The organism is Amycolatopsis alkalitolerans, assembly GCF_006152065.1.
Classification (GTDB): Bacteria; Actinomycetota; Actinomycetes; order Mycobacteriales; family Pseudonocardiaceae; genus Amycolatopsis_E; species Amycolatopsis_E alkalitolerans.
In genome coordinates this window covers 114,227-164,912 of sequence record NZ_VDFW01000012.1, presented here as the reverse complement: position 1 = coordinate 164,912, position 50,686 = coordinate 114,227, and the positions used below count along the sequence as shown (strand labels likewise).

Sequence of the window (50,686 nt, the reverse complement as noted above, 5' to 3'; positions counted from 1 at the left end):
GGTGTGTTTGTTTGCCAGGGTGCTGAGTTGGCTCTTGGCGTCGCTGAGTTGGCTCGGGGCGTTATCGAGTTGGCCGGCTGCTGTCGCCGGGGGCAAAGTCAGCGACCGGACCTGCCAACTCGACATCGCAGCGGACAAACCCAACGACCCTACGGGCAAACACGGCAACGTAAACCGGACAGGATCACACGACACTAGGTACCCGGGGGCGTGACCGCCTGCTCGACCACGTCCTCGGTTTCGCCGTGCGGCCTCGGGATGACGTGCGAGGCATACAGTTCACCGACGCCGGCCGCGGCCGCGGTGCCGGCGTCCACGGCGGCCTTGACCGCCCCGACGTCGCCGCGTACGAGAACCGACACCTGCCCGTTGCGCAATGTCCGGTACCCCTCGAGTTCGACATTCGCCGCCTTCACCATCGCGTCGGCCGCCTCGATCGCGCCGACCAGTCCCCTGGTCTCGACGAATCCCAGCGCACCCGACCTTGCCGTGCCTGCCATATCCACTCCTCAGGACAGCCGGACGAACCCTGCCGGCACCGACCCTAGGCACGGCTCGCGCGGCCTGCGTTGTCGTTGGGGGACAACGCAGGCGGTGATGTCTATCCGAGCCGTTGCCTTTCACCGCCACGGCCACAGCTGCTGATGATCGCGGCGTTGGGGTGTCACGCGACGGACCACTCGATGATCGCCACCTTCACCGGGCCGAGTTCTGCTGTCCCCGCAGCGGTTCCGAGGGGTCCGGGCGTTGACACGGGGAACGATCCGCGTGCCGCTTCGACCACCGCGCGTGTTGCCAGGATCTGCCCGTAGCTCGCCGCCGTCGCGATGGCGGCGGCGACGCGGGCGGCGTCGGCATCCTGTTCATCCGGCCCGGAATGCACGCCGATGCGCATGCGTGGCGCGAAACCGTGCTCACGGCGATGCTCGGCCATCCGCTGCTGGATTCCGGCCGCGCAGCGCAGCGCGGCCGGGGAACCGCGGAAGGTCGCGACGTAGGTTCGCCCGTCCTGCCACACCCGGTCGGCCCCGTGCTCCGCGCAGCAGGCGCGCAACGTGCGGTCGAGCCATTGAGTGAGGGCGGCCCACGCCTGGTCGTCCAATACTGGTGACAGGCGTTCCGTGTCGGCATCGGCGTAGACGACGGTCACCGGCTGCTCTGGGTGTCCGGCGTCGACCTCGAGGGCCCATTCGAGGAGGTCGTCCGGCGAAGCCTCGGCGCCCCGACGGCTGGCGCGGTCGAATTCCTCGGCACCGAGCTCGGACCGAAGCCGGGTCAGGGCCGTGTCCAGGGCGCGCCGCGCCGTGGCCGGTACGGGGACGCTGATGCGTGCACGCTGGGCGGCCGCCGCGCCCAGGAACGCGGCCGCGCGCCTGCCGTCACCGCACGCGAGCATGGCGCGGCCAAGGCGTTCCAGACTCGTGGCCATCCCCGCGCGGTGTCCCGACGCGGTGCACAGTTCGAACGCCTTGCGAAAGGAGCCGCGCGCATTCTCCGGATGGTCTCGCAACGTCAGCTCGCCGGTGATCTGCAGGGCGGACGCCTCACCTTCGCGGTAGCCGATCACGCGGTAGTGCTCGAGCGCCCGCGTGACGAGTTCGCCGGCGCGCGCGAACCGGCCTTGTTGGCCGGCGATCGTGCTGCACACGTCCAGGCAGACGCCGAGTATCGTGTCTTCGCCGACGCGCTCTGCCACATCCAGTGCGGTCCGCGCGGTTGCCTCCGCCGCAGGCAGCTGATCGTCGTCCCGCTGCGTTCGTGCCAGGTGCACCAGCGCGATGGCTTCACGCCAGCTGTCCCCGGATGCGCGCAGCGCCTGCACCGCCTGCTCGAGCGGAGCATGCGCCGCCGCCGGGTCGCCGCGAGCCCAGCAGACCATGCCGATCCTGGTCAGCGCGTCGCCTTCCCACCGCCGGTCACGCACCGAGCGGGCCAGCGCGAGCTGTTCGCGGGCCAGGTCGTGGGCGGCGTCGAGCTCGCCCAGACCGAGGCGAAGGAGCGTCGCCGCGGCGAGCAGTCGCATCCGCAGGCCGGCCCGGGATCGGTCCACGACCGCCAGCCCGGCGTCGAGCCAGTGCAGTCCCTCGACCCGGGCGCCGGCGAGGTCCCACATGTGCCAGAGCCCCGACGCCAGCCTGGCGCCGAGTTCCGGGTCTCCGCCGTCGAACGCCCATCCCAGCGCTGCGCGCAGGTTCTCGCCGTCCGCACGAAGCCGGTCCAGCCAGCGCACCGAGCCCGCCCGGTAGAGACAAGGCTGCGCGTCCTCGACGACCGCCAGGTAGTGGCGTGCGTGGCGGTCGGCCATCGCCGCGCCCTCGTCGCGTTCGGCAAGCCGGCCCTGGGCGTACCGGCGCAGCGGTTCGAGCATCCGGTAACGGCCACGGTCCGGCGAGACCTGCTCCAGCTGGACGAGTGACCGCGCGACGAGTCCGGACAGCAGGCTCACCACGTCCGGTCCCGGGAGGTGGTCATCCGCGGTCACCGACTCGGCGGCGTCCAGTGTGAACCCGCCCGCGAACACCGACAGCCGCGCGAACAGGATCCGTGCCGGCTCACCGAGCAGGTTGTAGCTGCCGTCGCAGGCGGTGTCCAGGCCGCGGTGCCTGCCACCGGCAGTGCCCTCGCGGGCGTCCAGGAGCCGGGACCGGTGATCGAGGTGGTCGAGGATGCGGCGCAGCGGCAGCGTGGCGACCTGGGACGCGGCCAGCTCCAGGGCGAGCGGCAACCCGTCCAGGCGGTGGCAGATGTCGCGGACGAGGCCGGCGTTGGCCTCGGTGACCCGGAACCCCGGCCGGGCCGTGGCCGCTCGCGCCCCGAACAACGACACGGCCTCGCTGGCCGCCATCCGTTCCCACGAGGCATCGCGGTCCGCCACCGGAAGCGGGGCGACGGTGCAGACGACCTCACCGGCGATGCCGAGTGCTTCGCGGCTGGTGGCCAGGACGCGCACCTCGGTACCCGCCGCCGCGACGGCTTCGACCAGCGACCGGCAGCCGTCCACGACGTGCTCGCAGTTGTCGAGAATCAGCAGGCCCTTGCGGTCGCCCAGCGCCGCCGACACGGTGTCGAGCAGCTCCGGCCCGGTCTCGGCGCGAAGGCCGAGCACATCGGCGACGGTGTGGGTCACCAGCGCGGACGTCGTCAGCGGGGCCAGGTCGACGAACCAGATGCCGGCGGGAAACCGCGCTGCCGCGCCGCGCCCGACCTCGATCGCCAGCCGGGTCTTCCCGATCCCGGCCGCACCGGCCAGCGTCACCAGCCGGTGCCGGTCGAGCATCGCGGTGACCTGCGCACCTTCGCGGTCGCGACCCACGAACGCGCCAAGCGGTCGCGGCAACCGGGCACGGTGGCGGGTCGTGTCCGGCGGGTCGAGGGACGGGTGCTGTTGTAGCACGGCGCGGTGCAGGTCCCGCAGCGCGGGCCCTGGCTCGACGCCGAGCTCGTCCCGCAGTGCCCGGCGGGCCGCCTGGTAGGCCGCCAGCGCCTCGGCCTGACGGCCACAGCGGTAGAGCGCGACCATGAGGTGCGCGCGCAGCCGTTCGCGCAGCGGATGCTGCGCCACCAGGACCTCGAGTTCACCGACGAGGTGCGCGTGCCTGCCGAGCGCGAGGTCGGCCTCAGCCTTCGCTTCGACGGCGTCGCAACGCAGTTCGTCGAGCCGGTTGGCGGTCTCGGCCACGAACGGGGCGTCGACTCCGGCCAGCGCCGGACCTCGCCACAGGGACAAGGCGTCGGCCAGCACAGCCGACGCGGTCTTCGGATCCGCAGGCAGGGCGTTGCGCCCCTGGCCGAGCAGACGCTCGAAACGCAGCATGTCCACCTGGTCCGGCCGCGCCCGGATGGTGTAGCCGCCGGGCTCGGTCACCAGCAACCCGGCTGCCAGGGCCCGCCGTAACCCGGCGATGGAGCCGTGCACGATCGTGGCCGCCGAGGCGGGCGCCGCGTCTCCCCAGAGCAGGTCGACCAGGTGGCCGACGGACAGCGGAGTGCCGAGATGCAGCAGCAGAACCGCCAGCAGCGCATGCTGCCGCGGTGGCCCGAGCGGGATCCCGTCGCCGTCGTCGCCGATCACCGCGACGGGCCCGAGGATGCGGAACTGCATGGTCGGCCTCCTCGCCGTGTCCTCAATGGTGCCTTATGACCCGTATCCGAGGCGTGTAGCCGGCGTTTAGCCTCGCGGCCGAAGCTGTGGGCGGTGGTAGTGACGACAGAACAGGAGCACGCCCATGGATGCCATCGCAGACACCGCGCAGGCGGCCCTGGACGCGGCCAGAGAGCTGCGCCCGACCTTTCGCGGGGACCTCGTCCTCCCGCAGGACCCCGGCTACGACAATGCCCGGCGCGTGTGGAACGGGTGTATCGACCGGCGCCCCGCGCTCATCGCCCGCTGCCGCTGCACTGAGGACGTCGTCGCCGCGCTGGGCGCCGCGCGAGCACGCGGACTCGAGATCGCCGTGCGCGGCGGTGGCCACAGCATCGCCGGGCTCGCCGTCGCGGACAAGGCGGTGACGATCGACCTGTCCGGGATGGCCGCGATCCGGGTGGATCCGAGCACTCGCCAGGCGTCGGTACACGCAGGCAGTCTGCTGGCCTCGGTGGACCGGGAGACGCAGCGGCACGGCCTGGCGGTCACCAGCGGCTTCGTCTCCCACACCGGGGTCGGCGGCCTCACCCTCGGCGGTGGATTCGGCTGGATGGCCCGCAAACACGGGCTGGCCTGCGACAATGTGCGGTCCGCCGAGGTCGTGCTCGCCGACGGCACGGTCGCCACCGCCGGCGACACCGATCTGCTGTGGGCGCTACGCGGCGCGGGCAGCAATTTCGGCGTGACCACGTCGTTCGAATTCGAGCTGCACCCCGTCGGGCCCATGGTCGCCACGGGAACCGCGTGCTACGCGCTCGAGGACGGAGCCCAGGTGTTGCGGGCGTTGCGTGAGCTCGCTGACGAGGCCGCCGACGAAACCACGTGGGCGGCCTCGATCTGGGATGCCGATCAGGACACCCCAGTGCCTGCCGAACACCACGGCAAACCCGTGGTGACACTGACCTTCGTGCACATCGGAGATGTGGACGAAGGACTGCGACTCGGCCGGCGGCTGCACGCGGTGGCCTCCCCGCTGGCGGAGACCGTCGGCCCGGTTACCTACCTCGACCTGCAGTGCGCGAGCGACGGCGCGTGGCCGCACGGGGTGCGCCGGTACTGGAAATCGCACTACCTGTGGGACCTGCCGGACGCCGCGATCGAGGTGTTCCTCGCCCGCGGAAACGCCACGGGCAAGGAACATCCGCCGATCATCGGGTCCCTGCAGGCCCGGGGCGGCGCCATCAGCCGGGTCGGTGAGCAGGCCACCGCGGTCGGCCACCGCGGCGCGAAGTTCGAGTTCCTCACCGCGAGCAACTGGACCGACGCAGGCGAGGACGACGCCAGGCGCGGTCTCATCCGGACGTTCGCCGACGCGATGGCGCGGTACTCCCACGGCGTTTACGTCAACAACCTCGGCACGGAAGGCGAAGACAGGGTCCGCGCCGCCTACGGTGACGAGAAGTTCACGCGACTGGTCAGCCTGAAACGGCGGTACGACCCGGACAACGTGTTCCACCTCAACCAGAACATCCGACCCTGACGGGACGGCGCGGCACTCCGGCAACTGCCGCACCGGGGCGAGTTGAAGAAGACGCGCTCGATGCCCTTGCCCTCGGGCACGTCGGGGTCTCCGGCGATCTGCTCCGGCGAACCCCGAGGTACGGGCGGTCGCCCTCGATAGGTTTTCCGGTGCTCAGCACGTTCGCGGCCTGGAACTTCGCCGTGTGCCGGGCCGGCGCGCTGACTTTCCTGCACGGCGATCCGCTCTACACCCTGGAGCGGCTGACGGCCCTGCCGTCCTGGGTGGCGCTGCCGTTCACCTACCCGCCCGCCGCCGCGCTGCTGTTCGTGCCACTCGCCGCGCTGCCCGCAGGGCTGGCCTGGGGCATCGTGTCGAAGCAACGGCTGAGCCACGCCTTGCGGTGGTGCCCGGCCTATCCGGCAGACGAAGAACACACCGCGCTCTGGACGGAGCCGGTCCGGAATTGTCGAACCGACCGTCCCGAATGTGGATTTGAGCGTCGAGTTCACCATCGCGAGGTCGAAGTCATGCGGCCGGAACGCGGCACCCGGATCACTCGGAACAGGTCTGCGGCGGCAGGGCTGAGCCGCTCGTTCGCGCGGCCGACTACATGCAGCGGGCGGCGCAGGTCGAGTTCCGCGGTCGCGACCTCACAAAGCGAGCCCTCCGCGAGTTCGGTGAGTACGGTCAGCCGGGAGAGCACGCCCACGGAGCGCCCGTCCTGGAGCGCGACCTTCGCGGCGGCGGTCGAGGCGAACTGCGAAGCCGGCCGCGGGGCCACTACGTCGTGCCCGGCCAGCGCCTGCTCGAGGATCTCGTAGGTGCCCGATCCCGGTTCCCGCACCACGATGTCCATCCCGGCCAGCTCCGCGGCGGTCACGGGCGTGGTACGCCCGGCCCACTGATGCCGGGGGCCGACCACCACGATCAGCCGGTCGTGGGCGATGGGCTCGAAGCGGAGCCCGCGCGCGGCCGGCTGCGGGCATTCGACGAAACCGAGTTCGGCCTTTCCACCGAGCACCTCGTCCACGACCTTGCCGGAGTTCTGCACATGCAGCTCCATGCGCGGCGTCGCGTCGTCGCCGGCTCCGGTCCGGATCTCGCGCCAGCACGCGAGCCACTGCGGCACCAGGTACTCGGCGATGGTGAGCGAGGCGGCGATCACGAGCCGGTCGTGCCCGGGGTCGCACATCCGGTTCAGCCGTTTCTCGAACAAGTCGGACGCGGCGATCAGGTCACGTGCCCACGCCGCGATCTCCGTGCCGTCGTCGGTGAGCGCGGACCCGGTTGGTGACCGCCGGATCAATGTCCGGTTGATAGAGCGCTCCAGCCGCGCGATCCCGGTCGACAGCGTGGGCTGGGAGATCCCGAGCTCGCGCGCGGCACCACTGATACTGCCTGCCCGGTCGACCGCCACGAGCAGCTCTACCGAGTACAGGCTCGTCCTCACCATCGGCAGCTCCTCGTCGAGCAGGCAGGCGACATCGCCGACCACTCCATCACCGATACTTGACCGGCGGCGTCCGGATTGTCAAGCAGACAGCCGGGCGCCGACAATTCGACATGACCCCATAGTGGCCGTCAATGGGCTTTCTCGCGGCTAACGCCCGCAATTATGCGGTTTTCCTGCGTAATTGTCACCGGCCGGACCCGCGTGGGGCACGCGACATGATCGACATCTACGGATTTGATCCGGTTGACCGGCGGTTTGGTGCGACGTAGGTTGATCCCAACGCCGCCACGAAACTCGCGCACAGTTTTCCCGGATTTCTGCGATAGGTAGAGTTGGCGGGCCCGTCATGAATTGTCACCGGGGGTCACAAGGAGGTGCTCCACGTGATTTCGAACATTCGGCGCAGTCCGGCGTCCGGCAGAACGCGGGTGAAGGTCGGCGCATTGGTCGTGGCCGTCGCACTCGGCGCGGCGGCCTGTGGCTCACCGAGCGGCAGCACGGAAAGCAACGGCGCGCTGTCACTCACGGTGGGCCTGCCTACGCCGGGCTACTACAACGCGGCGCTCTACTGGGCCAAGGGACAGGGCATCTTCGACAAGCTCGGCCTCAACCTCACGATCGAAAAGTCGGGCTCGGTGACCACCACGCACGCCGCGACCGGCAAGTACGTCGTGGCCAACTACGGCACGACCGGTATGTTCCCCGCCCAGGCGCAGGGTCGCGACCAGTCGATCGTGATCTGCGAGGGCGCGGGCAACGCGGTCAGCAACGTGAGCGTTATGGGCAACTCCAAGTACCTGCACCTCGAAGATCTCGCCGGGCAGCCCGTCGGCGTGGTCGGCACGTCCGGCCAGTCCTACGGTGCCGCTTCAGCCTACTCGACGTGGCTCACCGGCAAAGGGCTGGCGCCGCTGAAGATCGTGACGTTCGCCGACTCCGGTTCGCTGATCGCGGCGCTGCAGCGCAACAACGTCTCGGCCACCGTCTACAGCTCCAACTACGACGATCTCGTCGCCAAGGGCACGATCCGCGAGATCATCAGCAGCACCTCCGATTTCGCGCTGTCGGTCACGGGGGGCAAGGACGGGGTCTGCTCGGCGACCTACTTCGGGCTCGCCTCCGGGCTGAAGAACAACAAGACCGCCGTGACCCGGTTCGTCGCGGGCATGCGCATCGCTGACGCCCAGGTGCTGCAGCACACCCCCGACGACATCGCCGACGTGCTCGGCAAGGATCCCGCGTTCGCCCCGAGCGTCGTGTCCCGCGAGGCACTGATCGGCCAGCTCAAGCGGCAGCAGGCGTTCATGGTGCGCAACGAAGGGTTCGTCTCCGAACAGGCCTGGGCCGCGTCGCTGAAGCAGTTCGGCCTGTGGGGGCTCAATGTCAACGGGACCAAGCTGGATCTGAACGACAGTGTCTTCTCCTATCAGAAGGCCGTCGATATGTCCTATTGGAACGACGCGACCAAGCTCGTCGAGGAGTACCGGAATGCCGGACAGTCCAACCGCTGAGGTGATCCTGACCGCCAGCGATCTCACCTACACCTACCCCAGCGGGGTGCAGGCGCTCGGCGGGGTGGATCTCACCGTGCGCAAAGGGGAGATCGTCTCGGTGGTCGGGCCGTCCGGATGCGGTAAGTCCACCTTGCTCAGCCTGGTGACCCGGTTCGCCCAGCCCACGAGCGGCACCCTGGAATGGTCGCCGGAAATCACCGAACGGGTGCGCCGGCGCGGCGGGCACCTGCTGTCGATGGTGTTCCAGCGCGACACGATCTTCCCTTGGCGCACCGTACGGAAGAACGTCCAGTTCGGGATGGAAAGTCTCAAGCTGGACCCCGCGGAGAAGACGCGGCGGACGGAAAGCCTGCTCGCGCTGGGAGGTCTGGCAGCCACCGCGGACTCCTACCCCCGCGCGCTGTCCGGTGGTATGCGGCGGCGGCTCGCGTTGCTGATGGCGCTCAGCGTGCACCCCGAGGTGCTGCTGCTCGACGAGCCCTTCGCCGCGCTGGACGAGCCGACCAGGGTCGAGCTCACCGGCGAGGTCCTCGAACTGGCGCGCCGCGCGGAGATCTCAGTGCTGCTCGTCACGCACGATCTCGCCGAGGCGATCTCGCTGTCCGACCGGGTCGTCGTGATGTCGAACCGGCCGGCGCGGATCCGCCGGGTCGTGGATGTCCCGCTTGGCCGCGACCGCGACATCATCGCGCTGCGCGAGACGCCCGAATACGGCGAGCTGTACCGCGAGCTGTGGCACGAGCTGTGGGCGGCGATCGAGGACAAAGCCACGGAAGGGACGGTGAGTTGATCATGTCAGCGATGCTGCAGGACGAAACCGCGGTCGACCGTCCAAAGAAGGCCGCCCGAACGCCGGGCCGCCAACCGGTCCCGGACGCCGGGGCACGCAATTGGGTGATCTGGTTCTGGCGGGCGGTCATCGTCGCCGCTTTCCTCACCGCCTGGGAATACCTGCCCGAAATTCCGGGGGTCAACGGTCCGCTGCCGTTCCTCGACCCGTTCTTCATCAGCTCGCCGAGCCGGATCGTGCAGCAGCTGTATTACCTGGCCACCGGCTCGCAAGGGTCGATTTCAATCTGGCGGCCGCTCGCGCAGACCGTGCTGACCGCGCTGGCCGGGTCGGTCGCCGCGATGGTGCTCGGCGCGGTATGCGGCCTGCTGGTGAGCAGTTCGGTGACGATGTCCCGGATCACCCAGCCGTTCCTGACGTTCGTCAACGCGATCCCGCGGGTGGCGATGGTGCCGATCATCGTCATGCTCGTCTCGACCCCGGTACTCGCGAACGCGATCACGGCGCTGACGGTGGTCTTCTTCGTGGCGTTCTACAACGCGCTCGAAGGCTCCCTTTCGGTGGCCAGGGAAGTGGTGCAGAACGCGTACCTGCTCGGCGCGTCGCGGTCGGCGATCATCTGGAAGGTGCGGTGGCCCAGCGCGCTGGCCTGGACGCTCATGCAGCTGCCCAACGCGATCGCGTTCGGCCTCACCGGTGTGGTCACGACGGAGGTGTTCACCGGCGGCACCGGCCTCGGTTACCTGCTGCTGGTCGGGATCAACAACAACAACGCGACGATGTTGTTCTCCATCGTGGTGGTCACCGCGATCGTCGGTGTGTGCCTGGTACTCGGCTCCGCCGCGCTGCGGCGAAAGTTGCTGCCCTGGTGGGAAAGCAGCGAGGGAGCGTGATCTGGTGGAACCGACTATGAGCCTTGGCGTGTTCCTGTTGCCCGGCGGGCACCATCCGTCCGCCTGGCGCGTGCCGGACGGGCCGGTGCCGGATCCGTGCGACATCGACTACGTGGCCTCGTTGGCCTCGCTTGCCGAGCACGGTGGCTTCCATTTCCTCTTCCTCGCCGACAGCGACGCGCTGTGGCGGTCGGACGGAGCCGCATTGCGACGTGATCCCAACGCATTCGGCCTGGAGCCGCTGACATTGCTTTCCGCGCTGTCGCGAAGCACTGAGACACTCGGCCTGGTGGCGACGGTGTCGACCAGCTACCACGACCCGTACAGCGTGGCACGGCGGTTGTCCTCATTGGACCACCTCAGCCGCGGGCGGGCGGGGTGGAACATCGTCACTTCGTTCATGCCTCAGGTGGCGGCGAACTTCGGCGGCAGCGCACTGCCGGCCCACGATCGGCGGTACGAGCGGGCCGAGGAGTTCATGAACGTCGTCGACGGCCTGTGGCGGCTGTGGGGCCACGGCATCGTGACCCGCGACCGGGCCTCCGGCAACTACCTCGCGCACGGGGAGATCCCCACGCTCGACCATAGTGGCCCGCATTTCGCCGTGCGCGGCCCGCTCAACCAGCCGCCGTCACCGCAGAGCCGGCCGCTCCTGGTGCAGGCGGGCAGCTCACCCGCCGGGATGAGCTTCGCGGCGCGGTGGTCGGAGGTTGTGTTCACGGTCGAGTCCGATCTGGACTCCTCGGCTCGGACCCGCGCCCGGTTCCATGAGCTGCTGGCCGGCGCCGGCCGCGTGCCCGGTGAGGTCCGGCTCATGCCAGGCCTGCTCGTGCTGGTCGAGGACACCGACGAGCAGGCGTGGCGGGTACTGGACCGGCTGCAGTCGATGGTCGATCCGCATCTCGGGTTGGTTCAGCTCAAGGACTACGGCTTCCCGATCGACATGACCGAGCACTCGTGGAGCGATCCGGTGCCCGCGGTGCGCGGCGACGCAGATGGGCAGCAGGGGCGGCAGGAAGTGCTGCGCCGGATCGCCGCGGCGCGCGAGATGTCGATCGAGCAGCTCGCCCGCTACGTGGCGTTCACCCGCGGGCACAACCTCCTCGTCGGATCGGCCGAGCGGGTCGCCGACGAGATGGAGCGATGGTGGCGGGCGGGCGCGTGCGACGGGTTCAACGTGATGCCGGCCCGCCTGCCGCTGGATCTCGAACGGTTCTCGGCGAGCGTCGTGCCGTTGCTGAGGGACCGTGGCGTGCTCACCGCGCCCCGGCCCGGCTGGACGCTGCGGGAGCAGCTCGGGCTCACCCTGTCCCCGGTGGACAGGTGACCGCGATGGAGACGAGGCAGCTGGGACATTCCGGGCTCCAGGTGAGCCGAGTCGGTCTCGGCACGATGATGTTCGGCGAGATGGTCTCGAAGGAGCGGGCCTACGCGCAGCTCGATGAGGCGTTCGCGGCCGGCGTCACCCTCGTGGACACCGCGGAGATGTATCCGGTACCGCTGCGGCCGGAGACCTTCGGCCGCACTGAGGAGATCGTTGGGCGCTGGCTCAGCCGCACCGGACGGCGCGCCGATATCGTGCTGTCAACCAAGATCGTGGGTCCGCCACCGGACCAGGTCGTTGGCCCGACCAGTTCGCTGCGGTACATCCGGGACGGCGAGACCCGGTTGACCGCGGGCAACATCATCCGCGCCGTCGAGGGCTCGCTCAAACGGCTCGGCACCGACTACCTCGACCTGATCCACCCGCACTGGCCGGACCGGCGCACGAACTCGTTGAAACTGCGCGACTTCCCCGGCGACGGCGAGCCGAGCGTGCCCATCGAAGAGACCCTGACCGCCCTCGATCAGCTGGTCCGCGACGGGAAGGTGCGGGCGATCGCGGTGAGCAACGAGACCGCCTGGGGGCTCCACCGGTACCAATGCGCCGAGGATGAACTGGGCACCGCGGCCGTATGCGCGGTTCAGAACGCCTACAACCTGCTCTGCCGGACCTATGAGGTCGGCCTCGCCGAGTTCGCGCACCGGTCGGGTGTCCCGCTCGTCGCCTACTCGCCGCTGGCGATGGGGGTACTCACCGGCAAGTACCTCCATGGCGCCCGCCCCGCTGGGGCGCGCCTGAGCGAGCACCCGCATCCGCGCTACACCAGCCCCGCCGCGTACGAGGCGACGGAGGCCTACTGCCGGATCGCGGCGAATGCCGGCATGTCTCCCGCAGCGCTTGCCCTGCGGTTCGTCCTCTCCCAGCCGTTCGTGGCGTCCGTGCTCATCGCCGCGAGCTCGCTCCGTCAGCTGGCGGACAACCTCACCGCGTGCGCCATCGGACCGCTGGATCCGGCCGTGCTGGCGGCGATCGAGGCTGTCCACGAACGCATTCCGAACCCGGGTCCCTAGGCAGGTGTGATGACCGACGTCATGCGGTTCACCGCGCAGGAGCTGCGGCACGCGGCCGCCCAATGCCCGGCGGGTGCCGTGATCGTCGCCGCCCACGACCGGGACGGCGAGCTGCTGGCGGTGACGGTCGGCGCGTTCGGGCTGGTCTCGATGGAACCGCCGATGGTGAGCTTCGTGCCCGGCCGGGCACCGCGCCGGCTGCGGGAGGCGGGCGGGACGCTGTTCGTGAGCATCCTCTCCGCGGGGCAGGAACACCTCTGCCGCGCGGTCGAATCCGGGGACACCAGCTTGCTCGGGTGGTGTGGGGTACCCGTGGCCGCCGGGGCATTGGCGCACCTCGAATGCCGGGTCGCCCAGCTTGTCCGGGCCGGCGAAGGCCAACTCGCGGTGTGCGACGTGCTGTCGGTCGAGGTGCACGCGGCCGACGCACCGCTGGCGTTCTTCCGCGGCGGCTACGGCTCGGTGGCGCCGCGGTGGCTCGTGGCCGCCGGGCCGGAGGCCCCCGAAGGCCGGCGCGTCGCCGCGATCGGGCGCACCGAAATGGAAACGCTCGCCGACGACCTCGGCGCCTACGTCACCGCCATGGCCAGGACCGGCGACAGCCTGACGCTCGTGGCGACGGCCGGGGACCCGCACGGCGAGGCGCAGATCACCCAGCTCGGCAGCCGGATCCCGTTCGTGCCGCCGCTCGGGGCCACCGAGGCGGCCTGGGGCTCGCGCGCGCTGCGGGACGAGTGGCTGGGCGAGCTCGCGGGCGCCCGCCGCGCGCACGCGGAAGCCGTGCTCGACCGGATCAGGACGCGCGGCTGGGCGATCACCCTGGGTACCGGACAGGTGGAGGTCGAGTACATCATCCGGCGCGCCACCGGCCGGGACGGGACGGCGGCACGGCGAGAGCTCGCGGACGCGCTGTACCGCTCCGCGGCCGGTTTCAACTCGCTCGTCATCGACGAATCGGTGCCGCAGCAGCTGCGCGCGGTCGCGGTCCCGGTCTTCGACCGCCACGGCACACCGACCCTGACGCTGTCGGCATGGGCGCCCTTCCCGATGCTCGACTGGCCGGAGATCGAGAAATACATCGACGCGGTGAAGATCACGGCCGAACGGATCTCCGCGCTCGCTGCGGGGTTTTCGACTGGAACGGAGAAGTCATGACCACTCGCGAAGGACTACGACTGGGGCTGTTCCTCGTACCCACCGGGCATCATCTCGCGGCCTGGGCGGTGGCCGGGTCGCGCAGCGGGAGCGGGCTGGACATCGGTCACCTCGAATCGATGGCGCGCACCGCCGAGCGCGGCCGGTTCGACCTGCTGTTCCTCGCCGACGTGGTGGGACTGTTCAATGTGGACCCCGAAGGCCTCCAGCGGGACGCGAACGCTCTGCTCTTCGAACCGTTCACGCTGCTGTCGCGGCTGTCCGCGGTGACCGGACACATCGGACTGGTCGCATCCGCGTCCACGTCGTACAACTCGCCGTTCGCGCTGGCCAGGATGCTGTCCTCGCTCGACCACCTCAGCGGTGGCCGAGCGGGCTGGAACATCGTGACCTCCTACCAGCCGGCGCTGGCCAAGGCCTTCGGCTACGCCGACCAGCTCAGCCACGACCAGCGATACGGCAAGGCCGCCGAGTTCGTCGACGTCGCCCGGCAACTGTGGCGGTCATGGGGCGAGAAGGCCGTGGTGGCGGACAAATCGACCCGCACCTACCTCGACCTCGCCGAGCTGCACCCCACCCAGCACGAGGGCGCGTACTACAGTGTTACCGGCGCGCTGAGCATCGGCCCATCGCCACAGGGTGAGCCGCTACTCGTGCAGGCCGGCTCCTCAGCACAGGGCCGGGACTTCGCCGCCCGATTCGCCGAAGTGATGTTCGGTGTGGCGCCGACACTCCAGCAGGCACAGGAGTTCAAAGTGGACATCGCGCGGCGCGCCGCCGGGCACGGCCGCGCGCCGTCGTCGTACGTCTACCTGCCCGGTGCCTTCGTCCTGGTCGGTGAGTCGACCGATGCCGCGTTCGCGAAGCTGGACGAGCTCAACGCGCACGTCGATCCGGTCGACGGGGTGTCCATGCTGCACAACTTCGGCATCGCGTTCGACCCCGAGGTGCACAGCCTCGACGACCCGTTCTGGATGCTGCCGGCGACCAGCGGGCAGGAGGGCCGCCGTGCGGCGCTCGCGAACCTCGCCCGCGAACAGGATCTCAGCGTGCGCGACGTGTGCCGCCGGATCGCGGTTTCGCGCGGGCACGCAATGTTCGTCGGCAGCCCCGAGGACATCGCGGACGGCTTCGAGCGGTGGTACCGCGAGCAGGCGGTGGACGGGTTCAACGTGATGTGTGCCCGGCTTCCCGAGGATCTCGACCTGTTCGTCGAGCACGTGCTGCCCTTACTGCGCGCGCGGGGGCTGTTCCCCGCCGGGTACGGCGACGATACGCTGCGCGGCTCGATGGGACTGTCGTGACGCCGAGGACCGTTCTGCCCGGAACTGGGATCGAGGTGAGCCGGGTGTGCCTGGGCACGATGATGATGGGCACCACCACCAGTGTGACCGAAGCCGAAGTTCTGCTGGACCACGCGATCGAGCTGGGCATCAACTTCGTCGACACCGCGGAGATCTACCCGATCCCGGTGCGGCCGGGACTCGCCGGGCGCACCGACCGGCTCCTCGGCGACTGGATGCACCGGCGGCGCAACCGCGATTCGATCGTGCTGTCGGCGAAGGTCGCCGGCGCGCCGAACAATCAGGCGATCATGGGCCGGTACGCCTCGCTGTCCTACGTTCGCGACGGCGACGTCGGGCTGTCGCGGGCGACGATCCGCGCGGCGGTCGAGGATATGCTGACCCGTCTGCGCACCGACCACCTGGACCTGCTGCAGCCACACTGGCCCGACCGCCAGACCAACGCGATGAAGGAGCTGGGCTTCCGTGAGCCCTCCCGATCGGACGGCAGTCCCATCGAGGAAACCCTTACCACGATGGGAGAACTTGTCGAAGAGGGCAAGGTCCGCGCGATCGGCGTCAGCAACGAGACCGCGTGGGGCGTGAGTGAGTACCTGCGTGGCGCGCGGCGGGGCGCCGGGCCGCGGATCTCGACGATCCAGAACTCCTACAACCTGCTCAGCCGGTCCTACGAGACGGCGCTGTCGGAGTTCAGCGCGCGTGAGGGCGTCGGGCTGCTCGCATACTGCCCGCTGGGTATGGGCACGTTGACCGGCAAGTACCTCGACAACCGCGCACCGGTGCGCGGACGGCTCACCCGGCACCCGCACCCCCGTTACACCGGCGGCCAGGCTGTCCGGGCCACGGCCCGCTACCTCGACATCGCGGCACGGCACGGGATCGGCCCGGCGGTGCTGGCGCACGCGTTCGTCGCGCACCGCCCGTTCGTCACGGCGACCATCGTCGGCGCGAGCGAGCCGGGACATATCGACCAGGCGCTCGCTGCCGCGGAAGCGCCGCTGGGCCAGGAGCTGCTGGCCGAGATCGAGCGCGTGCACGCCGAGATCCCGAACCCCGCACCGTGAATCGGTGCGCTGCCCGAGGAGAGCTGTGATGCAGAACGGAAACTCCGTCGGCCCGGCCACGCTGCGCGAGGTGTGCGCCCGGTGGGCGACCGGTGTGGCGGTCGTGACCGGGACCGGCGCGGACGGCGAGCCGCTCGGCCTAGTCGTCAACTCGTTCACCTCGCTGTCGCTGGATCCGCCGCTGGTGCTGTTCTGCCCCGGCCACGGTTCGGTCAGCTGGCGCGGTATGCGGGGTTGCGGGCGGTTCGCGATCAACGTGCTCTCGGGCGATCAGGCCGCGCTTGTGCCGGTATTCGCCCGCTCCGGCGGGGACAAGTTCGCCGGGGTCCCGGTCCAGGACAGCGCGGATCGCCTGCCGGCGCTGGACGGCGTAATCGCCCGCCTGGTCTGCGAGGTCGAGGCCGTCTACCCCGGCGGTGACCACGAAATCGTGGTCGGCCGGGTGGTGGCCGCCGAGACACCGGACGCCGCGGCCCCGCTGCTGCACTACCGCGGCCGTGCTTTCGGGCTGTCGGCATGAACACGACCGTGCTGGCGACCGGGGAGGCGCTAGCTCCGGCCATCCGGCTCGCCGAGCGGCTGACCGGTGCCACACCGGGCGAGGTGGTGCTGCCAGGGCATGCGCTCCTGTCCGTGCCGCAGGTGCTGATGATCGGCTCGCCGGTGCTGGGCGGCCAGGCCGACGCGGACCTGGAGCGGTTCCTCAAGTCTGTCTGCAGTCGGCTTTCGGGTGTGGTCGCGTTCGTGCTGACCGTGGGCAGCTGGCCCGCGGACGCCCGCGTGGCCGACCTCCTCCGCAAGTCCTGCCTCGTGCCGGCCGGAGCGGTGTGCCCCGCACCCGGCCTGCACCTGCAACGCCGGGGCGGCACCGCGAGCATCGCCCGGTTCGCCGCGTTCTGGGGTCCTGCCCTGCCCGCCCTGCTAGACATCGGGCGCCGGGCCCGGTCGGCTCGAGAGTACGAAGGGAAGCAGTCATGACCACAGTGGAGCGTCCTACGGTCGCACCCGGCCGGCTGTTCATCGGCGGCCAGTGGCGGGACGCCGTCAGCGAGCGCCGGACCGAGATCATCGACCCGGCCACCGGCCGCACCATCACCACCGTTGCCGCCGCCGGATCGTCCGATGTGGACACCGCCGTGGCCGCCGCCCGCGCGGCGTTCGACAGCGGCCCGTGGCCGGGGTTGGCGCCCCGCGAGCGGGCGCGCGTGCTGCTGCGCGTCGCGGAGCTGATCCGCGAGCGAGCGGACGAGCTCGTCGCGCTGGAAAGCCTCGACGTCGGCAAGCCGGTGGCCCTGTGCCGCCCGGTGGACGTGCTCACCGCTGCCGACCAGTACGAGTACTACGCGGCACTGGCCCAGAGCATGGACGGCGCGACCCGGCAGCCGGGGTTCCCGGCGCATGCCTACACACGCCGGGAACCGGTCGGCGTGGTCGCCGCGATCACTCCGTTCAACTTCCCGCTGATCCTGTCCAGCAGCAAGATCGCGCCCGCGCTCGCAGCCGGGAACACCGTCGTGCACAAGCCGAGTGACGAGACTCCGCTCTCGGCGCTCGCGATGGCCGCCATATTCGCCGAGGCCGGGCTGCCCGCCGGGGCCGTCAACGTGATCACCGGGACCGGCTCCGACACCGGGGAACCGCTGTTGCGGCATCCGGGCGTGGACAAGATCGCGTTCACCGGCTCGACGGCCACCGGGCGCCGGATCGCCGCAACTGCGGGCGAGCGGCTCACCCCGGTGACGCTGGAGCTCGGCGGCAACGCGGCACACATCGTCTTCGACGACGCGGCCATAGAAACCGCGATCGCCGGCGTCATCAAGGGTTTCGTGTTCAACACCGGACAGTTCTGTATGGCCGGCCCGCGCCTGCTGGTGGCGGCACCGGTGTACGAAACCGTGCTGGAGGCGCTGGCCGGAGCCGTCCCAGGCGTCCCGGTGGGCGATCCGTTCGACCCGGGCACCGTCGTCGGTCCACTCGCCGGTCCCCGGCAGCTGGCCAAAGTCGAGCAGTACGTCGCCAAGGCGGCGGGGGCGCGCGTCGTCGCCGGCGGGCGGCGGATCGACCGTGACGGATACTTCCACGAACCCACAGTCCTGGCCGACCTGCCCGCGTCGTCGCTGGTCATCGCCGAGGAGATCTTCGGCCCGGTGCTGACCGTGCAACGGTTCGACACCGAGAACGAGGCCGTCGCCCTCGCCAACAGCACGCCGTACGGGCTTGCGGCCGGGCTGCAGACCCGCGACGTGGCCAGGGCCCACCGGATCGCCGCCCGGCTGCACGCCGGGATCGTCTGGGTCAACGACTGGGCGATGCTCGACCCGGCCATCCCGTTCGGGGGCGTCAAGGACTCGGGCTTCGGCCGCGAGTACGGGCCCGAAGCACTCGATGCCTACACGAGGACCAAGTCCGTCGTAATCTCGCTGCAATGAACCGGAGGCCGCGATGTCCATCCGCACCACAGCCGCCGTCGTCGAAGCACCCGGCGCCGGTTTCACTCTGTCCGAAGTGGACCTTTCCGAGCCGCGCCCCGATGAGGTGCTGGTACGGCTCGTGGCCGCCGGCCTGTGCCACACCGACCTTGGCGTGGCCGCCGGTGCCCTGCCGTTCCCGCTGCCCGGTGTGCTCGGCCACGAGGGCGCCGGGGTCGTCGAGGCGGTCGGCTCGGCGGTAACCCGGGTCGCACCCGGCGACCAGGTCCTGCTGAGCTTCACCTCGTGCGGCGACTGTGCGGGCTGCCGCGACGGGCATCCAGCCTATTGCGACACCTGGCTGCAGCTGAACCTGATCGGCGGGCAGCGGCCCGACGGCACTTCACCGGTCTCCCGCGACGGCACCCCGCTTGGTGGGCACTTCTTCGGCCAGTCGGCATTCGCTCGGCACGCCGTCGCCGACGAGCGCAGCGTGGTCAAGGTTTTGCCGGACGCGCCGCTGGAGGTCCTCGCGCCGCTCGGCTGCGGCGTGATGACGGGGGTGGGCGCGGTGTGGCACGTCGCGGCGCCGTGCCCCGGCTCAACGCTGCTGATCACCGGGGCCGGGGCCGTCGGCCTGTCCGCGCTGATGGCGGCGACCCATTCGCCGGCGGGGCGGGTGATCGTCGTCGACCGGATCATCGACCGGCTCGCGCTCGCCACCCGGCTCGGCGCCACAGACGTGATCGACACGTCCGGGACCGAACTCGACAAGGTGGTCGAGGAAATCACCTGCGGCCGCGGGGTGGACGCCGTCATCGAGACGACGGGCAACGCGGATGTGCTCCGCTCGGCGATCCTCACCCTCGGCCCGCGCGGCACGGCCGTCATCGTCGGCGCGCCGCCGTTCGGCACCTGCGTACCCGTCGACGTCAACTTCATGATCCCCGGCCGCACGGTGACCGGCCTGACTCTCGGGGACGCCGAAACGCGGACGATGATCCCCGTGCTGGCCGATCTCGTCCTCGCTGGGCGGCTGCCCATCGGCGAGCTGATCACGCACTACCCGTTGTCCGAGATCAACACCGCGGTCGCCGACGTGGTGGCGGGTCGCACCATCAAACCGGTGCTTACGTTCTGAGCCCAAGTCCTTCACCTCGACCCTGCCCGGTCAGGGTGCGCTGCCCCGAGTCCTTGAACAGTCCCTTGCGGATGACGCCCACGTCGGTGGCGTAGTAGATGGTCAGCGTGACCTGTGGGTGGCTCCTGCCCGCTCGATGCCGGCACCTGGATAACTTGCCCTGTTGCTCGACGCGCTGGAGATCCTGCGTGACACCGGGCGGCTCGCCGGTAACGAACGTGAGGCGGCGTAAATCCGTGCGCTGCTCGCCGGTCGGACGCCCTGGTAACCGCAGCGGTCACTGCATCGCGAGGTCCGAGGGGTGCCGGGCCAATGGGGTGACGGTGACCGTCAGGTACGGGAACAGCGGGAGGCTCCACAGGATCTCGTGCAGCTCGTCGGCGGAGTCCACGTCGAAAACGCTGATATTGCTGTACTTTCCCGCGACCCGCCACAGGTGCACCCATTTCCCGTCCCGCTGGAGGTCGAGGGCGCGTGCCTTCTCGGTGGTGATGAGCTCGTCGCGGCGGTCCCGGGCGAGGTCGTGGGGGATGGCGACATCCATCCGGACATGGAACAGCATCGTCACGAGGCGGGATCGAGCACGAAGTCGTAGGTGACCTCGTTGCCGCCCGCGGCGGGTGCCGGGTCCAGGATCAGCTCGGGTTTGACCGCCGAGGCGATGTCGGAGTCCACGTGCTCACAGCCGCGGAAGTACAGCTGCGTGGTGATCAGCTCGTAGCCCTCTGCCGACACCTTCAGGTGCAGGTGCGCCGGGCGCCACGCGTGCCAGCCGGCCGCGGCGATCAGCTTGCCGGTCGCCCCGTCGGTCGGGATCTGGTACGGCGCGGGCTGGATCGTGCGGATGCGGAACCGCCCTTCGTCGTCGGCGATCACCGTGCCGCGCAGGTTCCACTCCGGGATCGCCGGCGCGAACTGCGAGTAGAACCCGCCGTCGTCGGCGTGCCAGATCTCGATCCTGGCGCCGCCGATCGGTGCACCGGAGCCATCGCGCACCTGCCCGGCGAACAGCAGCGGGGTGCCCGGCTCGCCGTCGCGCATCGGCAGGGTCGCGTCGCTGCCCAGCACGGGCGCGCCCGGCACGTAGTAGGGGCCCTCGATGGTGCCCTTGCTGCCCTGCCTGTTCTCGTTCGCGACCCGCTCGACCTCATGCTCCACGAACACGTCCAGGAACAGCGGCCATTCACCGTCCGCGCCGACCTGGATGAGCCACGACTTCAGCGCGTCGTACTCGGCGTAGGTCAGCTTGTGCTCGCGCACGATCCCGTGCACGGCCGCGAGGAGTTCCGAGACGAGCGCCGAGACGCGGTCGGTGCTGGTGTCCCCGCCAGCCTTCGCCTTCTTCCGGAAGACTTCCGTGGCCGACCTGCCCGAGGATGCGGCGGTCGCCTGCTGTGTGCTGAGCTGAGTCGTCATCGACCCTGTCCTTTCGTCAATCTTGCCGGTAATGTGCGAGTTTTTCCTCGTCGATCTCGATGCCGAGCCCCGGCGCCTCCCGGACCGGCAGCTGTCCGTCCGTTATGGACAGTGGCTCGGCCAGCAGGTCGTCGGTCAGGTCGAGGAAGTTGGACAGCTCGGCGGCCCGCCGGGAGGTCGGCTCGAAGGCGGCCGCGAACGCGGCACCGCACAGCGAACCGAGCTGACCGTCCACCTGGTTGCCCACGACGACCTCGACGCCGAGGCCCTCGCACAGGTGCAGGACCCGTTGCGAGTAGGTGAACCCGGTCCGGGCGGTCTTGATGCTGATGCCGTTCGCCGAACCGGCCAGCAGCTCCCGGGTCACCTCCGCGGGCCGGGTGGTGCTTTCGTCGCCGAAGATCGGGACGGGGCTGCGGCCTGCCAGCCACCGGCGGCCCAGCACGTCGTCGGCCGGGCACGGTTCTTCGGCGAACGCGAGGCCGAGATCCGCCATCGCGTTCAGTGCCCGTGCGGATTCGGACGCCGTCCAGCCACGGTTGCCGTCGACGTACAGTTCGGCGCCAGGGCCGAGCGCGGAGCGCAACGCCCGGCAGGCCGCCACATCCTGCTCGACCGGGCGCCTGCCGACCTTCACCTTGAACGTCGTGATGCCGTAGGTGCCGCGGATCCGTTCCGCCTCGGCGACCATCTCGGCGGCCGGGGCGAAACCGATCATATGCGCGACCCGGACCCGGTCGGTGTAACCGCCGAGCAGTTCGGTCACCGGCAGCCCGCACGACTGGCCGATGATGTCCCACACGGCCAGGTCGAGCGCCGCCTTCGCCACCGGGTTCCCGACCGTCCTGTTGAGACGGTGGTGCAGCCGTTCCCGTGCCAGCGGGGACAACCCGATCAGCTGGGGCGCGAAGATCCCGTCGATCACGGACCGCACGGAGCCCTGCGTCTCGCCGTAGGTGAACGGGCGGGGCGGTGCCTCCGCCGTGCCGACGATGCCGGTGTCGGTCCGCACGCGCACGAGCACGTGCTCGGCCACCGGCACCTCGCCGCTGGCGAACCGCAGCGGTTTGCGGTACGGGATGGCGAACGGGATCGCCTCGATGCTGTCGATCTTCACGTGGAGTCCCTAGTGTTCGGGCTCGTGAGCGGTGATCCGGGGGCTGACCACGACCGTGCACAGGAACAGGCATTCCGGGCACCAGCACAGGAAGTTGCGGTCCGCGCCTGCCCAGTACTCCTGCACGAACCCGCGCGCGCCCGCGAGTGAGTGCCCGCAGGACGGGCAGTGCTGCACGGGTGGTCCGAGCACGCGGGCGAGTTCGTCGGCCGCCACCGGTTTCACGACGGCACCTGGTCGCTGTAGCGTTCGAACAGCTTCTCGACGTCGTCCTTGATCGGGCTGTAGCGGGTTTGCCCGCCGGTGAGGAACTCGTGCCGGAACTCCTTGCCGCCGCCGAACTTCTCCTTCTCCTGCGGTAGCTCGATGAGCTGGTTGCGGGCCGGGTCCCGGTAGGTGCAGATGGGGTCGTCACCGGCCTCGACGCGGTCGATCTGCTCCTGGTAGAGCCGCCGGAGCACGATCACGCCGAGATCGGACCGGCCGAGGTGTTCCTCGCTGCGGTCGGCGATCGCGCCCTGGGTGACCCACGCGGTGATGTCCTGGCCGTCCACGTAGTCCCGGATGAACTCGCCGTGCTCGTCGTACAGCGGCACCTCGTACACCGGGATCTCCTGCTGCGGCGGGATTTCGCCGTCCTCGGCCGGGCGGTAGGTCTGGTACCACACATGCCAGGTGTGGGTGTCGTCGATGGGTACCCGGATCTGGAAGAAGTGCAGCCCGCCGCCGCCGATGCGCAGCATGCCGGGGAACACCAGGGGATGCCCGATCTTCCAGTCCTCGTCCTCCTCGGTCTGCCCCTCCAGCACGCGGCGTTTGAGGATGCCGTGCTCGAACACGTCGAAGGCGACCTTGACGTGTTTCTTGGTGAGCACCTGCAAGGGCGGCTCTCCGGCCAGTTCCTTCAGGAACGAGCCGTACCGGCCGTGCAGCCATTCGACGTGGTAGGGGTCGACCGAGTTCTCCATGATCTGCAGGAAGTTGCATGGCAGGTCGGCGTGCCCGATGTCGCGCCACACGTTGTCCCACACGAACAGGTCGTAGCGCGGTAGCAGCGGCGCGGGCTGCGGGCCGAGGTAGGCGAACACCAGCCCGCCCAGCTCCTGCACCGGGTAGGCGGTGGTCCGGACGCGGTCGGCGAACCCGCTGTCGCCGGGCTCGCCGGGCTGCTCTACGCACCGGCCGTCCACATCGAACAGCCAGCCGTGGTAGCCGCACCGCAGGCCGGCGCTCTCGGTGCAGCCCAGCGCGAGCGATGCGCGGCGATGCGGGCACTGCTCGGCGAGCAGGCCGACGCGTCCGCTCGCGTCGCGGAACAGGACCAGGTCCTCACCGAGCAGCCTGCGCCGCACGGGCTGCCTGCCCACCATGTCGTGGGTCGCGATCGGCCACCAGTAGCGCCGCAGCAGCTCACCCATCGGCGTGCCGCGGCCGACCCTGGTCAGCCGTTCGTTCTTCTCAGCGGTGAGCATGCTGCGGTTCTCCTTCATGCCAGGGTGCGGTGACGGTGGTGGGCACGACCAGTTCGACGGTGCGCCCGCGGTAGGTCAGCTCGGCCCGCCCGGCGCGGATCCGGATCAGGACGTCCTCGGTGTTCTCGGGCTCGCCGGGGTCGTGGCCGAAAGCCGCCGCCGCCACGGCGCGGATGCAGCCGGAATGCGTCGCGACGAACACCCGCAGTCCCGGCTCGGCGTGCGCGACGATCCCGTGCCAGAAGCGGCGGACGGCGACGGCCGCGGGCTCGAAATGCTGCACGGGCTGGGTGAGCCAGTAGGTGATCGGATCGTCGCCGGCGGCCTGGATGGTGAAGAACCGGTCGATCTCCGCGAACCAGCCGGGCCGCTCGCCGCCGCCGTCCCGGATGGACGCGTACGCGGCGTAGGCCTGTGTCGGGTCGAGGGCCTCCTCGTCGCACCACAGGCGGAAGTTGTCGAAGCGGGCGTCCACCGACGGCCCGGTGATCGCGAGCGTGCCGTTCGTGCTCAGCAGACCTTCGGCCAGCGCGGCCGCCGTCTCGGTGGCGCGGGCGGTCGGGGCATGCAGCAGGCGGACGGGTCCCGGCCCGGCGGCGAGCTGGGCGCCCTTGGCCAGCGACTGGGCACGGCCGCGCCCGGTCAACCCGAGATCCGCGTGGTAGCCGCGGGTCTCGCCGTGGCGGATGAGCCGCACTTCGCTGTGTCGGTCTTCGGACATGCGGGCCACGCTAGGAACGCCACCCCGGTCGCGGGAAGGCGATCGTTCGGCTCTCGCGAACGTTCCCCTCTACCGAACGCCGGACTTGAGTCAGGATGAGCGTGCTGCGACGGTCGCCGCAACCGCCCTCGCAACGACGCGAAGACCAAGGAGGCCGAAGATGTCCACGATCGTTCCCGTCGACGAGTTCGTCACCGACGAGTGGTACCCGGGTTTCAAGCCCGCGCTCGACCACGCACCATGGGTGGTGGAGCCGTTCCGGACGTTCTCGAAAGCGGACGAGGAACGGTTCTGGTTCCTTGACTTCCACTGGCCCAGGGGCCTTACCCCGATGGGGCTGATCTGGAACGAGGACGGCTACTCGTGGGGTACACAGCTGGCGGCGGAGGCCTTGCCGTTGCCACCCGGGCGGGGGATCACGCAGCGGATCGCGGGCACGCACACCTACGCGGCGGCCATCGACGTCACCGACGAATGGGAGATCGGCGAGCGCGCCCGCCGGATGCAGGCGAACCTGCCGCGGTTCCTGGAGAACTTCGAGTCGATCTGGGCGGACCGGCGGGCCGAAGTGGACAACTGGTGGGAGCACCTGCGTTCGGTGGACCTGAAGTCGCTGCCGCTGGCCGGGCTGGGCGGCTACCTGCGCAAGGCGCGCAAGTTCCACCAGCGCTCGTTCGAGATCCACTTCGAGGTGATGTACCCGTTGCTGGCCAACTACGTCGGGTTCTACGGCGCGTGCACCGAGATGGGCATCGACCCCGGCGAGATCGCGAAGTTCCTGCAGGGCTACGACACCAAGATCATGGAGACGGACCGGGCCCTGAACGAGCTGACCCGCCAAGCCCGTACCGCCGGGCTGTCCGAGGTCTTCGCCGCCACCGACGCGAGCAAGCTGCGCTCGAGCCTCGCCGCGCACGGCGGGGCCGCGTCGGAGTGGCTGACGAAGTTCGACGACTTCCTGCGGGTCTACGGCTATCGCACGGAAGGCTCGTGCGATATCGCGCTGCCGTCCTGGATCGAGGACCCGACGCCCGCGCTCGGCATGGTCAAGACGTTCCTGCAGAAGGACGGAGACCACGACTTCGCGGCCGCCCGCCGCGCGGCGATCGAGGAGCGCGAGGCGGCGATCGACGCGGCGCGGTCCCGGCTCACCCGCGAGGAGCAGGAGGTCTTCGAGGCCGGGCTCGCCTCGTGCCAGGCCGCGAACTTCCCGTGGTGGCAGGACGATCACAACTACTACATCGATCTGCGCGTGTCGCTGCCGATGCGCTGGGCCTGCCAGCAGATCGCCGAAGCGGTCGGCGCGGACGCGAGTGACGACACGATCTTCCTGTTCTGGCCCGAGCTGATGCAGGTGGCCGACGGGGAGCGCAAGTACGACGAGTTCCGGAGCCTGGTCACCGCGCGGCGGCAGTACTTCGACCACTGGTACCAGCGCCGGGCGAGCATGCCCAAGGTGCTCGGCACCGTGCCGGAGGCGGTCACCGATCCGATCCTGATCGAGATCTTCGGCCTCAACCAGCATTTCCTGAAGGCGGTGCAGGCGGCGGGCACCGACACCGAGGTCAAGACGCTCACCGGCGTTCCGGCGGCGAAGGGCAGCGCGCGGGGGACGGCGCGGGTGCTGACCGACGCGGACGAGCTGCACCGTGTCCAGCCGGGTGAGATCCTGGTCTGCGAGTCCACGTCGCCGAACTGGACCCCGGCGTTCGCCAAGATCGCCGCGTGTATCTGCGACGGTGGCGGCACCCTTTCGCACGCCGCGATCGTCGGCCGCGAGTACGGGGTGCCGACCGTGACGGCCGTCGGCCTCGCCACCGTCGTGATCAAGGACGGGGACGAGGTCGAAGTCGACGGCACGAACGGGACGGTGACGGTGTTCCGGCACGCGGAGGCGACGGCATGAGGGCGGTCATCGATCTCGACGACCTGACGCCCGGGAACGCGACCGTGGCAGGCGGGGCGAAGATCGGCAGGCTGGTCGAGATGGCCGCGGCCGGGGCGGAGGTGCCGAAGGGTTTCGTCGTCGGCGTGGACGCCTACCTGCGGCACTGCGCCGAGTCCGGTCTGGACGTCGTCGTCGACGGGGTGCTGGGCGAGCTGCCGCCGGAGCCGTCCGGCGCGGAGGTCGACGCCGCGTCGGCCGAGATCCGCGCCGCCTTCGCGGGCGCCGCGCTGCCCGTCGATCTCGCCAAGGCGATCGCCGACAGCTATGAACGGCTGTGCGTGCGGTGCACCGACATCAACCTCCCGGTCGCCGTGCGCAGCTCCGCGACGGGGGAGGACGGGAACCACTCGAGCTTCGCCGGCATCTTCGACACCTACCTCGGCGTCGCCGGGCCGCAGGCCGTGCTCGAATCGGTGCGCGACTGCTGGGGCAGCCTGTTCACCGCGCGGGCGCTGGCCTACCGGCACTCGGGTGGGATCTCGCACCGCGACATGCCGATGGCCGTCGGGGTGCTGGAACTCATCCACGCCAGGTCCTCCGGCGTGGCCTTCTCGGTGCACCCGGTCTCGGGCAAGCGCGACCGCATCGTCGTCGAGGGCTCGTGGGGCTGGGGCGAGGCGATCGTGCAGGGCCTGGTCACCCCCGACCACGCCGAGATCGGCAAGGCCGACCTGCGGGTGCTGCGCTACGACACCGCCCGCAAGGACGTCGTGTCCGCGTTCGACTTCCAGGCCGGCCGGGTGGTCGAGCGCGAAATGCCGCCGGGGCTGCGGGAAGCGCGCGTGCTCGACGACGAGGAGCTGGGCGCGATCGCCGAAGCGGTGCGCCGTATCGAGGAGCAGTACGGCCACCCGGTGGACGTCGAATGGGTGGTGTCCAAGCACCGCGCGCCCGGCGGTCCGGTGCACATCGTGCAGTCCCGGCCGGTGACGGTCGGCGCCGAGGACGAGCAGCCGCAGGGCTGGAACCCGGCCGCGTTCGCCGCCAAGTACGCCTTCCAGGGGAACCGATGAAGCTCCTCGTGCGGGCCATGACCTGGGAGGCCGACGGGGTCCTCTCCGTGGTGCTGACGGAGCCGGACGGTGTCCCGCTGCCCGCCTGGGAGCCCGGCGCCCATCTGGACCTCGACCTCGGCGACGGACTGGTCCGCCAGTACTCGCTGTGCGGGGATCCCGGTGACTGGACGCGTTACGAGGTGGCCGTGCTGCGCGAGGAGCGCAGCCGGGGCGGCTCGCGGTACGTGCACGAGACGCTGCGGCCCGGCCAGTTGGTCGAGGTCCGCGGCCCGCGCAACCATTTCCGGCTCGAGGACGCCGAGCGGTACGTGTTCATCGCGGGCGGCATCGGCATCACGCCGATCCTGCCGATGCTCGCCGCCGTCGCGGATTCGGGGCAGCCGTACCGGCTGCACTACGGCGGGCGGCGGCGCGCCGGTATGGCCTTCACCGGCGCACTCGCCGAGTACGGGGACGCGGTCCACCTCGCCCCGCAGGACGAGGTCGGCCTGCTCGATCTGGACACCGCGCTCGGCGACGCCGGGCCCGGCACGCTCGTCTACTGCTGCGGTCCCGCGCCGCTGATCGACGCCGTCGTCGAGCGGTGCCCGCCGGAGCTGTTGCGGGTCGAGCGGTTCGCCGCCCCGGAACGCGAGCCTCTGCCCGCGGGCGCGGTCGAGGTGGAGCTGGCGCGGTCCGGCCGCACCGTGCTGGTCCCGCCGGACCGCTCGATCCTCCAGGTGCTGCTCGACGAGGGGGTCGAGGTCGCGAACGACTGCCGGGACGGGATCTGCGGCAGCTGCGAGACCAAGGTCATCGCCGGGGAGGTCGACCACCGGGACCACGTGCTGACCGACCGGGAACGCCGCGAGGGCGCCACCATGATGGTCTGCGTTTCGCGAGCGTGTGGCGGGAGGCTGGTACTGGACCGATGAGCGGAGGCTGGACGCACGGCGGCGGGCGAGGTGTACTCGACGCCGTGGCAGACAACGGCCTGCGGTCGGTGACGATCGCGATGGACGTGCTGGAGTGCTTCACCAGCACCGAGGAGAACGGTGCCTCGGACATCGCCCGCCGCCTGGGCATCGCCAAGAGCACGGCGAGCCGGATGCTGTCCACACTGGCCTCCGGCGGCCTGCTCGAACGCCGCGCCGGCGGCCGGTACCGGCTCGGGCTGCGCCTGTTCGAGTACGGCCAGCTCGCCACCGACCGGTTGCTGCTCAAGGAGATCGCGCTCCCGGCGCTCGCGGACCTGCGGGACCGGCTCAGCGAGACGGTGCAGCTGGGCATTCCGCTGGGCGCCGAGGTGCTCTACGTCGACCGGCTCGAGGGCACCCACGGGCTGCGGTTCCACACCGAGGCGTTCCGGCGCGTGCCCGGCCATTCGTCCAGTTCGGGCAAGGCCATCGCCGCGTTCAACCCGTTCGTCGCGCAGGCAGTGCTGAACGCGGGCTTCTGCCGCCACACTCCGTACACAGTGGTCGATCCGGAGCGTTACCGCACGGGACTGATCGAGATCCGCGAGCGCGGCTGGGCCTGTTCCGAGGAACAGTTCGAGGTGGGCCTGTCCTCGGTCGCGGCGCCGATCCTGGTCACGCGCAACGGGATCACGCGGGCGGTCGGCGCCATCTCCGTCGCGGGTCCCACTTCCCGCGTGCTCGGCGCGCGCAAGGACACCGTGGTGACGAGTGTGCTCAGGGTGACCAGGAAGCTCTCCGCGACGCTGTCCCGCGTGGACGTCGAGAGCTGAGCTCGCAGGGAGGCGCCATGCCGGCCGTCAGCATCCGGACCTCGGACCCCGATGAGGCGTGCGGCCGGTGCGGAGAGGTGTATTTCCCGCACCGGCTCACGGTGCTGCACGACCCCGCGACGTTCCGGATGTCGTTGTCCGCCACGAGAATCGGTCCCGTCTCCGCCGGGCTGCTGTCGTATGCCGGGGAAGTGCGCCTGACCACGGGCGAGCTGGAGACCGGCTACGAGATCAACGTTCCGCTGGACGGCGTGCTGTACACCAGGACCTCCCGCGGCGAGGTCTGCGCCGACCCCGGGCTGGCCGCCGTGTACAGCCCGGACACCGCCGCGATGCTGCACGGCTGGGCGGGCGGCGGCAGCCTGTTCGGGCTGAAGATCGACCGGGCGGCGCTGGAAACGCAGCTGGCCGACCTGATCGACGCGCCCGTCCGCTCGGGAGTGCGGCTCGACGGGTCCATCACGCTGCGGCAGGGTCCCGGACGTCAGTGGTGGGCACTCGCCCGGTCGCTGGTCGAGCTGGCCCGCGAGCCGGACGGGCCGCTGTCGCGGCCGATGGTGGCGCGCCCCTTGGTGCAGAGCGTCATCACCGGGTTGCTGCACGCGGTCGAGCACCCCTATCGCGACAGGCTCGTCACCTGCCCGCGGCGGCCCCCTCCCGAGTCGGTCCGCCGGGCCGTGGAACTGCTGGAAACCGAGCCCGAACTGCCGTGGACGGTGGTGGACCTGGCTCGGCGGAGCGGCCTGAGCACCCGTGCCCTTCAGGAGGGATTCCTCCGGCACGTGGGGCGGTCGCCGATGGCCTACCTCCGTACGGTGCGGCTGCGCCACGCCCACGCCGACCTCGTGGCGGCCGATCCGGCGCGGCACACCGTCGCCGGGATCGCGGGCCGCTGGGGTTTCGTCCACTTAGGACGATTCGCCGCCGCCTATCGCGAGCGCTACGGCAGCGCGCCCTCGGAGACGCTGCACCGGCTCGGCTGACGCCGCGCGAATCGGCCAGCCGGGCCGCGCGTAGCGGATCGACCCGGGTCGGCGGCGCTCCTAGCGTTGACGGGCATACCAGACGCAAAGGAGGGTCTGATGACCGTTGCCGCTTTCGACTTCAATCCCATGGTCAGCCCGCACCGGGAGGATCCGCACCTGTTCTACCGGGCGGCACGCGAGCGGGCGATCACGCTGAGCCCGTCGATCGGCGCCTACCTGGTCAGCCGCTACGCCGACATCAAGACCGTGCTCGAGGATCCGGGCACCTTCTCCTCGGCCGCGGCCCTGCCGATGATCTACGACAACCCGCCCGAGGTCGTGGCCGAGTTGACGGCGGGCAACGTGCCGGAGACGACCATGGTCGTCAACGAGGACGAGCCGCGGCACAAGCAGATGCGGGGGCTGTTCGACGCCGGGGTCAGCGGGGCGCGGGTCCGCACGCTGCTACCGCTGATGAAGCAGCGCGCGAACGAGTTGATCGACGGGTTCACCGGCGGGAGCGCCGATCTCGTGGCCGAGTACGCCATCCCGTACGTGCAGACGATCATCAGCGCCGTGATCGGCTTCCCGCCCGAGGACACCGCGCGGATCCAGGCGTGGACCGACGACGTGACGACGCTGTGGAACCCGCTCGCGCCAGTCGGGGACCGGGTCGCCTCGGCGCGCCGGCTCGGCGACTACACCCGGTACCTGCAGGCGCAGATCGACGACCGCAAGGCGGCCCCGCGCGACGACATGATCTCCGCGCTCGTCCACGGCGCGAACGGTTTCCCCGGCTTGACCGATGACTACGTGCACAACATCATTCGCGGCGCCGCGCGGGTCGCCGGTTTCGACACGACCCGCGACGCGATCACCGCGACCGTGCTCGTCGCCTTGCAGAACCCCGATGTCGTCACCAGGATCGCCGAGGACCCCACCCGGACGATCATGAAGGTGACCGAGGAGGCGCTGCGCCGCGACGCCCCGCATCGCGGGCTGTTCCGGGTCACCACCCGCGAGGTCGAACTCGGTGGCACGGTCCTGCCCCAGGGCTCGGTCCTGCTGCTGTTGTTCGGCTCGGCGAACCGCGACGAGACGGTGTTCGGCGACCCGGACGCGGTCGATCTGGACCGGCCGAACGCCCATGACCATGTCGCCTTCGGCAAGGGCCTGCACACCTGCCCTGGCGCACCACTGGCCCGCGCCGAGATCAGGGTCGCGTTGCAGACCCTGTTCGAGCGCCTGCCCGGCCTGCGCCTTGCCGAGGACTATGAGCCGACCTACATCGCCAGCTACTTCTTCCGCGGGCTGGAGTCGTTGAAGGTGTGCTGGTGAGGGTCGCCGTCGTCGGTGCCGGGCCCGCCGGGCTGTACACCGCACAGTCGCTTGTGGACGCCGGCGCCCTGGTCGACGTGATCGACCGGCTCGCCGCGCCGTACGGGCTGGTGCGCTACGGCGTCGCACCCGACCACATGCGGATGAAATCGGTGGTGAAGGTGCTGCGGAAACCGTTCACCGCAAGCGATGCCGGGTTCATCGGCAACGTCACGGTCGGCCAGGACCTGTCGCTTGCCGACCTGCGCGAGCACTACCACGCGGTGGTCTACGCGACCGGCTGCCCGCTCGACCGGTCGCTGGGCATCCCGGGGGAGGACCTCACCGGCAGTATCGGCTCGGGCCGGTTCGTCGGCTGGTACTGCGGGCATCCCGACGTCGCCGGGTTCACCCCGCCGCTGGAGGATCCCGGCGCCGTCGTGATCGGGGCCGGGAACGTCGCACTGGACGTGACGCGCGTGCTGGCCGTCAGCCCGGATCGGTTGCGTGCCACGGATGTTCCTGACCCGGTACTGGCCGCGCTTGCCGCCAGCCGGGTCCGCGATATCCACGTGGTGATTCGCCGCGGGCCGTGGCACGCCAGGTTCACCCCAGCCGAACTCCGGGGTCTCGGCGAACTGGACAACACGCGGGTGCTGGTGCACGACGACGGGACGCTGACGCGGGCCGACCCCGCGGGGCTCGACCTGCGTCAGCGGCAGAACCTGCAGATCCTGCGCGAATGGTCCGCCCGCGAACACGGTTCCGGCGACCGCCGGATCCATCTGTGGTTCCTGCGTACCCCGGTGGCATTGCGCGGCGACGACCGGGTCCATCGGGTCGTGGTCGAACGCACGAGAGTCGAGCACGACCGGGTCGTTGCCACCGGCGAGCAGGACACGCTCGCGGCCGGACTGGTCGTCCGCGCCATCGGCTACCGAAGCGGGCCGGTGGACGGGCTCCCGTTCGACACCGTCACCGGCACCGTGCCCAACGAGCGCGGGCGGGTCGCGCCCGGCCTGTATGTCGCGGGCTGGCTCAAGCGCGGGCCCAGCGGCGTGATCGGCACGAACAAGGCCGACGGCGCCGAAACCGCCGCGGCCGTGCTGGAGGACCTGCCACACCTGTCCGATCCCGCCCATTCCGCAACCGAGCACCTGCGCCGGGTGCTGGACCAGCGCGGCGTCCGGCACACCGACTGGCCGGGGTGGTTGCGGATCGACGCCGAAGAAAGGCACCTGGGCTCCAGTCGGGGGGCCGAGCGGATCAAGGTGTGCCGTCGCGGCGCCATGGTCCGCCTTGCCCGTGCCGCACACTTCGCGTCAACCTGAGGAGGAACACCGCCGTGCACATCCTGACTGTCGCTTATGGACACCCGAGTGATCCCGGCGCTTTCGACGACTATTACGAGCGCACGCACCGTCCACTCGCCGAGAAGGTACCGGGCCTGGTGGCCTTCGCCGCGCGGCACTGCGCACCGGCGGGCGACGCCGAACCGCCGTACTACCTGATCGCGGAGCTGTCCTTCCCCTCAGCCGAAAGCTTCACAGAGGCACTCGGTTCACCGCAGGGACAGGCCGCGGCCGCCGACATCGAGAACTTCGCAGACGGCGGCGTAACCCTCTTCGTCCAATACGACTAGCGGAGTCGAGATGCCCTACGTGATCTCCGAGCCCTGCCTCGACGTCCTCGACAAGAGCTGCGTCGAGCAATGCCCGGTCGACTGCATCTACGAAGGCGAGCGGATGCTCTACATCCACCCCGAAGAATGCATCGACTGCGGCGCCTGCGAAGGGGCTTGCCCGATGGAAGCCATCCGGCACGAGTCCGCGGTGCCCGAGCGGTGGCACGACCACATCGACGCCGGCCGTACGTTCTTCGAAACCCTCGGCTCGCCCGGCGGAGCGACCGCCGTCGGCAAGACCGCCAACGATCCCGACTGGATCAAGAACCTCGGCCCGCGGCAGGGCAGCGCCGGGGACCGGGGCCAGTCGCGCGTTTGACCACGATCCTCTCCACTGTGTTGTCGAGTCCGGCGACCCGCGGCGCGTCGACGAGCTGTTGCTCGGCTGACCCGGAATACCCGCCGGGTGGCCGGCGTTGCCCACCGTCGACGACAGCACGGTTGCAGAGGGGACATCGCCTTGGCCACGGGTACACAGATCCTGCTCATTTCGGGCAGTACGCGGCACGGCTCGACCAACACCGCGGCGCTGCGGACCGCGGAGCGGATCGCGCCCGACGCGGTCACCACCGTGCGCTACGACGGGTTGGACAAGCTGCCCGCCTTCAACCCCGACGACGACCACGACCCGCTCCATCCGGCCGTGGCTGATCTCCGGCAGCGGATCGCCGGCGCCGACGCCGTGCTGTTGTGCACCCCGGAATACGCGGGGGCCCTGCCCGGCGCCTTCAAGAACCTGCTCGACTGGACGGTGGGCGGTTCGCAGATGTACCGCAAGCCGACCGCGTGGATCAACGTCGCCGCGCCTGGCCGCGGGCTCGGTGCGCACGACTCGCTGGCCACGGTGCTGGGCTACCTCGACGCGGCGATCATCGAACCGGCCTGCCGGTCGATCCCCGTGGCCCGGGAGACGGTCGGCGACGACGGCCTCATCACCGATTCGGCGACACGCGAGCAGATCGCCGGCGTGCTGAGCGCCATCGCCGACCATACGCGCCGGCAGCGCGTCCCCTGACCGCGGCTCGCAGCGCAGCCCGGTCGCGAACGTCGGCACCACGCGGCGGTCCAGCAGAAGTGAAGTAGTCTCGAACAACGGCTGCACCCGGCTGAGCCGCCCCAAGCCCCAGCCACGGAAGACCGGTGCGCGGTGCCGTCAGACCTCGGGCCAGCCGGGGAAAAGTGCCGGGGTGCCGGCGAGTTCGGCCTTGGCGATCGAGCGCAGGTGCACCTCGTCCGGACCGTCCAGGATGCGCATCGCGCGGTGCCAGCCGTACATGGCGGCCAGTGGGGTGGCGTCGGAGACCCCGGCGCCGCCGTGCACCTGGATGGCCCGGTCGATCACCTGGGTGGCGACGCGCGGCACCGCGACCTTGGCCATGGCGACGAGGGTGCGCGCCGCCTTGTTACCGGCCACATCGATCTCGTGGCAGGCGCGGTGACACAGCAGCCGGGCCTGTTCGATCTCCATCCGCGACTCCGCGATCTGCTGGCGCACCACGCCCTGGTCGGCCAGTGGAGCGCCGAATGCGATCCGGTCCTTCGCGCGCCGCACCAGTAGCGCCAGCGCCCGTTCGGCGGCGCCGAGCGCGCGCATGCAGTGGTGGATGCGGCCGGGCCCGAGCCTGGCCTGCGCCGCGGCGAACCCGCCGCCCTCCTCGCCCAGCACGTTGCTCCGCGGCACGCGTACCCCGTCGAACCGGACCTCGGCATGGCCGTGCTGGTCGTGGTGGCCGAACACCGGGCGGTCGCGGACCACGGTGACGCCTGGCGTGGCACGCGGCACGAGCACCATCGTCTGCTGGCGGTGGACCGGCGCGGCCGGATCGGTCTTGCCCATCACGATGAACAGCGCGCAGCGCGGGTCCATCGCGCCGCTGGTCCACCACTTCCGGCCGGTGATCAGGTAGCTGTCGCCGTCGCGTTCGATGCGGGTCGCGATGTTCGTGGCGTCGCTGCTGGCGACCTCCGGTTCGGTCATCGCGAACGCGGAGCGGATCTCGCCGTCCAGCAGGGGCCGCAGCCACTCGGTGCGCTGTCGCTCGGTGCCGGCCAGGTGCAGCAGTTCCATGTTCCCGGTGTCCGGGGCGGCCCCGTTGATCGCCTCCGGGGCCAGGTCGAGGCTCCATCCGGACAGTTCGGCGATGGGCGCGTATTCCAGCTGCGTCAGTCCGGACTCGGCAGGCAGGAACAGGTTCCACAGACCCTCGGCCTTCGCCTGTTTCTTCAGTTCCTCCACCACTCGCGGCACGGTGTGGCTGTCCGGTCCGGCGGCCGTGCGGTCGGCCAGGTACTCGGCCTCGGCGGGCAGCACCCGCTCCCGCATGAACCGAAGCATCCGCTCGTGCAGCTCGCGGGCCCGCTCGGACGGTGCCGGCAGCGCGTAACCAGTCATGAACGACTCCTGAACAGAACCGATCGATTGTTCGGTGAAACAGTACGTTTCAGTCAGCGGCCGCGTCAACGCCGGCGGTTCCCCGTCGGGCGCGCACGATATCCAACGCGAAGTCCACATACTGCGCCGCGACCGCCTCCGGGGTGAACCCGCCGGATGGCGACCACCACTGCGGCAGGGCGGTGCACAGCGTGACCACCGCGCGGGCGGCCTCGCGGGGCAGGGGAGTGGCCATCAGGCCGCGGCGGCGGCCCTCCAGCACCTCGTCGTCGACCATCCGCTGCACGTCCCGGCGGGCGGCCACGATCCTGGCCCGGTCCGGCTCCTCGACACTGCGCATCTCGCTGGCGCCGATGAACCCCAGCTCGCGCCGATACGTGTGGAACAGCGCCAGGCACTCGACCAACCGGACCAGCCGCTCGACCGGTCCGTCGCCTTCGGCCCGCGCCGCGCGACACCGCCGGCGCAGGTCGTCCATTGTCAGGTCGAGCAGCGCGATCAGCAGTCGCTGCTTGGTCGGCCAGTGGTGATACACCCCGGCCACGGACAGCCCGGCCCGTTGCGCCACGTCCCGCACGGCAGCACCGTGGTAACCGAGCTCCACGAACGCCTCCAGCGCTCCGGCCAGCGGCTGGGCCAGCTGGAGCGGCGGGAAGTCGCGCCAGTCCGGGTCGGCGGGCACGTCCGTGGCCGATGGCTCGCGGAGCCGCGCCGGATCGGTGCGCAGTAGCACGGCGGCGGCCGCGAGCCGGTCGTCGGTGATCCTGGTCAGCCCGTTCTCCACGGCGCTCCAGGTGCCGATGCTGACGCCCAGCGAGCCGGCGACGTCCCGCAGGGTCAGCCCGGCCGTGCGCCGCGCCGCGCGCAGCCGCATGCCCAGCGACTCGCGGTCGCCGGCCGGCCCGCGTGTTCCCGGCACCTCTCGGCTCCTTCCGGTACGGGGTGAACCGGTGGCCTTGACAGCCGGCGACCCCTGCGCAACAGTACAGGCACATTTGTTCAGCGCCACCGTACGTTCACTCTGTTTCAGACAGGATCCCCGTGCGCGCTTATCTGTTGGAGTCTTTCTCCGGGCCGTCCGGGTTGCGACTGTCCGAACGCGACACACCGGAGCGGGTGGCGGACCGGTTGCTGGTCCGGATCGGCGCCATCGGCATCAACTTCCCGGACTTGCTGCTGACCAGAGGCGAGTACCAATACAAGCCGCCGTTGCCGGTGGTACCGGGCTGCGAGCTGGCCGGGTACGTGCTGGCCGCGCCGGAGGGCTCCGGCTTCACGCCGGGCGACGCGGTGGCCGGGTTCGTCTGGTCCGGTAGCTACGCCGAGGTGGCCGCCGTGCCGGTGACCTCGATGGCGCACCTGCCCGACGGGATGCCGCTGGACGTCGCCGCCGCGACTGTGGTCAACTACCACACGGTCCATTTCGGACTGATCGAACGGGCCGGACTCCTTGCCGGCGAACAAGTTCTGGTGCTCGGCGCGGCTGGCGGGATCGGTACGGCGGCCGTGCAGGTGGCCGCCGGGCTGGGCGCGCGGGTCATCGCCGGAGTGGCCGACGACCGGCAGTCCGAGGTGGCGCGGCGGGCCGGGGCGCACGCCACCGTGCGGCTGGACGAGGGCTTCGCCAAGGCTGTCCGCTCCGAGTCCGGCGGCGGGGTGGACCTGGTCGCGGACCCGCTCGGTGACTGGCTGTTCCTGGAGGGGCTGCGCTCACTGCGGCCACGCGGGCGGCTGGTGACCATCGGGTTCGCCGCAGGCAAGATTCCCGAGGTGAAGGTGAACCGCTTGCTGCTCAACAACATCGCGGTGATCGGCGCGGCGTGGGGCGCCGCGCTCGACCTCGACCCGGGGTTGCTCGCGCGGGGCAGTGCGGCGATCACCGGCCTGTGGCGCGACGGCGGCGTCAACCCGGTGATCGGCGCGCGCTACGGCTTCGAACAGGTCCCGCAGGCACTGGACGACCTGGCGCACGGCCGCATTCCCGGTAAGGGCGTGGTCACCGTCGGACAGCCACCGGCAGGACGAGACGGCGTCAGAACGCGGTAGCGCACCGGGCCGTCGCGCTCACGGTACGCGGTCCAGCGGGCGATCGTTCCAGCGCGAGCGCACCACCGCCGCCTGAGAACGCAGCATCGCCACCAACTGCCGGGCGGCCGGGGCGGCCGGGGTGTCCGCACGCTGGATCAGCGTCAGCACCAGTTCGGGTAACACGATTCCCTTGCCCAGATCGCGAATCAGCGTCACCCGCGACGTCGGCGCCCGCAGCGCGGCCGACCTGGGCAGGATCGCCAACCCGACCCCCGCGCCGACCATGATCATCGCGGTCGCCGTGTCGTTCGTGTGGAACACCGGTTCCAGCTGAGCCCCGGGGAACAGGGTCTCCGACGCGGCCGCGAAAATGAACCCGGACCCGTGGGAGATCCACGGCTCTGTGCGCAGCTCGCTGATCCTGACATTTCCGTCGGCGAACCGGTGATCGCTTGGCACGCAGAGCACCAGCGATTCCCGGCACAGGTCCGCCGTGGTGAGGTCCTGCAACCAGGGCGGCCGCGTGTCCGGAGCCCGGCCGATGACTCCGAGGTCGAGCGCACCGACCACGAGCTCGTGCGCCACCGCCTCGGAATCCGATTCCCACAGCTCCACGGCCACATTCGGCAGAGTGTTGCGGAAAGTCGGGATCACCTCGTGCAGCAGGACCCGGATGGCGGTCGGCACCGAGCCCAGCCGCACCCGCCCGGTGTGCAAGCCGCGGATTGCGGACGCCTCCTCGGTCACGGCCCGCTCGGCGGCCAGCAGCCGGTGCAGCTGCGGCAGCAGGCGCACGGCGCTCTCGGTCGGCCGCACTCCGGATCGGGTGCGGACCAGCAGGACGAGGTCGAGTTCCTCCTCCAGCCGCTGGATCTGCTGGCTCAGCGACGGCTGGCTCAGCCCGAGCTTCTGCGCGGCACGACGGACCGATCCCTCCGCGATCGCCGCGTCGAGGTACTGGACCTGCTCGATCCGCATCTTCGCATATTAGTCACGCTGAGGGCTTCGCGAAAGCCTTCGCCTATCACAGTGCCAGTCACGAGAGTATTCCACGATCAGCGTGCCCGCGGTCATAGTGGCCACGCGGGTGCGCGATCGGAGGTACCGAACCAAGTGAGAACACTGGAAAGCGCGTCAATGGAATGGCTCGCGCGAATAGGTGTCGAGGTACCGCGCACCATCCGGGTCACCGATGCGGAGGGCCTTTCGGCCGTTCGGGCCGCGATACCGGCGCCCTGGGTACTGAAACCGGATACCGCCGAATCCGGGAAAGGGCTGCGCGGCCAGGTGTTCGTCTGCCGGGACGAGGAAGCACTGGCCGCCGCGTTCACCGACGTGCACACCGTCTCGGACAGCGGCGCGGTCGTCGCGGAATACGTCGAGGGCTCGGAATGCTACGCGTCGATCGGTCTCGACACCGGTCACGGCGGCGCGGTGTTGCGGGTTTCCCGTTCGGGCGGGGTCGGTTTCGACGCCTCGACCGCGGTTACCGTGCCGATCTCGATGACCCGCGGCCTCACCGGCTACGAGATTGGTACGGCATTGCGCGACGCCGGTGTCGAACCGGCACTCACCCGGCCACTCAGCCGCGCCGTGCAAGCCATCTGGCAGGCGTTCACCGTGTCCGAGGCGACCCTGATCGAGGTCAACCCATTCCGCTGGAACGGTGAGCGGCTGGTCGCGGTGGGCGTGGCGGTCGAGTTCGAGGACTACAGCGGCTGGCTGGCCACCCGCTACCGGCCACGGGGCCTGTCGCCCGCCACGCGGCCCCGCACCGCCCGCGAGGAGGCCGTGGCGAACGCGGACGCCGCCTTCCCGGACCGGCCGTCGGTGAAGTTCTTCGAGCTGGACGGCGACGTGGCGGCGCTGGTGGTCGGCGGCGGCGCCGGGCTCGTGGTGCTCGACCGGCTCGTCGACCTCGGCCTGCGACCGTCCTGCTACGTCGACGGCAGCCCCGGCGCACCACAGAGCAAGCTGGTCGAACTGATCGCCGCCGGACTGTCCACACCGGATGTTCGCGGCGGGATCGTCGGTGCGGTGGTGATGAGCCTGATGGACACCCGGGAGCTGGCCGAATCACTGGTCGCCGCGCTGGACCGGACTTCCTATGACGCCACGGAAAAGCCGTTGGTCGTCCGGATCGCCGGACCGAACGAGGAGGAATCCCGGAAGCTGCTGGGCGACCGGGCGCCCGCGGTGACGTTCGTCGGCAGGGAGGCATCGTTGGACGACGCCTGCGGCATGCTCGCCGGCGCACTCGACGCGCGCACACCTCGAGCCGAGGGCGCCTCGTGATCCGGGAACTGATGTCCGGCGGGCCCGGACTTCTCGTCCAGGGCATCACCGGCCGCCAGGGCACGATGGAAACGGCGTGGATGCTGCGATCCGGCACCCGGATCAGTTGCGGTGTCACCCCCGGCCGTGGCGGCGGCGAGGTGCACGGCGTTCCGGTGTACGACTCGGTCACCGACGCGGTCGCCGCGACCGGGGCCACCGTGTCGATGAACTACGTGCCGGCGCCGCTCGTGCCGGACTCGCTGGTCGAATCGGCCGAAGCCGGGATCCGGCTGACCGTGGTCAGCGCCGAGAACGTGCCACTGCACGGCTTCCTGCGCGCCGCCGAACACGCCCGCGCGCGCGGTATGCGCGTTGTCGGGCCGAACAGCCAAGGCATCGTGGTGCCGCAGGTCGGCCGGTGGGGCTGCCCGGGAGGCGACGATCCGTGGGAGCGGTTCGCCGCCGGTTCGGTCGGCGTGGTGTCCCGCAGCGGCGGTATGGCGTCGGAGATCAGCCTGTACCTGCGGCAGTGGGGAATGGGCACGAGCGTGCAACTGGGCCTGGGCGGCAGCCCGTTCGTGGCCACGTCGATGGTGGACGCGGTGCGGATCGTCGAGGACGACCCGAAGACCGAGGCGGTCGTCGTGTTCGGCGAACCGTCCGGCCATCAGGAATACGACCTGGCCGGCGCGATCGCGGCCGGGGCGGTCCGTGTCCCGGTAATCGCGCTGATTCCTGGTCGCGCCACCGAAACACTGCCCAGCACCGTCCCGTTCGGGCACGCCCCGATGGGCCGCCTGCTCACCGACACGGCCGCCGGCAAACTCGACGCGCTGCACACTGCCGGTGCCCGCTTGGCGCACAGCTTGGACGAACTGCGCGCCCGGTTGATCGACGTACTCGGACCGATGGAGCACTCATGAACGCGCCGATCGGCGGGAATCGCCCGCAGGAGCCCGCCACCAGAAACGTGCCGGTGGGAACCAGCGCCGCGGGCCCGAACGGGGAACCCTGGTGGGTCGCCCAACTGAAGTCCCGCAGCTGGTTCGCCGAACAGCTCGGCGGCGCCGACAAGGTCGCCCGGCAGCACGAACGCGGCCGCAAGAGCGTGCGCGAACGGATAGACCTGCTCGTCGACCCGGGCACGTTCCGGGAGATCGGCAAGTTCACCGGTGCCGCCGAATACGACGCCGAGGGCAACCTGCTCAACGTGACGCCGTCGAACGTGGTGACCGGAACCGGTCGCGTCGGCGGCCACGAGGTGGTGATCGTCGCGGAGGACTTCACCGTCCGCGGCGGGTCTTCGGAGTCGACCAATCCGGACAAGTGGCAGTACGCCGAGCGGCTGGCGCTGGAATACCGGATGCCGCTGGTCCGGCTGGTGGAAACCGCGGGCGGCAGTGTGAACCTGTTGAAGCAGATGTCGTCCACGAAGATTCCGGGCTACCGGGACTGGCCGTTCGTCGCTCAGCTCGGTTACGTGCCCGTGATCGGCGTGGCACTGGGCGCGGCCGCCGGACTGGGCGCGATCCGCGTGTGCGCCAGCCATTTCTCCGTGATGACCGAGAACACGTCGTACGTGTTCGCCGGCGGCCCCGCGGTGGTCAAGGCGGCGGTGGGCGAGGACGTGACCCCGCACCAACTCGGTGGCTCGCAGGTGCACGCGCGCGGCTCCGGCGTGGTGGACAACGAAGCCGCCGACGAGGCGGGCGCCATCAGCCAGGCCCGCCGTTTCCTGAGCTACTTGCCGAGCAACGTGTACGAGACGCCGCCGGTGGCCGAGTCGTCCGATCCGGTGGACCGCCAGGACGACTTCCTCGCCACCGTCATCCCCGGCGCGAAACGCCAGGCGTATGACATGCGACGGATCCTGAAATCAGTGTTCGACAAGGACAGCATCTTCGAGATCGGCCGGTACAACGGCAGGTCGGAGATCACCTGCCTGGCGCGGCTGGGCGGCCATCCGGTCGCCGTACTGGCCAGCGACCCGATGCACATGGGCGGCGCGCTCACCGCACAGTCGGCCGAGAAGCTGATCCGGTTCGTGGACATGGCCGATTCGTTCCACATCCCGATCATCAATTTCGTCGACCAGCCGGGCACGATGGTGGGCACCACGGCCGAGGCCGCCGGCGCGGTACGCAAGGGAATTCGCGCGCAGATGGCGATCGAACAGGCCGGTGTGCCGTGGGCGACCATTTTCGTCCGCCGGGCGTACGGATTGGCCGGTTCGGCGTATGCGCCGCTGTGCCGCGCGATCAACTGGCGACTCGCATGGCCGACCGCGCACTGGGGCTCCATTCCCATCGAAGGCGGGGTGGAGGCGGCATACCGCCGGGAACTCAGCGAGGCTGCCGATCCCGAGTCACTGCGGAAACAACTCTACGCCGAACTGAGCCCCATCGAGAACCCATTCCTGACCGCCGAGCGATTCGCGATACAGGACATCATCGACCCGCGCACCACCCGCCCGCGGCTATGCGAATGGATAGTTCAGGCATACCGTCTGCTCCCCGAACTACTCGGTCCCGTTCGCCGGACCATGCGCTCGTGAGCACTGCCGAACAAAGGAGCGTCAACGATGCCTATTCACATCAAGGCCGATATGGCGGCCAGTGTCTGGAAGGTGCTCGTCGAGCCTGGCGACCAGGTCGCCGAGAATCAGCAACTGGTGATTCTCGAGTCGATGAAGATGGAGATTCCGGTGGTCAGTTTCTCAGCCGGGGTGGTGATCACGGTCGTGGCCTCGGAAGGCTCGTCGGTGCTGGAAGGCGACGTCCTGGTCACGCTGTCCGACGACGGCGAGACCGGCTGAGCCGGCCACCCGGACAACGAATCGGAGGCTTGTGAGCAGAATTCGCTGAACACCATTCGCGCTCGTTCGATGACATCGAGTAAGAGTCAACGACGGCTCGACACCAAAAAGGTTCCGTGCACCCCTTTGCGGCGTTCACGGCGAGTTTTTCAGCGGCTTTTGAAAGAAATCATCCCTACTTGACTTCGGCGAAGGCGGAATAGATACTACTGAGCACTCACTAAAGTGCCGGAGCGCTAACCACCAGAGAGAGAGTCATCGTGGACTCATCACTCAACTCCAGGCGTCGAACCAAAGTGCCACGCCAAACGAATGTCGGCCGATCGCCAGGACGGACCCGGATTCTCGACTGTGCTCTGGCCGCCTTTTGCGAGAACGGCTACCAGGCCACCAAGGTCAAGGAGATCGCCGAACGTGCCGGCGTTACCGTGCCGGGTATCTATCACCACTTCACGTCGAAGTACCAGATCCTGATGATCCTCATCCGGCGGGTGATGGACGATCTCATCGAGGAGACGTCGAACGCGATGGACAAGGCCGGGACCGACCCGGTCGACCGGTTCGCGGCGGCGGTGGAGACGCACGTCCGGTTCCATGCCGAGCGCCAGCAGGAGAGCTTCGTCGGCAACACCGAACTGCGCAGCCTGGAGCGGGACGACCTGACCGAGATAGTCCGGCTGCGCGACGCGCAACAGGAGACGTTCGAACGGCTGGTGGCGGAGGGCGTCGCCGCGGGGCGGTTCCACGTGGACTCGGTGAAGGATGCCAGCCGCGCCGTGGTGACCATGTGCACGTCGGTCGCCACCTGGTACCGCACCGGCGGGGCCCTGACCAGTGATCAGGTCGCCGCACAGTACCGGGTGTACGCCCTCGGGGCGCTGCACGCGGATTCACCCGGTGGCGCGCGGTGAACGGCCCGCGGTTCGGCCTGCGGCTGCCGCCGATCGCCGTGGACGCCCCGCCCGACACGATCGGCACGATCGCCGTGGCGTGCGAGAAGGCGGGACTGGCTTCGTTCTGGTTGCCCGATCGGCTGGTCGGCGTCGATGGTTACCTGCGCTTCCTCGGCGAGTCCCAGGTCCTCGACCCGCTGGTCGGGCTCGCCTACTGCGCCGCGGTGACCTCCCGCATCCAACTCGGCACCGCGGTACTCGTCGCACCGTTCCGCCATCCCCTCGCGCTCACCAAGGCCGTCGCGTCTCTCCAGGCGGTCACCGGTGACCGCCTGGTGCTCGGCGTGGGGACGGGGTGGAACCGGGACGAGTTCGCGGCCATCGGGCTGGACGCGCGGCAACGCGGATCGCGCACCGACGAAACGCTCGACGTACTGCGGGGGGCACGCGGCCACCGCGTGTTCGCCCACCGGGGCAGGCACTTCCGGTTCGACGAGGTGCTGATGGGACCACCGGTCCGGAACTCGCTGGAACTGTGGATCGCCGGTGGTCCGAACGCCGGTACCTATCACCAGCTGGGTCCACCCGAATTCGCCCGCCCGGTGCTCGACCGGATCAGCCGGGCGGAAGGATGGCTGTCCCGGCCGACCACGTCGGTGACGCAGATTCGCGCCGGCCGGGTGGCGATCACCGAACGCCGCAAGGAACTGGGCACCGACGGCGGCCCGTTCACGGTGGCGCACGTGAACTGGTGCCACCTGGTGGACGGCACCCGCGAACAGGCTCTGTCCCAGCAGGAAGCCGCGTTCGCGGAAGCACTGGGCAAGGGAACGCCCTTCGAAGTGGCCCGGCAGCTGCACTGGACCGGTTCCCTCGCGGATGTCCGCGACCGCGTGGCGCAACTCGTGGATGCGGGCGTGGAACACATTGTGGCGAGCCCGGTCGCACCCGGCCCGGAACAGGTCGAGCTGTGGGCGACCGGAGTGCTCGAGCCATGGGGATTTCGGCCGGAGAACTGAGGATGTGAGACCGTGACAGAACGATACGCGCTGGAGGCTCGGCACGTCACGCACCAGTTCGACACCGCCGCGGCCAGTCCGCTGGCGACCGATGACGTGACGTTCGGGGTACCCCGTGGCCAGTTTCTTGCCATCGTCGGCCCGAGCGGCTGCGGCAAGACCACCGTGCTGAACATGATGGCCGGGTTGATCCGGCCCACCTCCGGTGAGGTGTACCGGAACGGTCAGCCCGCCGTGCGGGTCGACCGGTCGGTGGGCTACATGTTCGCCCGGCCCGGCCTGATGCCGTGGCGGACCGTGAGCGACAACATCAAGCTGGGCCTGGAATTCCGGGGCGTCCGGCGCAGAACAAGGGCCGAGGAAGCGGACCGGCTGCTGGTGCTCGTCGGCCTGGCGAACTACCGCGACGCCTATCCGGCGGAACTGTCCCAGGGTATGCGCCAGCGCGCGGCACTGGCCCGCACTCTGGCGCTGGACCCGGAATTCCTGTTGATGGACGAACCGTTCGGCGCGCTCGACGCGCAGACCAAGATCCTGATGCAGGAGGAATTCACGAAAGTCTGGGAAGGCACCGACAAGACCGTCGTGTTCGTGACCCACGACGTGTCCGAGGCAATCGCACTGGCCGACCGGGTGCTGGTGTTCACCGCCAGTCCAGGGCGTATCAAAGCCGAGATCGACATCGGGCTGCCGCGTCCGCGTCACCCGGATTCACTACGTTTCGACGCCACCTACCAGAAGTATTTCGAACGTATCTGGAACGAGCTGAGGGGAGAGGTCATTGTTTCCTAGCGAAACCGACGGCGCGACGCGTCCGGCCGAGCGCCTGAAGGACTCCTCCGCCACGCGGCCGCACATCCCCGCGCCGATCCGCCGGGCCCGGCGTCGCGGCACCTGGCGGCGTACCGGAATCATCGGCGGCCGGCTGGTCCTGCTGGCCGCACTGCTGGTGGCCTGGCAACTGTGCTCGAACGCCAGAATCGTCGATCCGTACTTCGTCAGCAGCCCGGCCGGCGTGGCGAACTTCCTCTACGACTACGTCCGGAGCGGGGCGCTCTGGACACACCTCGAGGTGACTCTGCGAGAAACGCTGATCGGATTCGCCATCGGCAGCGCGGGCGGTATCATGGCCGGCCTGCTGCTGGCCCGTTTTCAGGTGCTCGACGACCTGCTCGACCCGTTTTTCGTGGTCGTCAACTCGCTGCCCCGGGTCGCGCTCGCCCCGCTTTTTCTGCTGTGGTTCGGTCTGGGCGCGTTGTCGAAGATAATCCTGGCGATCAGCCTGGTCTTCTTCATTCTGCTGGTGAACACCCGGGTCGGCATGCGGAATGTGGACACCGATCTGGTCACGGTCGGCAAGCTGCTCGGCGGAAATGAATTCCAGATGTTCCGTTCGGTGCTGCTTCCGGCGTCGCTTCCGGCCATTCTGGCCGGGTTGCGACTGGGCATCATCTACGCCCTGCTCGGCGCGGTGGTCGGGGAGATGATCGCCGCCGAAGCGGGTATCGGACAGCAGTTGACCTACTTCTCCGGCACGTTCCAGACCGCCGGCGTGATCGGCATGCTCGTCGTGCTGGCCATCATCGCCGCGGTGCTGGACGCGCTCACGGTCCTCGCCGAACGGCGTCTGCTGCGCTGGCAGAAGAAGGGCCGCATGTGAACGCCCGCCATGCCGGAGCACTGCTGGGGGTGACAAGCAGCCGTCGGTGGAATCCCAGAAAGGCACGCCCTATGAAACCCACGTCACTACGACACGCTGTCGCGCTCGTCGGCGCGATCCTGTGCACGTCTCTGGCCGTCGCCGCTTGCGGTGGCAGTCAGCCCTCCGGTGCCGGCGCGCTGAAAATCGCCCAGTACCCGGGTAGCCTGATCAGCTTCCCAGCCCGGGTGGCGCAGGCCGAGGGCATCTTCGCCAAGCACCACCTGAATGTCAGTCTGATCGACGTGTCCGGCGGTCCGGACGCGAACGCCGCGGTGGTCAGCGGCAGCGCCGACATCCAGCTGAACTCGATGGACAACCTCATGCTGGCCCGCGCTCAGGGCCAGGACATGGTCGCGGTGTCCGGCAACACGACGACACCCATCTTCAGTGTGGTGGTGAACAACAAGTTCAAGGGTGTGACGCATTCGGGCAAGTTCCCGGAGGCGATCACCGCACTGAAGGGCGCGAAGATCGGCGTCACCCAGCGCGGCGCGAGTGTGGAACTGGTGATGCGCTACCTGCTGTCGAAGGCGGGCCTGAACCCGGACAAGGATGTCACCTTCGTCGGGGTCGGCGCGCCGCCCACCGCCGTTCCCGCGCTGCAGCACGGCACGATCGACGCGGTGGTGGCGTTCGAGCCGATGCAGACGCAGGCGGTATCGATCGGAAAGTACGCCACCAACGTGTTCGATCTGCGCACCAACGACCTGCCGACCGAACTGAAGGACCTGGACTGGGACTACAACCAGTGGGCCGCGCTGAAGTCGAATGTCGACCGGAAGCAGCAGACCTTCAAGGACTTCCAGGCGGCCATGAAGGAAACGTACGACTTCATCGCCGACCCGGCGAACTTCAACACGCTGGTGGACGTCGGCCTCAAGGCCATCGCCAATGACAAGACACTGGTGACCGAGATGCTGAAGTCGAACCTCAACAGTTTCGGCTTCCGCATCAACCAGCAGAAGGTGGAGAACACGTCGAACTTCCTGCTCAACTTCGACAAGATCAAGACACCGGTGGCATACAACGACATCGTCGACCCGGGCGCGAGGTGAACCGCGAGATGGCAGGATTTCTCGACCTGACGCATCCCCTGAACAACTCGATCCCGGTGGCGCCGATCCTGCCCGGGGTGAAGTTCGACCCGGTGATGTCGCTGGCGGACGGCAAGCCGAATGTGCTGATGTGCACGATGCCGAGCCATTGCGGCACGCATGTGGACGCACCCCGGCATTTCATCGCCGACGGCATGACGATCGACGACGTCCCGCTGGACTGGCTGGTCGGCCCCGCGTGCGCGATCGATTTCGATCTCGCGGAGCGTCAGGAGATCACCGCCGCGATGCTGGACGGCGCGGGCGGTCATGTGCGCCGCGGTGACCGGTTGCTGGTCAGGACGGGTTTCACCACGCGCTACTGGCAGCCCAGCTACGTCGAGCACCCGTATTTCACCGAGGATGCGGCCGGCTGGATGATCGACCGGGGCATCCGGCTGCTCGGCATCGACATGCTGACGCCGGACAAACCGCATTCGCTGCGGGACTCGGGCTTCAATTTCCCGGTGCATCACATCCTGCTCGGCAACGACGTGATCATCGTGGAAAATCTCCGCTTCGACAACCCGCTGCCGGAGCGGTTCGACGTGTCCATTCTGCCGTTGCCGATCCATGAGGGTGACGGCGCTCCGGCGCGCGCGTTCGCACACGTCGGCTGACGAATCCCGTTCCGCTTGGACTCGTCGGCCGTTTCGCGAAATCAGTCTGAGAGGGGTGTTGATGCTTGACGCCTAGCGAGCAAGCCGGGGCGGTCCCGGAAGGTACGGACCTTGCCGCGCTGTCGCGTGTGCTGGGCGACTGGCTGGGGCAGCCCGTCACCGGTGCGCTGACCATGCGCCTGATCACCGGTGGACGGTCCAATCCGACCTACGTCATCAGCGCCGGCGACCGGTCGTGGGTACTGCGCCGGCCGCCGTACGGATTCGTCCTGCCCACCGCCCACGATATGGGCCGGGAATTCCGGGTGCTCAGCGCGCTGGCCGGCAGCAAGGTGCCGGTTCCGGCCGTGATCGGGTTGTGTGAGGACACCTCGGTGATCGGTGCGCCGTTCTACGTCATGGAGCGGATCAACGGAATAACCCTGCGCACCGCACGGGAAACCGAGCGGATCACCGCCGACGAGCGTCGCGCGCTCAGCGAAGCGATCGTGGACACCCTGGTCACCTTGCACGAGGTGCCGATCGAGGCGGTCGGGCTGTCCGGCTGGGGGCGGCCGCGGCACTATCTGGCTCGGCAGCTGGCCCGGTGGCGGCGGCAGTGGGAGTCCTCACGGACCTCCCCGCGGCCGGAGGTGGACGAACTGCTGACCCGGCTGGGCCGCACCCTTCCCGTGTCCACCGAATTCGGCATCGTGCACGGCGACTACAAAATAGACAATCTCATGGTCGACCCCGGGGCCAGGTCGCGGATCCTGGCCGTTCTCGACTGGGAGATGTCGACGCTCGGCGACACACTGGCGGACATCGGAATCCTGGCCAGCTTCTGGGACGATCCCGGTGAGCCACCCAATCCGATCACCGCCGGTGCGACCGCGTTGCCCGGTTTCCTCGCCCGGCACGAGGTCATCGAACTCTATGCCGCCCGCCGGGACGTCGATCCGGCGGCGATCGACTGGTACCTGGTGTTCGCGGACCTGAAGATCGCGGTCATCCTGGAAGGCATTCACAGCAGATACCTGCAGGGTCATGCGGTGGGCGCGGCATTCGAGACGGTCGGTGCGATGGTCGGCACACTCCTCGATCGTGCCGTGCGGCGATCACACCGGTTAGGGCGGCGCACCGGTAATGGAGGCAGTTGAGATGGACCCGGATCTGGACCGTTTGCTCGCCGCCGCGGCGGCCGAGGTGCTCGCCAGGGACGGCAACACGCTCCCGGAGGACCGGAGCAAGCAAGTGCTGGCGTCCGCCGGACTGGCCGTGCCCCGATCGGTGGTCGTCGACAGCGCCGACGAGGCCGCGAGAGCGGATTCGCTGACCGCACCGCTGGTGGTGAAGGCACTCGGCGCGACACTGGTGCACAAGTCCGACGCCGGTGGCGTCGTCCTCGGAGTGGTGGATGCCGCCGCAGCCGCCCACGCGATCCGCCAGGTCGATGCCGGTGTGCGGGCGGCCGGCCACATACCGGAGCGCTTTCTGGTGGAGGAACAGGCCGGTCGCGGCGTCGAGATCATTCTGGGCGCGACGCGGCAACCGGGTGGCGCGTGGGCGGTCATGATCGGCCTTGGCGGTGTCTGGACCGAGATGCTGGAGGATGTCGGCGTCGGCGTGGCGCCGCTGACCCGGCCGGAGGTACACGGCATCATCGATGGACTACGCGGCGCCGGATTGCTCCACGGCGCTCGCGGTTCGGCGCCGGTCGACGTCGAGTCGCTGGTGGCGCAGATCGTCCGGTTCGCCGGGGTCGATGGGCTGCTCACCCGATTGCCCGATTGGGTCGAGGCGGTCGACGTCAACCCGATCGTGGTCACCGCCACCGGGAGCACGGCGGTCGATGCGAGCATCGTGGTCGGACCACCCGCGGACAGTTCCGGAACGGCACGAGCCGAGCCGGTTGCCACCGATTTCAGTCGGCTGCTCGAGCCCAAGTCGGTAGCCGTGGTCGGCGCGTCGGCTCGGCAGCCGAACCTGGGGAACGCGTTTCTGGATCAGCTGCGCGCCGGCGAATTCGGCGGGCGGATAGTCGTCGTGCACCCCACCGCCGAGACGGTCGACGGCCACGTCACGGTGCCCAGCCTGCGCGAACTGGACGAGCCGGTCGACTACGCCTACATCACGCTCCCGGCGCCGCAGGTCGCACCGGCGTTGACCGGCGCGGACGGCCGAGTCGGCTTCGCCCAGGTCATTTCCAGCGGCTTCGGCGAAATCGAGGCCGGCGGCGAGCGGGAAGCCGAACTGAGCCGGATCGCGGTCCGGGAACGAATCCGGGTCCTGGGCCCGAACTGCCTCGGCACGTTCTCGCCGACCGGGCGAATCTCCTTCGTGTCCGATCCGCCGTCCGAACCCGGCTCCGTCGCATTCGTGTCACAGAGTGGCGGGCTCAGTGTCGACGTGATCCGGCTGGGTGCCGCCCGTGGCATTTCCTTCCGCGCGGTGGTCAGCCTGGGAAACGCGATCGACGTGCGACCCGCGGAACTGCTCGACCACTTTCTGGCGGATCCGGACACCGCCGTCGTCGCGTTCTATCTGGAATCCATCGAGGCCGGCTTGGAACTGCTGGAAATGCTCCGCGGCCGCGGTCCGCACAAACCGGTGATTCTGCTGGCCGGCGGCCGGACCAGCGCCGGATCGACAGCCGCGTCGTCCCACACCGGAGCACTGGCCGCGAACGAGAAGGTGTGGCCCGCCATCGCCCGGCAGGCCGGGATCGTGCTGGTGGACGACCTGGGCGAACTGCTCAAT

General features: G+C 69.7%; 48 protein-coding genes and 1 pseudogene (1 of these 49 only partly in view). 37 read left to right on the top strand and 12 right to left on the bottom strand.

The genetic code is table 11. The features are described 5' to 3' along the window. Window positions 1–194: 194 nt before the first annotated feature. The gene (locus tag FG385_RS16255) at window positions 195–500 is read right to left on the bottom strand and encodes a BMC domain-containing protein (RefSeq protein WP_139097580.1); all 306 of its coding nucleotides are present in this window, start codon (window positions 498–500) and stop codon (window positions 195–197) included. Window positions 501–664: 164 nt separating this feature from the next. Beyond that, a complete protein-coding gene (locus FG385_RS16250; RefSeq protein ID WP_139097579.1) occupies window positions 665–4,102 on the bottom strand; it encodes a BTAD domain-containing putative transcriptional regulator in 3,438 nt (1,145 codons plus the stop codon). 124 nt (window positions 4,103–4,226) lie between these two features. Between FG385_RS16250 and FG385_RS16245 the strand changes: the two genes are divergently transcribed. Further along, the gene (locus tag FG385_RS16245) at window positions 4,227–5,624 is read left to right on the top strand and encodes an FAD-binding oxidoreductase (protein WP_139097578.1); all 1,398 of its coding nucleotides are present in this window, start codon (window positions 4,227–4,229) and stop codon (window positions 5,622–5,624) included. A gap of 137 nt (window positions 5,625–5,761) precedes the next feature. After that, a pseudogene (locus FG385_RS34865) lies at window positions 5,762–5,980 on the top strand (glycosyltransferase 87 family protein); the annotation flags it as partial. Window positions 5,981–6,111: 131 nt separating this feature from the next. Here the strand turns inward: FG385_RS34865 and FG385_RS16235 are convergent. After that, on the bottom strand, window positions 6,112–7,101 hold the full coding sequence (locus FG385_RS16235) for a LysR family transcriptional regulator (protein WP_139097577.1): 990 nt from the start codon (window positions 7,099–7,101) through the stop codon (window positions 6,112–6,114). A 341-nt stretch (window positions 7,102–7,442) separates the two neighbouring features. Between FG385_RS16235 and FG385_RS16230 the strand changes: the two genes are divergently transcribed. Genes FG385_RS16230 through FG385_RS16175 form a run of 12 tightly spaced genes read left to right on the top strand, consistent with a single transcriptional unit; the run spans window position 7,443 to window position 19,722 of the window. Next, window positions 7,443–8,570 carry an ABC transporter substrate-binding protein gene (locus FG385_RS16230; protein ID WP_160148826.1) on the top strand — a complete coding sequence of 376 codons (1,128 nt, stop codon included), beginning with the start codon at window positions 7,443–7,445 and terminating at the stop codon, window positions 8,568–8,570. Next, a complete protein-coding gene (locus FG385_RS16225) occupies window positions 8,548–9,363 on the top strand; it encodes an ABC transporter ATP-binding protein (protein ID WP_139097575.1) in 816 nt (271 codons plus the stop codon). Before FG385_RS16230 ends, FG385_RS16225 begins: the two co-directional genes overlap by 23 nt. Window positions 9,364–9,365: 2 nt before the next feature. Next, window positions 9,366–10,256: an ABC transporter permease gene (locus FG385_RS16220; protein WP_139097574.1), complete on the top strand. Its 891-nt coding sequence runs from the start codon at window positions 9,366–9,368 to the stop codon at window positions 10,254–10,256. Window positions 10,257–10,260: 4 nt separating this feature from the next. Continuing rightward, window positions 10,261–11,583, top strand: coding sequence for an NtaA/DmoA family FMN-dependent monooxygenase (locus tag FG385_RS16215; protein ID WP_139097573.1), 1,323 nt, complete (start codon window positions 10,261–10,263; stop codon window positions 11,581–11,583). A 5-nt stretch (window positions 11,584–11,588) separates the two neighbouring features. Next, the gene (locus FG385_RS16210; protein WP_139097572.1) at window positions 11,589–12,650 is read left to right on the top strand and encodes an aldo/keto reductase; all 1,062 of its coding nucleotides are present in this window, start codon (window positions 11,589–11,591) and stop codon (window positions 12,648–12,650) included. A 9-nt stretch (window positions 12,651–12,659) separates the two neighbouring features. After that, the gene (locus FG385_RS16205) at window positions 12,660–13,805 is read left to right on the top strand and encodes a flavin reductase (protein WP_139097571.1); all 1,146 of its coding nucleotides are present in this window, start codon (window positions 12,660–12,662) and stop codon (window positions 13,803–13,805) included. After that, window positions 13,802–15,109, top strand: a complete 1,308-nt coding sequence (locus FG385_RS16200) for an LLM class flavin-dependent oxidoreductase (RefSeq protein ID WP_160148825.1) — start codon at window positions 13,802–13,804, stop codon at window positions 15,107–15,109. The genes FG385_RS16205 and FG385_RS16200 overlap by 4 nt, the downstream gene beginning before the upstream one ends. A 35-nt stretch (window positions 15,110–15,144) precedes the next feature. Next, the gene (locus tag FG385_RS16195; protein ID WP_235022596.1) at window positions 15,145–16,173 is read left to right on the top strand and encodes an aldo/keto reductase; all 1,029 of its coding nucleotides are present in this window, start codon (window positions 15,145–15,147) and stop codon (window positions 16,171–16,173) included. 28 nt (window positions 16,174–16,201) lie between these two features. After that, window positions 16,202–16,693 carry a flavin reductase family protein gene (locus FG385_RS16190; RefSeq protein WP_200834485.1) on the top strand — a complete coding sequence of 164 codons (492 nt, stop codon included), beginning with the start codon at window positions 16,202–16,204 and terminating at the stop codon, window positions 16,691–16,693. After that, window positions 16,690–17,151, top strand: coding sequence for a hypothetical protein (locus FG385_RS16185; protein ID WP_139097569.1), 462 nt, complete (start codon window positions 16,690–16,692; stop codon window positions 17,149–17,151). The genes FG385_RS16190 and FG385_RS16185 overlap by 4 nt, the downstream gene beginning before the upstream one ends. Beyond that, on the top strand, window positions 17,148–18,602 hold the full coding sequence (locus FG385_RS16180; RefSeq protein ID WP_139097568.1) for an aldehyde dehydrogenase family protein: 1,455 nt from the start codon (window positions 17,148–17,150) through the stop codon (window positions 18,600–18,602). Before FG385_RS16185 ends, FG385_RS16180 begins: the two co-directional genes overlap by 4 nt. Before the next feature lie 13 nt (window positions 18,603–18,615). After that, window positions 18,616–19,722 carry an NAD(P)-dependent alcohol dehydrogenase gene (locus FG385_RS16175; RefSeq protein ID WP_139097567.1) on the top strand — a complete coding sequence of 369 codons (1,107 nt, stop codon included), beginning with the start codon at window positions 18,616–18,618 and terminating at the stop codon, window positions 19,720–19,722. Between the two features lie 277 nt (window positions 19,723–19,999). On the opposite strand, the gene catC is transcribed toward FG385_RS16175, so the two are convergent. From catC to FG385_RS16145, 6 genes are read right to left on the bottom strand one after another with little or no spacing between them, the layout of a single operon-like run. Continuing rightward, on the bottom strand, window positions 20,000–20,284 hold the full coding sequence (catC, locus tag FG385_RS16170) for a muconolactone Delta-isomerase (protein ID WP_139097587.1): 285 nt from the start codon (window positions 20,282–20,284) through the stop codon (window positions 20,000–20,002). Window positions 20,285–20,286: 2 nt separating this feature from the next. Further along, complete coding sequence (catA, locus tag FG385_RS16165) at window positions 20,287–21,138, bottom strand: catechol 1,2-dioxygenase (RefSeq protein ID WP_139097566.1); 852 nt, start codon at window positions 21,136–21,138, stop codon at window positions 20,287–20,289. 16 nt (window positions 21,139–21,154) lie between these two features. Next, window positions 21,155–22,255, bottom strand: coding sequence for a mandelate racemase/muconate lactonizing enzyme family protein (locus FG385_RS16160; protein WP_139097565.1), 1,101 nt, complete (start codon window positions 22,253–22,255; stop codon window positions 21,155–21,157). 9 nt (window positions 22,256–22,264) lie between these two features. Next, window positions 22,265–22,480, bottom strand: coding sequence for a hypothetical protein (locus FG385_RS16155; protein ID WP_139097564.1), 216 nt, complete (start codon window positions 22,478–22,480; stop codon window positions 22,265–22,267). Beyond that, complete coding sequence (locus FG385_RS16150; protein ID WP_139097563.1) at window positions 22,477–23,727, bottom strand: aromatic ring-hydroxylating dioxygenase subunit alpha; 1,251 nt, start codon at window positions 23,725–23,727, stop codon at window positions 22,477–22,479. Before FG385_RS16150 ends, FG385_RS16155 begins: the two co-directional genes overlap by 4 nt. Beyond that, the gene (locus FG385_RS16145) at window positions 23,714–24,448 is read right to left on the bottom strand and encodes a histidine phosphatase family protein (RefSeq protein ID WP_139097562.1); all 735 of its coding nucleotides are present in this window, start codon (window positions 24,446–24,448) and stop codon (window positions 23,714–23,716) included. Before FG385_RS16145 ends, FG385_RS16150 begins: the two co-directional genes overlap by 14 nt. A gap of 160 nt (window positions 24,449–24,608) precedes the next feature. On the opposite strand from FG385_RS16145, the gene FG385_RS16140 reads away from it, so the two are divergent. The 10 genes from FG385_RS16140 (at window position 24,609) to FG385_RS16095 (ending at window position 34,122) form a co-directional block, all read left to right on the top strand. Beyond that, window positions 24,609–26,354: a PEP-utilizing enzyme gene (locus FG385_RS16140; protein ID WP_139097561.1), complete on the top strand. Its 1,746-nt coding sequence runs from the start codon at window positions 24,609–24,611 to the stop codon at window positions 26,352–26,354. Continuing rightward, on the top strand, window positions 26,351–27,409 hold the full coding sequence (locus FG385_RS16135) for a PEP/pyruvate-binding domain-containing protein (protein ID WP_139097560.1): 1,059 nt from the start codon (window positions 26,351–26,353) through the stop codon (window positions 27,407–27,409). Before FG385_RS16140 ends, FG385_RS16135 begins: the two co-directional genes overlap by 4 nt. Further along, window positions 27,406–28,326, top strand: coding sequence for a PDR/VanB family oxidoreductase (locus FG385_RS16130; RefSeq protein WP_139097559.1), 921 nt, complete (start codon window positions 27,406–27,408; stop codon window positions 28,324–28,326). Before FG385_RS16135 ends, FG385_RS16130 begins: the two co-directional genes overlap by 4 nt. Before the next feature lie 44 nt (window positions 28,327–28,370). Further along, a complete protein-coding gene (locus tag FG385_RS16125; RefSeq protein ID WP_235022595.1) occupies window positions 28,371–29,141 on the top strand; it encodes an IclR family transcriptional regulator in 771 nt (256 codons plus the stop codon). Window positions 29,142–29,158: 17 nt separating this feature from the next. Continuing rightward, window positions 29,159–30,124, top strand: a complete 966-nt coding sequence (locus tag FG385_RS16120; RefSeq protein ID WP_139097557.1) for an AraC family transcriptional regulator — start codon at window positions 29,159–29,161, stop codon at window positions 30,122–30,124. 99 nt (window positions 30,125–30,223) lie between these two features. Beyond that, the gene (locus FG385_RS16115; RefSeq protein ID WP_139097556.1) at window positions 30,224–31,444 is read left to right on the top strand and encodes a cytochrome P450; all 1,221 of its coding nucleotides are present in this window, start codon (window positions 30,224–30,226) and stop codon (window positions 31,442–31,444) included. Further along, the gene (locus tag FG385_RS16110) at window positions 31,441–32,754 is read left to right on the top strand and encodes an FAD-dependent oxidoreductase (RefSeq protein WP_139097555.1); all 1,314 of its coding nucleotides are present in this window, start codon (window positions 31,441–31,443) and stop codon (window positions 32,752–32,754) included. Before FG385_RS16115 ends, FG385_RS16110 begins: the two co-directional genes overlap by 4 nt. A 14-nt stretch (window positions 32,755–32,768) precedes the next feature. After that, window positions 32,769–33,065: an EthD family reductase gene (locus FG385_RS16105; protein WP_139097554.1), complete on the top strand. Its 297-nt coding sequence runs from the start codon at window positions 32,769–32,771 to the stop codon at window positions 33,063–33,065. Between the two features lie 10 nt (window positions 33,066–33,075). After that, window positions 33,076–33,426, top strand: a complete 351-nt coding sequence (gene fdxA, locus FG385_RS16100) for a ferredoxin (protein WP_139097553.1) — start codon at window positions 33,076–33,078, stop codon at window positions 33,424–33,426. 141 nt (window positions 33,427–33,567) lie between these two features. Beyond that, window positions 33,568–34,122, top strand: coding sequence for an NADPH-dependent FMN reductase (locus tag FG385_RS16095; protein WP_200834483.1), 555 nt, complete (start codon window positions 33,568–33,570; stop codon window positions 34,120–34,122). 138 nt (window positions 34,123–34,260) lie between these two features. Here FG385_RS16095 and FG385_RS16090 read toward each other — a convergent pair whose 3' ends face one another. Both FG385_RS16090 and FG385_RS16085 read right to left on the bottom strand, forming a co-directional pair. After that, window positions 34,261–35,499, bottom strand: a complete 1,239-nt coding sequence (locus FG385_RS16090) for an acyl-CoA dehydrogenase family protein (RefSeq protein ID WP_139097552.1) — start codon at window positions 35,497–35,499, stop codon at window positions 34,261–34,263. Between the two features lie 49 nt (window positions 35,500–35,548). Next, complete coding sequence (locus FG385_RS16085; RefSeq protein ID WP_235022594.1) at window positions 35,549–36,418, bottom strand: TetR family transcriptional regulator; 870 nt, start codon at window positions 36,416–36,418, stop codon at window positions 35,549–35,551. 122 nt (window positions 36,419–36,540) lie between these two features. Between FG385_RS16085 and FG385_RS16080 the strand changes: the two genes are divergently transcribed. After that, the gene (locus FG385_RS16080; RefSeq protein ID WP_139097551.1) at window positions 36,541–37,545 is read left to right on the top strand and encodes an NADPH:quinone oxidoreductase family protein; all 1,005 of its coding nucleotides are present in this window, start codon (window positions 36,541–36,543) and stop codon (window positions 37,543–37,545) included. Between the two features lie 18 nt (window positions 37,546–37,563). Here FG385_RS16080 and FG385_RS16075 read toward each other — a convergent pair whose 3' ends face one another. Continuing rightward, on the bottom strand, window positions 37,564–38,505 hold the full coding sequence (locus tag FG385_RS16075; protein WP_139097550.1) for a LysR family transcriptional regulator: 942 nt from the start codon (window positions 38,503–38,505) through the stop codon (window positions 37,564–37,566). 135 nt (window positions 38,506–38,640) lie between these two features. On the opposite strand from FG385_RS16075, the gene FG385_RS16070 reads away from it, so the two are divergent. From FG385_RS16070 to FG385_RS16015, 12 genes are all read left to right on the top strand, one after another. Beyond that, complete coding sequence (locus FG385_RS16070; protein WP_139097549.1) at window positions 38,641–39,822, top strand: ATP-grasp domain-containing protein; 1,182 nt, start codon at window positions 38,641–38,643, stop codon at window positions 39,820–39,822. Next, window positions 39,819–40,727 (top strand): succinate--CoA ligase subunit alpha, encoded by a 909-nt coding sequence (locus FG385_RS16065; protein WP_139097548.1) that lies wholly within the window; start codon window positions 39,819–39,821, stop codon window positions 40,725–40,727. Before FG385_RS16070 ends, FG385_RS16065 begins: the two co-directional genes overlap by 4 nt. After that, window positions 40,724–42,358 carry an acyl-CoA carboxylase subunit beta gene (locus FG385_RS16060; protein ID WP_139097547.1) on the top strand — a complete coding sequence of 545 codons (1,635 nt, stop codon included), beginning with the start codon at window positions 40,724–40,726 and terminating at the stop codon, window positions 42,356–42,358. The genes FG385_RS16065 and FG385_RS16060 overlap by 4 nt, the downstream gene beginning before the upstream one ends. 27 nt (window positions 42,359–42,385) lie before the next feature. Continuing rightward, complete coding sequence (locus FG385_RS16055) at window positions 42,386–42,619, top strand: biotin/lipoyl-containing protein (protein WP_139097546.1); 234 nt, start codon at window positions 42,386–42,388, stop codon at window positions 42,617–42,619. Between the two features lie 296 nt (window positions 42,620–42,915). Next, window positions 42,916–43,530 carry a TetR/AcrR family transcriptional regulator gene (locus FG385_RS16050; RefSeq protein ID WP_139097545.1) on the top strand — a complete coding sequence of 205 codons (615 nt, stop codon included), beginning with the start codon at window positions 42,916–42,918 and terminating at the stop codon, window positions 43,528–43,530. Beyond that, a complete protein-coding gene (locus tag FG385_RS16045) occupies window positions 43,527–44,531 on the top strand; it encodes an LLM class flavin-dependent oxidoreductase (protein ID WP_139097544.1) in 1,005 nt (334 codons plus the stop codon). The genes FG385_RS16050 and FG385_RS16045 overlap by 4 nt, the downstream gene beginning before the upstream one ends. Window positions 44,532–44,627: 96 nt before the next feature. Beyond that, complete coding sequence (locus FG385_RS16040; protein ID WP_160148824.1) at window positions 44,628–45,323, top strand: ABC transporter ATP-binding protein; 696 nt, start codon at window positions 44,628–44,630, stop codon at window positions 45,321–45,323. Then, a complete protein-coding gene (locus tag FG385_RS16035) occupies window positions 45,313–46,191 on the top strand; it encodes an ABC transporter permease (protein WP_139097542.1) in 879 nt (292 codons plus the stop codon). The genes FG385_RS16040 and FG385_RS16035 overlap by 11 nt, the downstream gene beginning before the upstream one ends. Before the next feature lie 71 nt (window positions 46,192–46,262). After that, the gene (locus tag FG385_RS16030; RefSeq protein ID WP_139097541.1) at window positions 46,263–47,288 is read left to right on the top strand and encodes an ABC transporter substrate-binding protein; all 1,026 of its coding nucleotides are present in this window, start codon (window positions 46,263–46,265) and stop codon (window positions 47,286–47,288) included. An 8-nt stretch (window positions 47,289–47,296) separates the two neighbouring features. Next, a complete protein-coding gene (locus FG385_RS16025) occupies window positions 47,297–47,947 on the top strand; it encodes a cyclase family protein (protein WP_139097540.1) in 651 nt (216 codons plus the stop codon). Between the two features lie 65 nt (window positions 47,948–48,012). Beyond that, window positions 48,013–49,086 (top strand): phosphotransferase family protein, encoded by a 1,074-nt coding sequence (locus tag FG385_RS16020; protein WP_200834482.1) that lies wholly within the window; start codon window positions 48,013–48,015, stop codon window positions 49,084–49,086. Between the two features lies 1 nt (window position 49,087). After that, window positions 49,088–50,686, top strand: partial view of an acetate--CoA ligase family protein gene (locus FG385_RS16015; RefSeq protein ID WP_160148823.1) — the 5' portion only. The gene runs 609 nt beyond the window's last position; the window shows 1,599 of its 2,208 coding nt (coding positions 1–1,599); its start codon is at window positions 49,088–49,090; its stop codon lies off the right edge, out of view.

Coding starts and splice junctions, on each gene's coding strand:
- FG385_RS16255 (WP_139097580.1), bottom strand. CDS start 500: ATGGCAGGCACGGCAAGGTCGGGTGCGCTGGGATTCGTCGAGACCAGG.
- FG385_RS16250 (WP_139097579.1), bottom strand. CDS start 4,102: ATGCAGTTCCGCATCCTCGGGCCCGTCGCGGTGATCGGCGACGACGGC.
- FG385_RS16245 (WP_139097578.1), top strand. CDS start 4,227: ATGGATGCCATCGCAGACACCGCGCAGGCGGCCCTGGACGCGGCCAGA.
- FG385_RS16225 (WP_139097575.1), top strand. CDS start 8,548: ATGCCGGACAGTCCAACCGCTGAGGTGATCCTGACCGCCAGCGATCTC.
- FG385_RS16220 (WP_139097574.1), top strand. CDS start 9,366: ATGTCAGCGATGCTGCAGGACGAAACCGCGGTCGACCGTCCAAAGAAG.
- FG385_RS16210 (WP_139097572.1), top strand. CDS start 11,589: ATGGAGACGAGGCAGCTGGGACATTCCGGGCTCCAGGTGAGCCGAGTC.
- FG385_RS16205 (WP_139097571.1), top strand. CDS start 12,660: ATGACCGACGTCATGCGGTTCACCGCGCAGGAGCTGCGGCACGCGGCC.
- FG385_RS16200 (WP_160148825.1), top strand. CDS start 13,802: ATGACCACTCGCGAAGGACTACGACTGGGGCTGTTCCTCGTACCCACC.
- FG385_RS16190 (WP_200834485.1), top strand. CDS start 16,202: ATGCAGAACGGAAACTCCGTCGGCCCGGCCACGCTGCGCGAGGTGTGC.
- FG385_RS16185 (WP_139097569.1), top strand. CDS start 16,690: ATGAACACGACCGTGCTGGCGACCGGGGAGGCGCTAGCTCCGGCCATC.
- FG385_RS16180 (WP_139097568.1), top strand. CDS start 17,148: ATGACCACAGTGGAGCGTCCTACGGTCGCACCCGGCCGGCTGTTCATC.
- FG385_RS16175 (WP_139097567.1), top strand. CDS start 18,616: ATGTCCATCCGCACCACAGCCGCCGTCGTCGAAGCACCCGGCGCCGGT.
- catC (WP_139097587.1), bottom strand. CDS start 20,284: ATGCTGTTCCATGTCCGGATGGATGTCGCCATCCCCCACGACCTCGCC.
- catA (WP_139097566.1), bottom strand. CDS start 21,138: ATGACGACTCAGCTCAGCACACAGCAGGCGACCGCCGCATCCTCGGGC.
- FG385_RS16150 (WP_139097563.1), bottom strand. CDS start 23,727: ATGCTCACCGCTGAGAAGAACGAACGGCTGACCAGGGTCGGCCGCGGC.
- FG385_RS16145 (WP_139097562.1), bottom strand. CDS start 24,448: ATGTCCGAAGACCGACACAGCGAAGTGCGGCTCATCCGCCACGGCGAG.
- FG385_RS16140 (WP_139097561.1), top strand. CDS start 24,609: ATGTCCACGATCGTTCCCGTCGACGAGTTCGTCACCGACGAGTGGTAC.
- FG385_RS16135 (WP_139097560.1), top strand. CDS start 26,351: ATGAGGGCGGTCATCGATCTCGACGACCTGACGCCCGGGAACGCGACC.
- FG385_RS16130 (WP_139097559.1), top strand. CDS start 27,406: ATGAAGCTCCTCGTGCGGGCCATGACCTGGGAGGCCGACGGGGTCCTC.
- FG385_RS16120 (WP_139097557.1), top strand. CDS start 29,159: ATGCCGGCCGTCAGCATCCGGACCTCGGACCCCGATGAGGCGTGCGGC.
- FG385_RS16115 (WP_139097556.1), top strand. CDS start 30,224: ATGACCGTTGCCGCTTTCGACTTCAATCCCATGGTCAGCCCGCACCGG.
- fdxA (WP_139097553.1), top strand. CDS start 33,076: ATGCCCTACGTGATCTCCGAGCCCTGCCTCGACGTCCTCGACAAGAGC.
- FG385_RS16090 (WP_139097552.1), bottom strand. CDS start 35,499: ATGACTGGTTACGCGCTGCCGGCACCGTCCGAGCGGGCCCGCGAGCTG.
- FG385_RS16075 (WP_139097550.1), bottom strand. CDS start 38,505: ATGCGGATCGAGCAGGTCCAGTACCTCGACGCGGCGATCGCGGAGGGA.
- FG385_RS16060 (WP_139097547.1), top strand. CDS start 40,724: ATGAACGCGCCGATCGGCGGGAATCGCCCGCAGGAGCCCGCCACCAGA.
- FG385_RS16055 (WP_139097546.1), top strand. CDS start 42,386: ATGCCTATTCACATCAAGGCCGATATGGCGGCCAGTGTCTGGAAGGTG.
- FG385_RS16030 (WP_139097541.1), top strand. CDS start 46,263: ATGAAACCCACGTCACTACGACACGCTGTCGCGCTCGTCGGCGCGATC.
- FG385_RS16025 (WP_139097540.1), top strand. CDS start 47,297: ATGGCAGGATTTCTCGACCTGACGCATCCCCTGAACAACTCGATCCCG.